The organism is Prevotella sp. OH937_COT-195, assembly GCF_003932845.1.
In the GTDB taxonomy this organism is placed as follows: domain Bacteria; phylum Bacteroidota; class Bacteroidia; order Bacteroidales; family Bacteroidaceae; genus Prevotella.
This window is the reverse complement of sequence record NZ_RQZH01000010.1, coordinates 1-57,671: the sequence shown is the minus strand read 5'-3', so window position 1 is coordinate 57,671 and position 57,671 is coordinate 1. Positions and strand designations below refer to the sequence as shown.

The window sequence follows — 57,671 nt, the reverse complement described above, 5'->3', positions numbered from 1 at the left end:
ATGTGCTATGTATTTCCTGCCCGAAATTGGGAGCGAAACGAAATTATTGAACGTCATCATCTGATTTAATGCGGGTTTCCATGCCTTACGACTCTGCTTGACTGCGGAGACGATTATTTTCTCAAGTCTTGCCGTCTTAATCATTCTGCGTTCGGAAAAGCGGCAATTCAAGAAACTGAAATCATCTATACCTATCTCTGTCGCCTTCTCAACAAACCACTCCATTCTGTCCATCATCTTGGTAGGAGCTGTGGCAATACATATTCTCCCTTTCCATACCGGAACTTGTGGAATTATTTCCGAAACCTTGTAAAGACATCGCTTTGTGGCGGCAAGAGTGACAACGGTACGATAGAAACACCCTTCGCCATCCATCAAGAACATCTCGTCGCCACTTTTCAATCGAAGAACTCTGAGGGCGTGCATTGCCTCATCGTCAGGAAGTTCGTTGGTGTTACCCGCATCGGGCACGAAGAAATACCTTGCCTCTTTCATAATGGTTCAGAATTATTTGCCCAAACCCGAAGTGCGTCTGTTACGTTCTTCCGTAAGCAAAGATGCCTGCTCGTAATTCTCCTCGTTTATGGCACGTTCTATTGCCTTGTCAAGCATCTCTATACTCATGGCGTTCATGGGCAGGGGAATTTTCATTTCCACCGAAGGATTGCGATACATTACAGACTGTTGACGCATTAAACGTTCGTCTATATATAGCGGAATATCGCTTGCCACGGACAACAGTACTGCATCCGAGACCCGAATTGGTATCACGTCATTGGTGTCATCATTCACTATCACAGAATCGTATTGACCATCGGAAATACCATTTATAAGCATATAAAAGCATAGATGCATCCGGTCTGAAATAATGGAGGAAAGTACTTCGGGAAGCATACGCTGTGTGACAGGTATTTTCCTGACACGCATATCCAACTGTACAGCCATGTCGCGACCACACACTATGGAAATTTGACGTTCACGCTGCTCGTCTGCAAGTATTATAAGAGCAAGATCGTCAGAACCTACTATCTCCGACACACTTACAAACCGAAGTCTTATTCCTTTATACATTTCTCTTTTTTTTCTTCTTGTCAGGATGGAATATCAGTGCAAACGATATGGCAACTACAAACGCGTATGCCGAGAAGATGAACCAACAAGACTGCCAATCGCCAACAAGGAAACCGTTTTCCCATTTACAGAAATGATTTACTATTTCCCCGGCTGCCAGCGTACCGACAGTTGCACCAAGACCATTTGTCATCAACATGAACAACCCTTGAGCAGATGCCTTTATCGATGTATCGCACTCTTGATCAACAAACATTGCTCCGGAAACATTGAAGAAATCGAAAGCCACACCATACACAACACAGGACAAAATAAACAATATTACTCCCGGCATTGCAGGGTTGCCCGTACCGAAGAAGCCAAAACGTAACACCCATGCAAACATTGCAATAAGCATGACAATCTTTATACCGTAACGACGAAGGAAGAACGGTATCATGAGGATACATATAGCCTCGCTTACTTGGGATATTGAAGTGAGAAGCGTTGCATTATTTGCAGCGAACGACGAAGAGATAAGTACATCGGCACTCCCCTTGAAACTGGTAATGAAAGGACCGGCATAACCGTTCGTAACCTGCAATGACATACCGAGGAGAGTTGAGAATATAAAGAACAACGCCATCTTTTTGGTCTTGAACAACTTGAAGGCATTAAGCCCGATTGATTCTGCAAACGACTGTGCCTCTTTTTTCTCTATCTTGCACTGAGGGAGTGTAAAGCAATATAGGAAGAGTATTAAACTAAGAATTCCGGAGACAAAGAATTGCATGTAGGTATATTGAAATTTGTGTGCATTATCGGACAACGTGAAAAAGAAAGCACCGTCTTCCCATACAGCACAGTTTACGAACCACATTGTTATGATAAAACCTATTGTTCCAAGAACTCTTATTGGTGGAAATGCCTTTATGGTATCAAGTCCGTTGTTCTTCAATATAGTAAATGCCGCGGTATTAGTCAAAGCCAAAGTGGGCATATAGAAAGCAACGCTCAATGTGTACATTGCCACAAACAAGCCTTTGTTGGACAATTCGTTACCGAAACCGGCAGAGAAGCCCATGTACCAACAGAAAAGCATTGCCCCACCTGCGACCAAATGACACAGACCCAACAATCGTTGCGGTTGTATATATTTATCGGCAACTATCCCCATTATTGTCGGCATAAATATGGATACGATACCTTGCAAGGCATAAAACCAAGATATTTGCGTACCCAGTCCTGCAATTCCCAAATAATTTCCCATGCATGTGAGATAGGCTCCCCACACAGCAAATTCGAGAAAATTCATCAATGACAAACGAAATTTCAAATTCATACGTTTTAAGAATCTATTTTTTTATTTTGCGCACAAAGGTACACAAAAAAAAGATACCTTCAAAATAAAATTTATCAAAACTTAAAAGAGCATTTTAACACGCATAACATACCCTTGTAAATGAATTTGACGAACTTAAAAACAAAGATTGATTGCCTGACGGTAACCAATCTTTTTAACATCTTAACAATTTAAATTATACTCTTAACATTCCATAAAAGCATGCCCGTTCCATTTAAATTTCCTTTGTTTGATTATCGGTATAATATTCTTTTTATCTTCATCATTAAGCAAAGGGAGAGAGAGTGTAAAAGAAATAACCGGTTCTGAAGCGGACAAGTCTGCACTAAGCATTACGAAATCAAATAAGGAGAGGAGTTCATCGTATTTCGTTGCAGGCATGCTGTCGGGACGATTTGTAAAGTCTGTCTTTATCTTTTCTATGTCATTCGATGTCGGCAAACCAAAATTATCTTTAACCGGCTGCCATTCTTGGGTAAAGAAACTGACCTCGCTTTCAATTTCAGGTGCCTTGAATTTCTTAACTACACAAATAACAAAAGAGTTGTCCGTTGATAATTTTTTCAACTGCAATGTTGCACTGACATTCAGTGTTACACAGGCATAATCATCTGTCAACGTGTCCAATACAGTTGTTCCGTCAAGTTTGTTCTTTAATTCTGATTTCATTTTTGTCCGATACAATTCGGCAATCTCCGTACGTTTCTCTTTATCAAGATATGCAACAATGCTGTCAGGCATTTGAATCCATAAATCGCGCATAGATGTCTGCGCATAGGAAATGAAAGGAAATATTATAGTGAATAACGAAATCTGGAATAACGATTTATTCATATTTTACATGTTAATTATTCTATATACAACATTACAAGTATGTTTGCAAATTTATAAAAAATATCGTTACCAACCAAAACATTTATCGTATTGTTGTGCAATTCCGCCGTAATTGCACAACAATTTCGGCGAAATTGTTCGCCAAAACAGCCGTATTTGCTTATCAAAACCGACTGTTTTGATTACATGTAAATCGTAAAATGATTATTATAAAACAAACTTGCGGGAAATATTTATTGCCAATTTCGGTCTGAGTACGACATTTGCATATAAATTCGATGTCTGCCGCACCATGCCGTCCTACCATTACAACAAGTGTTTTCAATGATAAACGGAGAAAATATTCGTATCTCTTTCTCCGGAAATCTCAATACGAAAAACGAGCGGAGTATCTCATTTTGAAAATACTCCGCCCGTTTTATGAAGATAATTTTTTTATCAAGCCTCTGCAGGTGTTTCTTCCGTAGAAGTCTCTTCCGCATTTTCGGCAACTGCAGCCTCTGCCTTGGCTGCAGCCTCTGCGGCTTTCTTGTCAGCCACTTTCTTTGCTATAGCCTCATTGATTTTCTTCTCGGCATCAAGTTCTTTTGCCTCAGCCTCTTTCTTGGCCTTGGCATCCGACTCGCGTACCGCCTCAAATCCTTTCTCTTTAGCAATCTTCCATTCTTCGAACTTACTCTGTGCAGCCGCCTCATCGAAAGCCCCTTTCTTGATACCGCCGCGCAGGTGCTTCATAAGATACACACCTTTATCTTTAAGGATATTGCGAACTGTGTCTGTGGGCTGTGCTCCGGTTTCTACCCAATAGAGAGCACGTTCGAAATTCAAATCTACTGTGGCCGGATTGGTATTAGGGTTGTAAGTACCAATCTTCTCAGTAAATCTACCATCACGTGGTGCTCTTGAGTCAGCGATAACAATGCGATAGAAAGCGTATCCCTTGCGACCGCCGCGCTGCAATCTGATTTTTGTTGCCATTTTGTTGTTTGTTTATTTGTTAAATAGGTTTGAATTTTATGCCACCATCACGTAGTAGCGGCTGCAAAGTTAATACATTATTCTGAAATACCGGCATTTATACACCGGCAGATTGCCTTTATTAACTTTTTTTCATTATGCGTAATCATAAAAAGTTGTATTTAAGATACAAACAAGCCTGCACCATATACAAGCAATACATAACGTATCACCTTGCCCGTAGTAATGCTTGAAATGGTAAACAACAAGTTGGAACGCATAAGTCCCAACAGAACGACTATTGCGCTTCCAAGTATTGGCAGGAATGCGAAGAAGCCCATCAGTGCTCCACGGGCTCCCATAAACTTTCTTGCTCGATTCATGTTTTTCTTGCTGATACGCAGATAACGTTCAATCCACTCTGTTTTTCCCATCCTGCCAACACCGTAATTTAACATGCTACCCGCAACATTTCCTATGCTGCCATAGGCAATAAGCGGTAAAGGGTCGAGTCCTGCTGCAAGCAAAGCAAGCATGACCGCTTCGCTGCTGAACGGGAAAATGCTGCCTGCAAAGAATGCAGATATGAGCATTCCCCAATATCCGTATCCTATCAAAATGTCAGTAATGGAGTCCACAGGCTAAAGAAAAAAGTTATTAAAGGTATTGAAACGGCAACTATCAAAAGAAGAATCGTAAGTATATTGGTAAGTCTTGTGTGTGTAAGCGACACGAAATGTGCTATCAACGGACTTGTATTTATTATGGCTATACGTATGAGTATGTCGAAATGTATTGGCTGTAATATTATGAACAATATCGTTGCAATATTCATTGTTATGAACATCTCGAAAATCATACGGGTGCGTATCTTGTCCATATTGCTGTTTCTCAAGAAATGTACTATTCCGATTATAGAACATGTAACGACAAAAGCAAAAGTGGCAAACTGATAAGCATTGATGCCGGATAAATCTGCAACAGACCCGAACTCGGCTATTGACAAGAAATGTTCAGTAAAAATCGTAAAATCACCAACCAAAGCATAGTAGCCCGCAACGAACCAATAAGGAAGGAGGAGCCCTAAAAACGAAGCAGATAATGTACGCCAACCCATTGCTGTCATGTTTGTTGAAAGCATGACCAACAATAAAGGCACATAGAATAACATTTGCACAAACAAAACACTGGCCAACCCCACAAAGAAAAAAGCATAAAATACCCGTCCTGACGCATCGTTATTCTGAAATGAATGCAGGAATAATATATAGAACGACACTGCACACACATCTATAACTCCGCCTTTTAACGAAGGAAGCAGATATACCGAACTGCACATCATTACCATGAATGCACTCGAAACAGTACGGCTGTATATACGTATCAAAGAATTGGCATTGTTCAACTCTACCAACAAAAAGGCCGTAATGGCAAAACATGCGGCTGGAAGCCACAACTGCCTTTGTACGAGTCCCGACACCAACCATATTGCCGCGGCAATGACACTCATCACCGGCAGTGTCATTCTTCCTTCTGCAATTCTGTTTTGAAATCGCTTAACCATGTATTATATTGTTCGCATTTCTTCACTCTATGTTCCGCCCGACTTCGCAAAATAAAGTTTTCGATTTGGGGCGTAGAGAGAACGTTAAAGATCTTTTCCGATGTCCGAACGGAGATACTTGTCTGTAAATCTTATCTTGTCTGCCTCCGCAAAAGACCTGGCAAGAGCCTCTTCCTTGTCTTTTCCGTATGACGACACCGCTATTACGCGTCCTCCGTTTGTAACAATTTTGCCATCTTTTACCATTGTACCGGAATGGAACACGACACTTTCTTTGACATCTTCCAGTCCTTCTATTACATATCCTTTTTTGTATTCCTGCGGATAACCTCCACTAACAAGCATTACGCAAACTACGGCACGCTCGTCAAATTCCACTTTCCGCTTGTCAAGGTCGCCGAGAATAACTCCTTGGAAAAGGTCAACGATGTCACTCTTCAGTCTCAGCATCACGCTCTCCGTCTCCGGATCACCCATACGGCAGTTGTATTCTATCACCATTGGCTCGCCTCCAACGTTTATAAGTCCGAAGAATATAAACCCTTTGTAATCGATACCTTCTTCTGCCAAACCTTCAACAGTAGGTTGTATAATACGTTTTTCTACCTTATCCATCCACTCTTTCGTGGCAAAAGGAACAGGAGTGACACTGCCCATGCCACCGGTGTTTAGTCCCGTGTCATGCTCTCCGATGCGTTTGTAATCCTTTGCCTCTGGCAATATTTTATAATGTTTTCCATCGGTGAGAACAAACACTGAACATTCCATGCCGTCAAGATATTCCTCTATTACAACCTTTGATGATGCGTTTCCGAACATTCCACCGAGCATCTCCCGCAGTTCCTTCTTCGCCTCGTCGAGTGTCGGCAATATGAGTACACCCTTTCCGGCGCACAAACCGTCGGCTTTCAGCACATACGGTGCATTAAGCGTCTCAAGATATTCCAATCCTTCTTCGAGCATAGTACCGTCGAACGTTCTGTATTTTGCCGTGGGAATGTTGTGACGTTGCATGAAATCTTTTGCGAAATCCTTAGAACCTTCGAGTACGGCACCTTGTTTTGACGGTCCGATAACCGGTATATGTTTGGTACGTTCATCATTTACGAACTCGTCGTATATGCCATTAACGAGCGGATCTTCGGGTCCTACAACAACCATGTTTATCCCGTTGATTACTGCAAATTCCTTAATTTTATCAAACTCATTTACACCAATCGGCACGTTCTCGCCGACATTAGCGGTACCTGCATTTCCCGGTGCGATATATAGTTTCTCGCACTTTTCGCTCTGTGCCATCTTCCATGCAAGGGCATGTTCACGCCCTCCGGAGCCAAGAAGCAAAATCCTCATTGATTTCACCATATCTATTTCCGGAAAATAAACAGTCTTTTCCTTTACAGGAACTCGTTGCACTATAAAATTAATACTCATATTGTTTCTTATTTACGACTGCAAAGTTACAACAAATCACCGTAATATTAGCAGTTATTTGAAAGTTTAAAAGAAAAAAGACTTTAAAACAAAACAATCTGACAACAAGTGTTTTTATTGTAAGATTGTTTTAAACATGCTCAATATTGTAAATTAACTTATTCGATTAACGGTAATATTGGTATTGTTTTTTATTATTTGCATACAAAGTATTTAAGTCAAGTACATGAATAATTTAAAAGCCATGTAATCATATTATTAACATGATGCAAAGATAAACAAAAAATGGTAACAAGAAAGAAAAATATGTATTTTTATATTATAGGTTGATAAGTTCTTGTCACAAAGACATCATGGAATGGTTACTTCGAGGCATTCTCTCCCGCAACATATCCCATCGTCCATGCCGCCTGCAGATTGAAACCACCCGTTACGGCATCAACGTCGGTTACTTCACCGGCAAAAAAAAGTCCGGGGACATGCTTGCTTTCGAGCGTATTGGAGTCTATTGATGATAGCGACACGCCGCCGCATGTAACAAATTCGTCACGCCAACGACTCTTTCCTTCAACATGATATATATCATTTGTAAGCATTTCTACAATCTTGTTGTGCAATTTCTTTCCTGTCTCTCCCCATCTCTTATCCGCAGGAATACCAATTTTCACAATCATATAATCCCACAGTCTTGCAGGAATATCGTATGGTCGTGCGTTAGTGATTATCTTTGCGGCATTCTCATGTGCCGTTCTCTCAATGTTTTCCAAAATTAAAGATCTGTCTGTAAGACCTATCCAGTTTACCGATATATCAAAACTATATTGCCGTTCACTCACAATACGTGCTGCGAATGACGACAGACGCAGCACCGCAGGACCGCTCATTCCCCAATGGGTGATGAGCAGCGAACCGTCGCCGCGCATTTTCTCTCCTACAATTCCCACCGAAACATTCTCAACAACCGTACCCATAAGATTGCGCAAATGTTTATCTGCGATGTTGAATGTGAATAGAGATGGAACAGGTTCTGAAATATCGTGACCGACATTTGCAATGTAATCAAACGAGGAAATACGATGATGTCCTCCGGTAGTTACCACAACTTTGTCTGTTTCAACACGTTTTTTGTTTTTATTAAAGAATAAAAGAAAATGCTTTTCTTCTTTTTCCATGCGCAACAATACATGCTCCGTCTTTATGTTTACACCCAACCTGCGTCCCTCGTTGAGGAGACACCTCACAATAGATTGTGCATCTTGCGAGCGTGGGAACACACATTCGTCTTCTTGTTCCACCAAAGGTACTCCACGTTTTTCAAACCAACGTAATGTATCTTTATGGTCAAATGTTTTGAAAAGACGTTTCATCAACTTATCCCCACGCGGATAAACTTTTTTCAGGTCGGTAACATTTGCAAATGTATTTGTGAGATTGCACCGCCCACCTCCGGTTATCCCAACCTTTGCCAATGGCACACTACCCTTTTCAAAGATTGTAACAACAGCATTCGGATCTATCTCCTTTGCTCTTATTGCTGCAAAGAAGCCGGCTGCTCCGCCACCGATGATTGCTATTCTTTTTGACATTTCCATTTGGAGATTGAGAGAGAATGGTTCGAAAAAATGGGATTTTAAGAGTTAAAAAATAAGGAGTTAAGACAACATATTCCATAAAAATACTTTTTATTTATCCGTCGGAAGATGTGTTGTCTTAACTCCTTAATTTAATAATATCCTCAACGTTACTTCAGGTAATCCTCGAAATACTGCGTTATTCGTTCATGTAGATGCACACTCTGATGTCCTCTCATGTTGTGCGGTTCGCCCGGATATACGAAGAAATCCGGCTGCGTGCCCACCTCTATACACTTCTTTATGAACGAAAGGCAATGCTGCGGCACAACTGTAGGATCGTTATATCCTGTTATTATCTGCAGTTTTCCTTTCAAATCTTTTGCTCTCGGCAGCAGTGATGTCTTGGCATATCCTTCCGGATTGGTCTGCGGTGTGTCCATATAACGCTCGCCATACATCACCTCGTACCATTTCCAATCGATTACAGGTCCCCCGGCAACTCCCACTTTAAATACATCGGGATGGTTTACCATAAGTGATATTGTCATAAAGCCACCGAAACTCCATCCGTGAACGCCTATCTTTTCTTGGTCAACGTATGGCAGCGACTTGAGATATTCCACACCTTTCATTTGGTCTGCCATCTCTACCTGTCCCAGTTGACGGAATGTTGCTTGTTCGAAGTCGCGCCCTCTGTTCTCGCTGCCGCGATTGTCCATAATGAAAAGAACATACCCTTTTTGTGCCATGTAAGTTTCCCACGAACGGCTGCTCCAGTGCCACCGTGCGTCAACATTATGTGCATGAGGGCCTCCATACACATATACCACAGTGGGATATTTCTTCGATGCGTCAAAATCTGCCGGTCTAACCATTCGGTAATACAAATCTGTCGTACCGTCGGCCGCTTTTATCTTACCCGACAAGAACTCCGGTATTCGGTAGCCTTTCCACGGGTCTGCCGCCTTCATGTAAGGCTTTGCGTCTGCCGCAGTTCCGCTCTTGGCATTAGTCTGTGCTATATTGATGACGCGTGGAACGTCCGGCTCGGAATAGTTGTCATAGAACCAAGTCCCCGACTCCGATATGTTTGCGTTGTGCCATCCGCGACCATTGTCGAGTCGAGACATTTTCCCGTCGGTCACATTCACCATGTAAATATTTCTCTGAATGGCATTGTCCTTGTTTGCCGCTATGATTACAGATTTGTTTTTCTCATTGAATCCGCACACTTCCATCACAACCCATTCTCCTTTTGTCAACTGTTTCAATTCTTTTCCAGACTTGTCGAAAAGGTAAAGGTGGTTATATCCATCTTTCTGACTTTGCATGACGAACTTGGTTTTGTCCCATGGCAAGAACATTACGGGATGCAACGGCTCTACATATTTTTCCGATGTCTCTCGATAAAGTTCAACAACGCGCTCGCCGGTTGTGGCATCGTAACTCACAAGTCGGCAGTCGTTTTGGTCACGATTAAGTTCGAACATGTATATCGTTTTGCTGTCCAGTGACCATGATATATTTGTGAAATACCTGTCTGTGGGGTCGCCTGCTTTCAGATAGACAATGTTTTTCGTTTTTATGTCATAAACCCCCACTGTAACTTTGTGTGACATTTCGCCAGCCATTGGGTATTTGTCCGGCTCGCATGCTGCAATGCTCGGGTCTATGTTTACCTGCGGATAATCTGCCACCATAGACTGATCCATGCGATAAAAAGCCAGTTTCATTCCGTCGTTGCTCCAAAAAGTGCCTTTCGATATTCCGAACTCATCACGGTGTACGGCAGTTCCATAAACAATATCCCTGCTGCCATCGGTTGTCAGTTGTCGTTCTTCGTTGTCTGCATCTCTCACAAACAATTGATGTTCCCTGACATAAGCCACGGCTCGGCTTTCTTTGTTCCATTCCCCGTTGCTCTCGTCCGTGCACGACTGTCTCCATACCACAGTGTGTTTTTTGAAATCGATGAGCATGCGCTCGCTGCCGTTCTGTATCATGACGTACGGTTTGTCGGCATACGGGAACGAGACATTGTAGAAATGTCGGAATGTCTGCGAATCTTTCGTTCCTGCCCATTTGTTTATTTCCTCTGTGCTTGCAAGCACTTTCTCGGTGTGTTTTTTCTTGTCAACAAGATAACAAGCATCTATGTCGAGACGCACCAACTCGTCTCCCCACCATGCAAACCACTTATTCTCCGGCACCATCTTCCGATAGTTAGTGCCACCATAGTTGATGTCTTCAAGAGTAAAAAGTTTGTCTTGAGCCATTCCGCCCATCGGTATCATTACCAGTGACATAAACAATAAAACATTTTTAATCTTCATATCTACGCCTTTCTTTGCTTTTAAATTCACGCTTATAACCTCCTTTTGATTGTCTACCGCCATTGCGGAAGTCTCGTCCACGGTCATTATTGTCTCGTCCACGACGGAAATCTCCGCCCCGTCTGCCATCGCGTCTATATCCTTCATGCCGTTTATCGCCTCTTTCGGTTCTGCGTTCACGTCCCTCACGATAATCATTTTGGCCAGCATTCTTGCGATCCCTCTTTATTCTTTCTATGCGCTGTTTGGATATTTCGTATGCCGGATGGTGTTTGAATGTGAACGAACGAATGTCGCCGGCTTCCATCTCCGCGTCTTCGTCGAGTCTCTTTTTAAACTCGCGATGTTCCTTGAAACGGCGTTTCTCTGCCATGGCCGCCTTTTCTTCCTCTGTCTTTATTTCGTTTCCATCGCTGCGGAAATCGCGGAACTTTCCTTCGAACATCTGGTATTTGCGGAACTCGCATTCCAACGAACCATTGAATACGGGAATTTTTATCGACGGTTTCAGTCCTATCTGGTCGAAACATTCTTCACGGTAAGAGAGCACCCATGCCGTGTTCCCTGTGAAAGCATTCTTCAACTTCTCGCCAATCATTTTGTAAGTGGCAAGCAGGTTAGGTGTGCTTATGCGTTCTCCGTACGGCGGATTGGTGACAAGTATCGCTTTCTCCTCCGGCTGTGAGAAATCTTTAAAATCTTGTTGCTCTATCGTCACACACTGCGTAAGTCCCGCAGCCTTGACGTTCATGCGTGCCTTACCCACAGCTTTCGGGTCTATGTCGTAGCCGTAGATGTGATGATGAAACTCACGCTCGCCCGAATCGTCATTATAAATCTCATCGAACAGTTCTTTGTCAAAATCTGCCCATTTCTCGAAAGCATACTCCTTGCGGAACACCCCCGGCGATATGTTGCGTGCTATTAGTGCCGCCTCTATCAGCAATGTACCGGAACCGCACATGGGATCTATGAAATCCGTCTCTCCTTTCCAGCCCGTCATTAGTATCATTCCGGCGGCAAGCACTTCGTTGAGCGGTGCTTCCACCGAGTCCTGACGATACCCGCGGCGATGCAGACTCTCGCCCGACGAGTCGAGACATAGTGTTGCATCCTCGTCTGCTATGTGTATATGCAGACGCAGGTCGGGATTTGCCACCGACACGTTAGGGCGTTCGCCGCTTTTCTCGCGGAACTGGTCGGCAATGGCGTCCTTAACCTTATATGCCACAAACTTGGAGTGTCTGAATTCTTCGGAGAACACCACAGAATCCACGGCAAACGTTGTCTTGTTGTCCATGTATTCACTCCAGTCGATGTTTTTCACATTCTCGTAAACGTCCTCTGCACAGCGTGCCTTGAACCTGCTGATGGGTTTTAGTATCCGTATTGCCGTATGCAACTGGAAATTTGCACGATACATCAATTCCTTTCCACCGGTGAATGAAACCATCCGGCGACCAATTTCCACGTTGTTTGCTCCAAGGTTTGAGAGTTCTTCTGCCAATACCGGCTCTAATCCCATGAAGGTTTTGGCTATGAGTTCAAATTCTTCGTTCATCAAATTTTATGTATGTTGTTATTTTTGTTTTTCCTTTTTGACGCTAAATTTATATAACGGTACAAGCAACCTGCCTGCCGACAATTCTCCCACAGCCTGCATTATAGTCTGATTAATATTGCCTGTACTCATCTCGGTGGTGTGTCAATAAAAATAAGAAAATCGCTGCAAAGTTACTTTTTTTATTCGATACGGCAAAGAAAAACGACGAAAATACACCTTGTTTGTTTTTTCTTAAATGGTAAAATCGCCGAATTTGAAAATCAAATCAGGCGGTTTTGGTGAGCAATTTCGGCGAATTTGTAATGCAAAACGGGCGATTTTGGTTTACGCCACACGGCATTCGACAGCAGACGAGACGGCACTTAGTGCAAAAAACATGCCTGACAGTGCATTTTAAACGGTTTTCAGTCCATTTTCATCATAACTTAAAAAAATAAAAAAGAAGACACACTAACACCATATTTACATTATTTATTGTACCTTTGCAAGTCAGTTAAGAGAAATATCACAAATAACAATCACGAGTCAATGAAAAAATTTAGATTGGTCGATAACGTGCTTGGGTGGTTGGTTTTTGCCATCGCCGCAATCACATATTGCCTGACCATTGAGCCGACAGCCAGTTTTTGGGATTGTCCCGAGTTTATTACGACCGGATATAAACTTGAAGTAGGACACCCCCCCGGAGCACCGTTCTTCATGCTTACGGCAAATATTTTCTCGCAGTTTACAAGCGACGTGACGCAGATTGCACGCATGGTAAACACCATGAGCGCGTTGCTCTCGGCAACGTGTATCCTTTTCTTGTTTTGGAGCATTACCCATTTGGTGAGAAAACTTCTCGTGGATAACATAAGCGAGATGACACTTACACAGATGATAAGCATCGAGGCAAGTGGTATTGTGGGTGCATTGATTTATACTTTCAGCGATACTTTCTGGTTCTCTGCCGTAGAAGCAGAGGTATATGCCTACTCTTCTGCCTTCACGGCAATAGTGTTTTGGCTTATTCTGAAATGGGAAGACCATGCCGACGAACCGCATTCGGATCGCTGGCTCGTGCTGATTACCTATATGACGGGACTATCGGTAGGTGTCCACCTGTTAAATCTTCTATGCGTGCCTGCAATCGTATTGGTATATTATTACCGCAGATTCCCCAACGCGAACCTGAAAGGCTCGCTTGCGGCATTGGGCGTATCATTTGTCATAGTGGCAGCAATCCTGTATGGCGTGGTTCCGGGAATTATCACCGTTGGCGGTTGGTTCGAACTGTTCTTCGTTAACACCTTGAACATGCCGTTCAACTCAGGCACAATAGTATATCTCTTATTGCTTGTAACCGTAGTGATATGGGCAATATGGGAGACTTTCTCCGACAACAGCCAAAAACGCCAGAACATTGCCTACCTTGCATCGGTCGGCATGCTCGGCGTTCCTTTCTACGGATATGGCTGGGGAGCATTTTTTATCGGCATAATAGTACTTGCAGGCCTTGCTTTTGTGCAGTTTTACAAACTTAACGGAAAAAATCTTGTCACGACACGCTTCAAGAACACCACTCTGCTGTGCATGCTCATGCTGATGATAGGATATAGTTCTTACACGTTAATAGTAATCCGCTCGGCTGCCAATCCACCGATGGATCAGAACTCGCCGGAAGACATTTTCACGCTGGGTTCGTATCTCAGTCGCGACCAATATGGTTACCGACCTCTGTTATACGGACAGGCTTACACGTCTGAAGTAAAGCGCGACGCGAAAGGATATGCCGTGGAAAGCGGCGGAGCACCGATATACCAGAGAAAAGAGAAGGCTTCGGCAGACGAGAAAGACTCTTATTTCATCGTTGACCATAAGAAGAACTATGTTTTCGAACAGAACATGCTGTTCCCGCGAATGTATGATCCTGGTCATGCCGAGTCGTACGAAAGTTGGATGGGCGGTGTTGACGGAAGAATGGTTACCGGACAATTCGGCGACAATATAAAGATTCCGACACAGTTAGAGAACATAAAATTCTTCATTTCGTACCAATGCAATTTCATGTATTGGCGATATTTCATGTGGAACTTCGTGGGAAGGCAGAACGACATGCAGGGAAACGGCGAGGCGGAATACGGCAACTGGATTACCGGTATAGGGTTTATAGATAACCTAAGGCTCGGCGACCAAAACATGCTGCCGGACGATTTGAAGGCGAACAAAGGGCATAACGTTTACTATTGTCTGCCACTGTTGCTCGGACTGATTGGTCTGTTTTGGCAGGCATTCTACCAACGCAAGCGCAAGGTGGTGGTTGACGGAGTTACCCATAAGGAGATTGACCCGGTGGGCATACGTCAGTTCTGGGTGGTATTCTTCCTTTTCTTCATGACAGGACTTGCCATCGTGATATATCTTAACCAGACACCCGTACAGCCACGCGAACGAGATTACGCATACGCCGGTTCGTTCTATGCTTTCGCAATATGGTGCGGAATGGGAGTGGCAGCCATAATCGACCTGCTCGGCAAGATAAAGGTAAAAGGCATCGTGCCTGCTGTCGTAGTGGCACTGGCGTCACTCGGAGTTCCGGTTCTCATGGCATGCCAGAATTGGGACGACCACGACCGCTCCGGACGATATGTTTGTCGGGACTTCGGACAAAACTACCTTATGTCCATGCAAGACAACAATTTCCCGATAATATTCACAAACGGCGACAATGATACATTCCCATTGTGGTATGATCAGGAAACCGAAGGCATCAGGACAGATGCACGCGTGTGCAACCTCAGTTACCTGCAAACCGATTGGTATATCGACCAGATGAAACGTCCGGCATACGATTCGCCGGCAGTTCCCATAACATGGTCGAGAATAAACTATGAGAGTGGCACAAACGATTGGGTTTTAATAGACCCGAGCGGAAAAGAACAGATAAGGGAGTTTTACCGACAGAACCCGGAAGCTGCACGCAAACAATTCGGCGACGACCCCTTCGAGGTGTCGAACATCTTCAAGAACTGGCTGCAAAATGAAGACCCGGAAATGCGCATAATACCGACAGACACACTGCACCTGAAAGTGGATAAGGAAGCGGTAAAACGCAGCGGAATGTTTATGCCGGGCGATACAATACCGGACATTATGGAAATATCGCTTGCAGGACGGCGGGGACTTTCGAAAGCAGACATCATGTTGCTCGAGATGCTGATGCAGTGCAATTGGAAACGACCGCTATATGTAGCAACCACGGTAGGCTCGGAAAACTACATGAACTTAGGCGAATACTTCGTATGCGAGGGAATTGCAAACCGCATCACACCATTCAAGACAAATCAAGAAGGAGTGAAGAGTTTCGACACCAAACGGGTGTATGACAACTTGATGAACAGATTTAAATTCGGAGGAGTTGACAAAAAAGGAATTTATCTCGATTGGACGATAATACGTATGTGTTACACTCACCGCAGACTGTTCGGCGAACTTGCACTCAACCTAATCGCTGAAGGAAAGAATGCCAAGGCATTGGAGGTTCTCGACCGCGGAGCAAAAGCAATACCTTCGTACAATGTTCCGATTAACTACAGCAGCGGAGGATTCGAATTTGCAAAAGCATATATCATCGCCGGCAATAAAGCGAAAGCCAAACCGTGGCTCGATGAGACGTTCAAGAACGCAGAGCAGTATGTGAAATGGTATCTGTCGCTAAATGATAACCGTTTCTCACAATCGTACAACGAGTGCATGAACAATCTGTTTATAATGAATAAGTGTATTGAAATTGCAGACGCGTTCGGAGACAACTACAAGATGGATCTTCAGAAACGTACTATCATACTCGGAGATATATTCCGAAAGAGAGCCGGAATATAATAAACAAAATGAAAGTATCGAAAGTTAAAAGTTTTATGGGGAACATATCCTCGTTGACTTTTAACTTTCGAAAATTAACGTTTAACATACACACGTGTTTATAGAACAACCTGCCAAATGGTTGCGATGGCTGTACCCGAAAGCAACTTGGAGAATGGATCCTAACGAGAAATCGGTCTATCTGACATTCGATGATGGACCAATTCCCGAAGCCACACCATTCATTCTCGACACATTGATGCAATTCGGAGCCAAGGCAACGTTTTTCATGGTGGGCGATAACGTGAAGAAATATCCGGAACTATATGACAGGATTGTAAAAGAGGGACATCAGATAGGAAACCATACGATGAACCATATCGGCGGTTTCAAGCATTGGACGGCAACATATATCATAAACACGTATCAGGCAAACGAACTTATACACGCACATCTCTTCCGCCCGCCGCATGGTTGGATGCGTCTAAGTCCTTATTATTGGCTGAGCAAATACTACAAAATAGTGATGTGGGACGTGGTAACACGAGATTACTCGAAACGAGTGACGGCAGAAGACGTATTCGAGAACGTAAAGAAATATACCCGAAACGGGTCTATAATAACATTCCACGACTCGCTGAAGAGTATTGACAAACTGCATTTCGCACTGCCCGAGGCACTGAAATGGCTGAAAGAACAAGGATATGAATTCCGAACTTTCGAATAGAATAAAAGCCGAGGCCTTGCGTCTCGGCTTTTCTGCATGTGGGATCGCACGCGCCGAAGCGGTAGGAAAAGATGCGGCAAGGCGATTTACGACATGGCTCGAAAAAGGCGGTCATGCCACAATGACATACATGGAGAATCACTTGGAGAAACGACTTGACCCACGTATTCTCGTACCGGGCACGCGCAGCATCGTATCAGTTGCATTGAACTATGCACCGGCACAACGACTTCCGGAGGGGGAATACCAGATTGCGGCGTATGCATTGGGACTGGACTACCACGACATTGTAAAGGGGAAGTTGCGGGAGTTGGCAATAAGGATATTTGGAGAATACAATAACGAGGCGGGAAAAGAGATACGAGTTTTCTCTGACAGTGCTCCTATATTAGAACGTTATTGGGCGGTAAAGGCGGGAATCGGCTGGATAGGACGCAATCACCAACTCATCGTTCCGCGTGCCGGCAGCATGTTTTTTCTTGGTGAAATGTTCGTTCCGATAGAACTGGAATACGACAAACCGATGGAAACACGATGCGGAAAATGTCACAGGTGTATTGATGCCTGCCCCACGGGGGCATTGGTAATAAACTCGGAAAACGAAAAGCAAAGCACTTTTCTATCGTACAAATGCCTCTCGTACCAGACAATAGAGAACCGAGGAGACATTCCGGATGACATGGCTGCCGCAATGGGAGAAACCATATACGGGTGTGACAGATGTCAACAGGCATGCCCGTGGAATCGATATGCAAACCCTACCGACGAACCTTTGTTGCAACCAAAGGAAGAACTACTGGAAATGACGCGCGAACAATGGCAGGCATTGAGCGAAGAAGATTACCGCCGACTATTCAAAGGGAGTGCCGTGAAAAGAGCAAAATATGAAGGATTGATGCGTAACATAAACAGTGTAAAACAGTTAAAAGAAAAAGACTGAATGTCAAGATGAACAAGGAAGAAGAAATAACAAATTTGGTAAATGGTTTCTTTCGCGAATTTACGAGGAATATAACGATGAAGGAAACCGGCAAAACACCGGATGTGATTGAACCAAAAATGCTCAAGCATGTTATGCTCGAGCATTATGAAGAGATTGCAGATGCTTTCCACCAAAGCGTATATCCGAAAATTGCGACAATGAACGGACTCAAAACATGTGACATTCCTGAAACTGTCACACCGGAGATGATGCGTTCGGCATGTGCATCGGAAGAATTGTTCAACACTATGGTGGAGACCTACCGTCGCAATTTCATCGCATTGCTACAAGGCATCGCAGTATGATTCCGCACCCAATGTGTGTCTTTTTCAGATTCAACAAATTTCTTTTCCCAACAAGAATACACGGCGTATTATCGGAGTCGTGTATGCATAAGGAATGAAAGCGATGGACGGAATGGGTTGCGTTATGAAGAAATTGGCTGCCATACCCGGAGCAATAGAGCCATAATGACTGCTAAGTCCCATTGCCGCAGCACCATTGATGGTTGCTGCATTGAGAGCCTCCTCCGGCTGCAAACGCATCTTGATACATGCAAGAGATACGGCGAATTTCATGTCTCCGGACGGTGTCGACCCGGGATTGTAGTCGCTGGCAATGGCAACGGGAAGTCCGGCACTAATCATCTTGCGCCCGGGAGCAAAAGGCATGTTAAGGAAGAAAGATGTTCCCGGCAGTGCAGTGGGCATTGTCTCCGTGTCTCGCAACATCTCTATATCCTCATCTGTCATACTTTCAAGATGGTCAACGGAAAGAGCCGAATGCTTAACGGCAACCTCCACGCCTCCGGATGGCGCAAGTTCCTCACCGTGAATCTTTCCACGCATTCCATAACGGTCGCCGGCTTCCAATATCCGTGATGTCTCCTCGAACGTGAAGAAGCCTTCGTCACAGAACACGTCAATGAAATCTGCCAGATCTTCAGCAGCAACGGCAGGTATCATTTCTTTAATGATAAGGTTTACATAATCTGCCTGCGACATGCCACGGGCAACGGCATGAGCTCCAAGGAAAGTACTCATTACCTTGAGCGGAGTGGTTTCTTTGATACGGCGTATTACACGAAGCATCTTCAGTTCGTCCTTCGTACTCAGTCCGTATCCGCTCTTTATCTCTACCGTACCTGTTCCTTTCTTTATTATTTCGCGTACACGGGGCATCGACTGCTCATACAGTTCGTTCTCCGACAATTCGTGAAGGCGGTCTGCACTGTTAAGTATTCCACCTCCGCGACGTGCTATCTCGGCATAACTTAGTCCGTTTATCTTATCCACGAACTCCTGTTCTCGACTTCCGGCAAACACCAAGTGTGTATGACTGTCGCAGAAAGAAGGAAGCACGGTGCCACCCTCCGCATCAACTATGGTATCTGCCTGCTGCTCATACAATGCCGCAGTGGCATGGTCTTCATTCTCTGAGCCGTATGCCGTAACTATACCATCAGTAGCAAACAGCCATGCATTTGAAATGGAAAGGAGTACCGACATCTCGGCTCCTTTCCTTCTCAACAGCCCGTCGGGATTAAGCCCTGCAAGCGTCCCTATGTTCTTTACAAACAGTTTCATTTACGCAAAAATTCTATTGAACGCCAGATATACGGATACATAAGTACGTCATTATCAATGAACGGTACTACCTTGCGGTACTCATTGTATATTTCCATAATCTTCGGCGATGATTTAAGCGGCTTGCGGAAATCAAGAGCCTGTGCCGCATTGAACAATTCTATTGCCAAAACTCGCTCTGTGTTGAGTACTACCTTGTATAGTTTGATTGCTGCGTTTGCACCCATGCTTACATGGTCTTCTTGATCTTGACAAGACGGAATACTATCCAACGAAGAAGGTGTTGCAAGACTCTTATTCAGGGATACGCAAGAAGCTGCCGTATATTGGGTTATCATAAAACCACTGTTCAGTCCCGGATTTGCCACGAGGAAATCGGGAAGTCCGCGTGTACCTGACACCAATCGGTAAATTCGACGTTCAGAAATGTTTGCCAACTCGCTGATTGCTATTGACAAGAAATCGATTGGCAATGCAATAGGCTCACCATGGAAGTTGCCTGCCGATATTATAAGGTCTTCGTCGGGACACACCGTGGGGTTGTCGGTTGCGGAATTTATTTCGGTATCAATCACCGAAGTGACATATTTTATTGTATCCTTAACCGCTCCGTGAACCTGCGGTGCGCAGCGGAAAGAGTACGGATCCTGCACATGTGTCTTCTTTGTGTTAATAAGTTCAGACCCTTCGAGCATTTCTTTCATACGCGCGGCGGTATCCAACTGCCCTTTGTGAGGACGCACGAGATGTACTGCCTCGGTAAAAGGCTCTATCCTGCCGTCGTAAGCATCAAGCGACATGGATGCGATACGGTCTGCCCAATCACTCAAACGGTATGCCTGAAGCAATGCCCATACGGCAAACGAACTCATATTCTGTGTACCGTTGAGCAATGCAAGCCCTTCTTTGCTCGCCAATTCAATGGGTTTCCATTCCTTGCGACACAGCATCTCTTCGCCCGAAATAACTTTCCCTTCATACTCTACTTCGCCCAAACCGACAAGTGGCAGGCAAAGATGAGCCAAAGGAACAAGGTCGCCGGAGGCTCCGAGAGAACCTTGACGATAAACAACGGGATATATGTCATTGTTGAAAAAATCGACAAGTCGTTGTACAGTGTCAAGTTTACAGCCGGAAAATCCATAACTTAACGACTGTATCTTCAGCAACATCATTATCTTAACTATATCGTTCGGTACTCGCTCGCCTGTTCCGCAGGCATGGCTCTTTATGAGGTTTATCTGCAATTGAGTGAGTTGATCCTTGCTTATCGACACCTTGCACAACGAACCGAAACCGGTGGTAACACCATATACGGGCTCGGGGTTGCTTGCTATTTTCTCGTCAAGGTAGTTGCGGCAACGCTCTATGCGCTGCTTGGCATCATCACTTAGTTCTATCTTATAGTTGTTATACACAATCTCTCCCACGCGTTCAATAGAGAGATGATCTGCACTAATCTTATGTATCATGATTGATTCGCTGTTTTTAAAACTGATTTATTATATCGTCATCCACAATGTTCGGCATCGTGACTTTCAATTCGGGAGTACGTTCCATCTCACGCTTTATGGCATCCATAGAACCTTGATTGCGTGCCCAAGAGCGACGTGCGATACCGTTATTGACATCCCAGAAAAGCATGCTACGTATCTTACGTTCTGCTTCTTCGCTTCCATCAATTACCATACCGAAGCCGCCGTTTATCACTTCGCCCCAGCCTACACCGCCACCATTGTGGATACTAACCCATGTTGCACCGCGGAAAGAGTCGCCGATGACATTATGCACTGCCATATCGGCACAGAACTGCGAACCATCGTAAATGTTAGATGTCTCACGGAACGGAGAGTCTGTTCCCGAAACATCATGATGATCTCTGCCCAATACCACCGGACGACTTATCTCGCCACGACGAATGGCATCGTTGAAAGCAAGTGCAATCTTCATTCTGCCTTCGGAGTCGGCATACAAGATACGTGCCTGCGAACCTACAACGAGATTGTTCTTACCCGCCTCGCGTATCCAATGAAGGTTATCGGCAAGTTGTCCCTTGATGTCTTCGGTGGATTTCGTTAGCATATCTTCAAGAACCTCGGCAGCCAAACGGTCGGTAACGGCAAGGTCTTCGTCATTGCATGAGGAGCAAACCCAACGGAACGGACCGAAACCATAGTCGAAGAACATCGGTCCCATGATGTCTTGAACGTATGACGGATAGCGGAATTTGGTTGTAGAACCGTCAGCAAAGATTTCTGCCCCTGCTCTTCCGGAAGTAAGAAGGAAAGCATTGCCATAATCGAAGAAATACATTCCACGCGCAGTTATCTTATTGATGGCTGCCACCTGACGGTGAAGAGAATCATATACTTTCTCTTCGAAAAGTTCCGGTTGCTCTGCCATCATTTTATTAGACTCGTCGAGTGTCATGCCGACAGGATAGTATCCGCCTGCAAAAGCATTGTGGAGCGAGGTTTGGTCGCTGCCCAAATCAACATGTATCTCATCTTTTGCAAGGCGTTCCCACAGGTCAACCACATTGCCAACGTATGCCATGGATACCACGCGATGTTCTTCGACTGCCTTAAGTATTGCCGGAATCAGTTCATCAAGATTATCGTGCAACTCGTCAACCCATCCTTGCTCATGTCTCTTCTTTGCTGCAAGGGGATTAATTTCGGCAACGACACTCACCACCCCGGCAATGTTTCCGGCCTTTGGCTGCGCTCCCGACATACCTCCGAGACCGCTACTTACGAACAACGGAATACGCTCACGTTTGTCACCCATCACCTTGCGTGCGGCATTAAGCACCGTGATGGTCGTACCATGTACAATTCCCTGCGGACCGATATACATATACGAGCCCGCGGTCATCTGTCCGTATTGGCTCACGCCGAGTGCATTGTCACGCTCCCAATCGTCCGGTTTGCTATAATTCGGTATTACCATGCCGTTAGTAACAACTACTCTCGGCGCAGTTTTGTGAGACGGGAATAGTCCGAGCGGATGTCCGCTATACATCACGAGCGTCTGCTCATCGGTCATCTCCGACAAGTATTTCATCACAAGGCGGTACTGTGCCCAGTTCTGGAATACGGCACCGTTACCTCCGTATGTTATCAACTCGTGTGGGTGTTGTGCCACAGCCTTGTCGAGGTTGTTCTGTATCATCATCATGATGGCAGCCGCCTGCTCCGAGCGATGCGGATATTCGTCTATCGGACGGGCATACATCTCGTATGTAGGACGGAAACGGTGCATATATATTCGTCCGTATTTATTCATTTCTTCAGCAAACTCGGGTGCCAATGCCGCGTGCATTTCTTTCGGGAAATAACGCAGTGCATTACGCAGTGCAAGCCTTTTTTCTTCCGCCGTAAGTATATCCTTGCGCTTCGGGGCATGGTTTATGGCTTTGTCATACGGTGGCATTTCCGGCAATGTCTGCGGGATACCGGCTCGTATCTCTTTTGCAAAATCTTCTTTAGTCATTTTATTTTATACTTTTATTATCTTTAAATTATATATTACAATTTGCCGATTACTTTCTCGACTATCGACATAATCTTCTTCTCCTCGGCATTAGCCTTGGCTACAATCTGTTCTGCCTCTGCCACGAGTGCATCCGCTTTCTCACGATCTTTCAGCGAAGCGGCGTTAATCTTCACGTTAAGTCCGGCTCCGATTACAGCGGCACGGGCAGCCAACGCGCCTACTCCGGCATCAGAGACACTGTTCGGATTACCTTCCTCTGCCATTGCCTTGCAAATCTCGAATGCGCCGAACGATGCCTTCATGGTGTGTAGCGGCACCTGTGTGGCATACAATGTGGCTTCCTGTATGGCTTCGCTGCGCGCGGCTTTGTCCTCGTCAGTCTTTTTAGGCATGCCGAATGCTGCCATGATACGATTAAATGCCTCGGTATCTTCATCAACGAGATGTATCAACTCGGCCATAAGTTCCTGCCCCTTATCTGCCCATATTGAGAATTCATGGCAACGAACATCCCAACCGGCCTTGTGCGAAGAGAGGTTTGCAACCATTGTGCCGAGCGCAGCACCCAATGCTCCCATGTATGCAGCGATGGTTCCTCCGCCCGGTGCAGGACTCTCGCGCGATGTCTCGAGTGCGAAATCCTTTACCGTAAGGTCGGCAAGCAATGGTTTCTTGTTACCGTCTTCAAGAAGATATTCTATTACCTTTTCACGTGGGTTGAACTCTTTCAAGTCTTCAAGTCCGAGCGATTTCACGGCAATCAGCATTATGTCTTCCTCGGGAATACCTGTCGAACGGTTCTGCTTTTCAAGGAAATATCTACCTGCCTCTACCAACACTCGTTTCGGGATAAGTCCGACAATTTCCGTGCCGGTAACCCTCACGCCGCGTATCGAAGCACATCGGCACACCTCGTCGAATGCCTTATGCAACGGTGTTACATTGATGTTTGTTATATTCATCGACACCTGTGCAATTTTGTATTCGTCGATGAACCAACCAATTGCCTTGGTACTCTTAAGTGTTCCGGGCTGCATTATTGTCTTTCCCGATGCATCTTTCTTTGGTTTTCCGGTAATCGGATTACCCTCGCGCACGGGGCGTCCTTTCTCGCGGACATCAAACGCTATGGCATTGGCACGTCTGGTTGAAGTGGTGTTAAGGTTGAAATTCACGGCAACGAGGAAATCACGCGCCCCAACTGCCGTACATCCGGTGCGTGCCACATGCTCGTCAATAGGCCTTGCACCGAAATCCGGTTGCTTACCGGGTGTGGATAGTTTCTCGGCGATTGCCTCATACTCACCTTCACGACAAACCGCAAGGTTGCGACGCTCTTTTGTATATGCGGCAGCCTCATAGCAATAGCATGGGATTTCGATTTCATCGGCAATGCGCTTTGCCAATTCACGTGCCATCTCGGCACACTCTTCGAGAGTCACTCCCGCAACCGGAATGAGCGGAAGCACATCGGTGGCACCCATACGCGGGTGTGCACCGTGGTGCTGACGCATGTCTATCAGTTCTCCGGCTTTCTTCACACTGCGGAACGCAGCTTCCACGACAGCCTCCGGTTCGCCAACGAACGTCACTACGGTTCGGTTTGTTGCCTCGCCCGGATCCACGTCAAGCAGACGTACGCCATCTACATTTTCAATCTCGTTTGTAATTTGTTTGATAATACTCAAGTCGCGTCCTTCACTGAAATTAGGTACGCACTCAACAATACGTTTAATGTTATTCATTATAATATAAAATATTAGATTTAATGTTATTCATTATATAAAATATCAGATAAGGATTTCTTGTGCAAATTTATATTTTTTCAATCAATCCTGCAACAACTTTTATGTTTTTTTCATCTATCGCATAATATATTACCATTCTCTTTCATTTTGTATCGTCATACGCATGCAACGGATAGTCAATGGTGTAGTGCAGACCGCGGCATTCTTTCCGTTCTATCGCCTGCCGGGTTATCAAGTATCCCACATTTATCATGTTTCGCAGTTCGCAGATGTCACGGCTTGCCTTTACTCTGCGGAACAACTCCTCCGTCTCTTCATACAGTATGTCGAGTCTGTCCCATGCTCTCTTCAAGCGCAGATTGCTTCTCACTATTCCAACATAGTTTGACATTATCTCACCAACCTCTTTGATACTCTGTGTAATAAGCACTTTTTCCTCGTTGGTCATGGTGCCTTCATCGTTCCACTCGGGTATCTGTTCGTTGAAATCATAAAGGTCAATGTGTTCCAACGAGTGCTTCGCGGCGACATCGGCATATACCACGGCTTCTATGAGAGAATTTGAAGCGAGGCGATTCCCCCCATGCAGTCCCGTGCAGGCGCATTCGCCTATTGCATACAGTCTTTGTATGCTCGAGCATCCGTTATAATCAACCTTTATACCTCCGCACATATAATGAGCCGCCGGACGCACCGGAATATAGTCTTTCGTTATGTCTATACCCATTGTCTTGCACTTCAAATATATGTTCGGGAAATGGCGTTGCGTCTCCTTCGGGTCTTTATGCGTCACGTCGAGACATACATGCGGCAATCCGTGTATTTTCATCTCGTTGTCTATGGCTCGTGCCACGATGTCGCGCGGTGCCAACGATAGTCTTTCATCATATTTCTCCATGAACGACTCTCCCGTCGGAAGGCGCAATATTCCTCCGTAACCACGCATTGCCTCTGTAATAAGGAATGCCGGATGTGTCTCTCCGGGAGAATATAATGCCGTAGGGTGGAACTGTACAAACTCCATATCCTGCACCGTTCCCTTGGCGCGATACACCATTGCTTCACCATCTCCGGTTGCTATTATGGGATTCGTGGTGGTTTGATAAACGGCTCCGCACCCACCCGTACACATTAATGTAACTTTTGAAAGAAAAACATCAACCTTCTGTGTGTCAGGGTTAAGTACGTATGCTCCATAACAGTTGATATATGGTGTACGCCGTGTCACCCTTGCTCCGATATGATGTTGTGTTATTATCTCTACCGCAAAATGGTTTTCTTTTATGTCAATATCGGGATTGTTGCGTATTGCCTCCATCAGTCCGCGCTGTATTTCGGCACCGGTATCATCGGCATGGTGCAAGATTCGGAATTCGGAATGACCTCCTTCTCTGTGCAGGTCGAACGAACCGTCTTCCTTCTTATCGAAATTAACTCCCCACTCTTGCAATTCTCTTATTTGCTCCGGTGCATTACGAACCACCAATTCCACGGCAGTACGGTCAGATATTTTGTCACCGGCAATAATAGTATCCGAAATATGTTTTTCAAAGTTGTCAAGCCCGAAATCTGTAACAGAAGCCAATCCTCCCTGTGCAAACGAGGTGTTTGCTTCATCGAGTGAGGTCTTGCATATAATGCAAATTTTGCCTTTCCTTGCACGAGCCACCTTTAAGGCATAACTCATTCCGGCAACACCGGCACCGATGATGAGGAAATCGTATTTATAAACCATTAGGTATTACGTTTATTATTTTACGAGTGCAAAAATAATAATAATAGCCGTAATGAACGAATTATTTGGTAAGATTAACGTTACATTGAAACTTCTCGAATGCCGATTGCCAAATAGGACATAAATATTCCTCGGAAAAGCAACCGCTGGGACAAAAAGAATCCCGACCATCATATTGATGATCGGGACGCTTATAAAAACTGCTTTACAGCGCGAAAATTTTCTTTCTCGTATGCTTATGCCTCTGCGGGAGTTTCCTCATCTGCAGGAGTCTCTGCCACAGTCTCTTCTGTTGCCGGAGCCTCTTCTGCCACTTTCGTATCAGGAGTTTCTTCCGCAACTTCCACCGGAGCATTCTCTGCAATCACAGATACTGGTATTTTCACCTCAACTTCTTTGTGGAAATGAACGATTGCCTCATATTCGCCTACCTGTTTCACATCACGCATTGTAATAATCTTGCGATCTATTTCAATGCCTTTTTCCGCGAGTGCTTCTGCAACCTTTGCTGCATTTACAGAGCCGTAAAGTTGACCCGTTGCTGCAACCTTTGCTGCTATCTCAAGAGCAACACCTTCCAATTTGGCTGCCTTTTCTTGTGCGGCTGCCTTTATGGCTGCAAGTTTGTGTGCTTGCTGCTTCATGTTCTCTGCAAGTATTTTCTTCGCACTCTCGCTTGCAATAACTGCCTTACCCGAAGGAATCAGGTAGTTACGACCATAGCCTTTCTTTACGGTTACGATGTCGTTCTTGTAACCCAATCCTATGATATCTTCTTTCAGTATAATTTCCATTCTTATCTTAGGTTTTTAGGTTTATTTCATCATGTCTGTTACATACGGGAGCAGAGCGATCTGACGAGCGCGTTTCACGGCTTGTGCCACTCGACGCTGGTACTTGAGAGACGTTCCTGTAATACGGCGGGGAAGAATTTTACCCTGCTCGTTAAGGAATTTTTTCAGGAATTCGGGATCCTTGTAGTCAATATACTTGATACCGCTCTTCTTGAAACGGCAATACTTCTTCTTCTTCGTGTCAATTGAAGGAGCTGTCAAATAACGTATTTCACTATCTTGTGCTGCCATGATTATGCCTCCTCTTTGTTAATGTACTTGTTTCTTCTCTTTTCAGCATACTCTATGGCGTGCTTCTCGAGTTTGACTGTCATAAAACGGATCACTTTCTCATCGCGACGCAATCCAGTCTCGAAAGTCTTGATTACTGTAGGCTCGGCCTTGAATTCGACAAGGAAATAGAATCCCGATGTCTTCTTTTCAATTTGGTAAGCCAGTTTTTTCAATCCCCATGCCTCTTCGTTCAGGATTTCAGCACCGTTGTCGGTAAGAAGATTCTTGAACTTAGCGACCGTTTCCTTTGTCTGTTCATCAGACAAAACGGGAGTCAAAATGAAAACGGTTTCGTATTGATACATACTGTTTGTTAATAAAATTGTTAATAAATTAATTATGCCGGGGCTTATGCCAAAGCGGGTGCAAAGGTACTATTTTTTTGTTACATATATACTTATACGAGCCCTCAAACCTCCCATATTTAAGCATAATTAACCCTTCGCGCATATAAATCTCGCACGAGACACAATATTTTCCCAAATCTTTTCATACATTTGCAAGCGAAATGAAGAATTTGTTGAAAAAGATAAAGCCACACATCGGCATGGGATTTGTCTATGCCGGAACGCTATTGCTTCTTTCGTCTTTCCTCCTCGGGTGGACATCGAGCAACGTTCCTTTGTTCGTATCGATATTTCTCGTCATCGTCGGGGTTGGCATACACGTTGCCTTAATAAAGTCATCTGACATTAACGATTAGTTACGGACTGTATTTGCTTGTCATTATTAAACGAACACAAATCCGCAACTACCCGTCAATGTCAAACCCTTTAACCCAAATCGGTCATTAGAACCCTCAACCGATTTTGTTCGATTGTTGAGCGGATGTACAGCCGTTTCATCGAAGGCGTAGCGGGCTGCGTCGGGATGTAATGGCTGCACAGATGTCAGCAAGCGGGCTAAAGCAGTTGGTAAGCGTAACGGCAACAGCAAATCTGAGCAAATGCGGTATAATGACCGATTTGGGTTTAAAGATTTAAACACCCCGATTATTCTTCTTCCGGAGTGATGAGTTTATATCCTTTTCCGTGAATATTGATTATTTCAATCTGATCGTCGTCCTTCAAATGTTTGCGCAGTTTCGTTATATACACGTCCATTGAGCGTGCATTGAAATAATTATCATCAATCCAGATGGTCTTCAAAGCAAAATCGCGCTGCAGAATCTCGTTGGCATGACTGCACAACAGTGCCAGCAGTTCGTTCTCCTTTGTAGTAAGTTTGGTCTGTTTGTCGCCGATTGTAAGCAGTTGTTTCTGCGTGTCGAACAAGAACCTTCCTATCTGATACTGTGTGCTTTCCTTGGTTTTCTTCCCACGCACGCGGCGCAGTATGGCCTCTATGCGCAACACGAGTTCTTCCATCGAGAACGGTTTTGTGATATAGTCGTCCGCACCGATTTTGAACCCTTCAAGTATATCCTCCTTAAGCGTTTTGGCAGTAAGGAAGATTATCGGCATCTCGGCGTTGGCCTGACGAATGTCTTTTGCCAGCGAGAAACCGTCTTTCTTGGGCATCATCACGTCGAGCACCGCAATATCGAACTTACTTTTCAGGAAAGCCTTGTATCCGGCTTCTCCGTCCGTACACAATTCTGCATAGAAGCCTTTGGCTTGCAGATATTCACGAAGTAACATTCCGAGGTTCTCATCGTCCTCGCAAAGCAAGATTTTCAATTGTTCTTCCATAATTCTCTATATTAAAAGTTTAATGTTAAAATTATATCTGTCACACCTGTCGGTCGTTTATTTCTAAACAATTTCAGGCAGCGAGATGGTAAACTTAGTACCTTTTCCGTAATTACTCTCCACTTTTATCTCTCCTTTATGCAGATCAACAATCTTTTTGACGTATGCCAGTCCGAGTCCGAATCCTTTCACGTTATGAACGTTTCCGGTATGCACGCGGTAGAATTTGTCGAACACTTTCTTCAAATTTTCCTTCTTTAATCCAATGCCGTTGTCCTTTACAGACAGCATGAGTCTTCCGTTTGCATTCCATGTGTGTACATCTAACACAAGCGGTCCTTCGTCTTTCTTGTATTTCACGGCATTGTCCATGAGATTGTGTATCACGTTGGAGAAATGTATTTCGTCAACATATATTTTGGAGTTTTCTGCCTCCATGAGTGTGTTTATCTTGCCGCCGGTGTGTTCCACGCGCAATGTAAACGACTTTGCGATATTCTCAACCGTCTCGTTAAGGTCGAGTTCCTTTTTCTTAAATATGGCCGTGCGGTCGTCGAACATAGACATTTGCAACACTTTTTCCACAAGGAAGCGTAAGCGTTTAGACTCAACGTCAACCACTCCTCCGAGATGTTTCATCATTGTAGGACTTTTCGCCACCGTCTCGTCGTTCATCATCTGTGCAGCAAGAGAGATGCTCGAAATGGGAGTCTTTAGTTCGTGCGTCATGTTGTTGATAAAGTCGTTCTTTATCTCCGTGAGTTTCTTCTGGCGGAAAATGACTGCTATCGTAAAGATGAACGTAAAGAGCAACACGAATGCAAACACTATTGACGGTATCATAAAGCGCACCGATGAGAAGATATAGTTGTTCATCGTAGGGAAATGAATCCTTACCACACCCGATTTCTGTTGTGGGTCGTTGCGATATAACAGTTGACTGTAACTATATTCTTCGCCGTCTTCCGTATAGTCCGGACAACGGTACACCTCTTGCCCGTCCTGAGTCATCACCGTGAAATGGTACGGAATGTTTATTCCGTTATTCATAAGTTCCGCCTTAATGTCTTGGTCGAGCATTCTAAAGTTAACTCTCTCTTTGAGAGGTTTTTCCGAAGCCATATACAGTATGCTGTATACCACCTCGTCGAGCAATGCTTTCTGATAGACATATCGGTTCTTTACCATCTCCTTCATTGATTTCGACGCTTCGGAAACGGCATTCTTGTCATTACGCAGAATAATGCCTTTGGGCATCTCGGAAGGTTTCATTGCAATGGTTTTCAATTGGAACGATGAATATACCGTGCCGTTGCCATTTGTTGATGAGGATTCATGCGACTGCGGTCTTGCATTGTCGGTCTCGTTTGAAACGCGTTCTTTGCCGTTCTTGCCATGTCTCGTCCGATTCATGTCCATCTCAAGATAACGCAGTGTCTCATTCAGCTCAAGGTTGCGCGAAGCCTGATATAACGAACGGTTTACCGACTCGTCAAACTGCTCTTTCTTCATCTTTACCATCTCTTCGATGTAACTTAGTTGCAGAAAGAGCAAACCAAGGAAACTAAGTCCCATTACGGTTGCTATCGTCCAAATCGTTCTTTTCTTCATATTCTTTTTAATCCTTGATATAAGATGCCGAACTTTCGTTTCATATTTGCAAAAATAACATTTTTTCTCATCAAACAATTCTTTTAAGTTAAATAATTTGGTTAACTTTAATTTAATTAACTCTATACGGTTGTTATAATTGATATTTATAAAATATAATCACGAAACGTTTCCCTCTTCAAAGACAAACGGACTTGTATTTACCATCATTGCAAAAATCATTTACATACAATTTTCCGGCAACCGATAAAGACATGCAACATTTAGAGAACCACACCATTATACAAAATCGGCGAAATCACATCGCAAATTAGGCGAAATTGGTCGGCAAAACCGCCGAATTTGGATAGCATTACGGCATATACGAATATCTGTTTACACTGAATACGACGTGTTTTATTACAACAATTCGCTTATGGTGTTTGCCATTTAACCCAAATCTGTCATTAGAACCCTCAACCGATTTTGTTCGATTGTTGAGCAGATGTGCAGCCGTTTCATCGAAGGCGTAGCGGGCTGCATCGGGATGAAACGGCTGCGCAGATGTCAGCAAGCGGGCTAAAAGCAGTTGGGAAGCGTAACGGCAATGGCAAATCTAAGCAAATGCGGTCTAATGACAGATTTGGGTTTAACAACAATATAATTTTTATGCGTGGAAAAACAATATGACAAACCCTGAAAACCGTCAACTGGTTTTCAGAGTTTTTAATGTGTAAATGCCATTTATCCAAAAGGTCATGGCATGTTATAGATTTATTCTTCTTCGGCAGCCTCAGCCTCATGCTGCTTGATGAGTTCTGTTTGAAGGTCGGTGGGAACGAGTTCGTAACTTGCAAACTTCGTGGAGAACGAAGCGCGTCCGCCTGTCAGAGAACTGAGTGCAATGGAGTAACTGGACAATTCCTTCAGAGGAATCTTTGCCGATAGTTTCTGATAACCGGCTTCGCTGTCCATGCCCATGATTAAGGCGCGACGACCTTGCAGGTCGCTCATAACATCGCCCATATAATCTGAAGGAACAAATACCTCAAGGTCATATATTGGCTCGAGTATTTTGGGACCGGCATTCTTGAATGCTTCTGCAAATGCCTGACGGGCTGCAAGCATGAAAGAAAGTTCGTTGGAATCTACCGGGTGCATCTTGCCGTCATAGACAACAACGCGTACATCGCGTGCATACGAGCCGGTCAGCGGTCCCTGCTCCATGCGGGCCATGATGCCTTTTAGGATTGCAGGCATGAAGCGCGCATCTATCGCACCACCTACCACGGAGTTAAGGAATACAAGTTTCCCGCCCCACTCGAGGTCGACTTCTTCCTTGTTCTTTATGTTCATGCGATACTCCTGACCACCGAACTTATACGTTGTGGGATCCGGCATGCCTTCGGCATAAGGTTCTACGATGAGATGAACTTCGCCGAATTGACCGGCTCCACCCGATTGTTTTTTATGACGGTATTCGGCACGCGAAGCCTTGGTAATTGTCTCACGGTAAGGAATCTTCGGCTCTTCGTACTTTATCTGTATTTTCTCATTGTTTTCCATGCGCCATTTCAGTGTGCGCAAGTGGAACTCACCTTGTCCGTGAACTATTATTTGTTTAAGTTCTTTCGACTGCTCTACCACCCATGTAGGATCTTCCTGACGCATCTTTGTCAACGCAGCCATCATCTTCTCCGTCTCGCTCTCGTTCACTGCAATTACCGCACGCGAGTACTTCGAATTTGGATATTTTATAAAGTCGAAACGGTTCTCCACTTCTTTTTCATTCAGCGTGTTGCCCGTCTTTACGTCTTTCAGTTTAACCGTACAGCCAATGTCGCCGGCACATAGTTCGTCAACGGGCTGCCGATTTGCTCCGGCACATACGTTAAGCACTGCGACACGCTCCTTCGACCCACGGTCGGCATTTGTAAGATCCACGCCGGCCTTTATCGTTCCGCTCATTACTTTGAAATAAGAAACCTCACCAATGTGCGGTTCCATTCCGGTTTTGAAGAAATATATCGATGTCGGTGCCTCGCTGTCGGCGGGCACTTCCTCACCGCGTGTGTTGTGAATTTTCGGCATGTCGCTAACGAAAGGCACCACGTTTCCGAGGAACTCCATGAGTCGGCGCACTCCCATCGACTTGCCTCCGCACACACAGAATACCGGGAAAATGCTGCGTGTAACCAATCCTTTGCGGATGCCTTCACGCATCTCGTCCTCCGATAAAGTTTCCTCCATGAAGAATTTCTCCATCAGAGCCTCGTCGTTCTCGGCAGCAGTCTCTACAAGTGCCGCATGCAACTCTTTTGCCTTGTCTATCTCTTCGGCAGGAATTTCTTCTATTATCGGTGCTCCGCCCTCCGGCTTCCATGAATATTTTTTCATGAGAAGCACGTCTATAATCGAATTGAAACCGGCTCCTGTTGAAACGGGATATTGTATCTGAACACATTTCGAGCCGTAAATTTCTTTCATCTGAGACATTACAGAATCGAAATCGCAGTTCTCACGGTCAAGTTGGTTTACAAGGAATATTACCGGTTTTTTAAGTTTCTCCGTATATCGGAATATGTTTTGCGTTCCCACCTCGGGACCATATTGCCCGTTGATGAGTATCAATGCCTGATCGGTAACGTTGAGAGCCGTGATTGCTCCGCCCACAAAGTCGTCGCTGCCCGGGCAATCTATTATATTAAGTTTTTTATTGTTCCACTCCACATTGAACACCGTAGAGAATACGGAGTATCCATATTCCTGCTCCACGGGGAAGTAATCGCTCACGGTATTTTTTGCCTCTATCGTGCCGCGACGCTTTATTACTCCGCTTTCGAATAACATACTCTCGGCAAGTGTGGTCTTGCCGCTACCCGCGCTGCCAAGCAATGCGATGTTTTTAATTTCGTTAGTTTGATATACTCTCATATCATTAGGATTTAGGTTTATATTGAACTCAATTCTTTTGTGGGGGTTAAAGTTAGTGAATTAAATCAATAATTGAGAAATAAGAATTGAGAATTACATGCCGTTTAACGTTATTTTACATTGCAAACATAATTCTTTGTTAAGGTTTAACGTTTTTAGAATGGTTTGAAATCATTATATATACATATCCCTTTCTGTGAGAGCCGCTGCATATATTGCGGTTTCTACAGCACCACCCGTCTTACACTGCGCGACGAATACATTTCGGCACTCGTCCGAGAGATGTCATTGCGCGATGTCGGCAGCACAATCAACACCATATATCTCGGGGGAGGCACTCCTTCGCAACTGTCTCCAAAGCAACTCCGCACTCTGTTATATAATATAAATAAGGTGTATTGTGTAGATCGTAATGCGGAGATTACGATAGAATGCAATCCCGACGACATTGACAAAGAATATGCCGTGGAATTGGCAGATATGGGGTTCAACCGCGTAAGTCTCGGCGCACAGACGTTTTCCGACGAACGATTGCAATTTATCAAGAGGCGACACAATGCGAGACAGATTGCTGTTGCGGTAACGGCATTGCGCGAGGCAGAAATTAAGAACATCAGCATCGACCTAATGTTCGGATTCCCGGGGCAAACACTTTCCGACTGGGAGAACGACATAAAACATGCTTTGGCATTGCAGCCGCGACACATATCGGCATATAGTCTTATGTATGAAGAAGGTACTCCGCTGCATGCCATGTTTGAGAGGGGTAAAACAGACCAATGCAACGATGAGCAGAGCCTTGCCATGTTCGAACTATTGGTTGACATGATGAAAGCCGACGGATACGAACACTACGAAATATCGAACTTCGCGAAACTATCAGAGGACGGTGGGAAAAGTTCTCCTTTCCGCTCGGTTCATAACAGCAATTACTGGAAAAATGTACCATACACAGGCATTGGGGCTGCAGCACATTCCTACGATTTGCACGAACGTTCGTGGAACATAGCCGACATAACGGAATACATAAAGATTGCCAACATCGGAAAAAGACCCATCGAGGGCAGCGAATTGATTGATAAAGACACGCATTACAATGACATTGTGACCACCGCACTACGCACACGCGAGGGTATTTGCCTGAACGACCTTACCATGGAACAACGAGAATATCTGCTGAAAACGGCACAACCCATGTATGAAAGAGGACTGCTTGCCATTACCGACACCAACATACATCTTACACGCAAAGGAATATTCGTCAGCGATTCCATAATGACAGAACTCATAAAGATTTGACAGGAAACATGACATGACAGTCAAAATCCGTTTTTATGGAAAGCAAAAGGGCGAGGCCTCACGGTCTCACCCATTCTTTCTTTTAAAAAAACTTATATAATAATACACGTAGGTTCATATTTACGTAATACCACAACACAACAATGCACTATGTGCAAAAATTGTAATTTCATTCCCGAATTGTTTGCCTGAGTCCCTTACATCGAGAGAAACAAACCTTCACGGCTTAAGGCAGGTCTTCTGACTACGTCCCATACTGATGCTCCTTCCCGCCCAAGATCAAAACAAGGGGCAGTGGATTTCTTGCTTCAGTACTTATAAAGGGACTCACAGCTGCGAGACAGTCGGGGATTTTCGCCCCGTTCCCTATTAATTACCGCATGGTAAACCTTAGCGGGTGCAAATATACGACTTTTTTAATTACCCGCAAACTTTTTATCACAAAATTATTAAAATATTTGTTTGATAAAACATTTCTATTTATCTTTGCATGCGTTAAAAGCAATGATTATGCCGAATCATGGCAAGTCTTGAATAAAAAATATTATTAACTTTTAAAACACGGTTGCCTATAAGGACATCTTTACTTCGATAAAACAACAAATATAGAAGATGAAAGATTTGCATGATATGACCGACGAGGAGTTGGCACTATCTTATGTAGATGGTAACAACCGTGCATTCGACTTGCTTTTGGAACGCACAAAAGACAGATTGTTCCAATATATACAATTCGTTGTGCGGAACAAAGACATTGCGGAAGACATTTTCCAAGAGACATTCTTGAAAGCCATAGCAAAACTCAACCACGGGTTGTACCGCCCATGCGGTAAATTCTCTGGGTGGATGATGCGCATTGCACATAATGCCGTGATGGATTGGTTCAGGGAACAAAAATCACAAAACATAATTGAACCCACGAAAGGCAATGACCTAAGCAACCTAAATCCGAAAGATATTCTTTACGGATTTGCCGAGGCCGAATATGTCAACGAGCAGGTATTGCGCGATGTAAGGCGCATAATGGATAAATTGCCGCCATCGCAGCGAGAGGTGGTGTTTATGCGCTACTACCAAGAGTTGTCATTCAAAGAGATTGCGGAAACAACCGGCGTAAGCATAAACACTGCCCTCGGACGAATGCGCTACGCAATAATAAACATGCGGCGCATAGCAAAAGAGAATAATGTCGTACTTAACATGATGTGACATTGTTTGTCTATCTGTGCGATGGAATTATATATTGTTTTCCTAAAGTTCTTTCAGTTGCCTTATAACCTCACATGGATTTGAGGCACTAAAAACATAACTTCCGCTAACAAGCACATCGCAACCGGCATCAACAAGGCGCGGAGCCGTGTCTCCTTGAACTCCTCCGTCAACCTCTATCAGGGCATGCGAACCGGATTCCGCTATGAGTTTGCGAAGTCGTTTCGTCTTGTTTATCGAACTCTCGATAAACTTCTGTCCTCCGAAACCGGGATTGACACTCATAAGTAATACCATATCTAAATCGCATATAATATCTTCAAGACAAGATACGGGGGTGGCAGGATTAAGCGTTACGCCGGCTTTCATGCCTGCCTCGTGTATTTCCTGTATGGTACGGTTAAGATGCGTGCAAGCCTCATAATGCACATTCATCATCATTGCTCCGGCCTTGGCTGTCCGTGCAATGTAACGCTCGGGATTGACAATCATAAAATGAACATCGAGCGGTTTTGTACATGCCTTGGCCACGGCCTCGAGTACGGGGAAGCCGAAAGAGATATTCGGAACGAAAACCCCGTCCATTATGTCCATGTGCAACCAGTCGGCAGCACTTTTGTTTATCATGTCAATGTCTGACTGCAAGTCAATAAAATTGGCAGAGAGCAAAGAGGGAGAAACAATTGCCATATCCTTAATTCAGACAATAGAACTGAGATTTACCGTTGTTGTTGAACACACGATAGGCATATGCTATCTGACGAATAAGATTGAGCGTTTGTTCTGACGGCTTCATCTCTTCAGTAGTAAAAAACTTCATAGGCACTAAATCTGTTTAATTAAATTGATTGTTTTTTTGATTTACTTTTTATCGTTTATTTTTAATAACGAAACGATATTGGGTTTTATTACACAAGAGCATGAAAATATTTCACACATAGTGTAAAAAGCAAAGAAAAAGTTTTTTTGCCAAGTGTGACGTAAACAAAAAACAAAAAAATATCTGCATAAAAAGTTTGAAGTGTTGATAAGTATATGTAACTTTGCATACAAGCAAATGTATATGAATAATATGTTGGTTAAAGTTTGTGGTATGTGCGAGAAAGAAAACATTCGCGCAGTTACCGATTTAGACGTGGACATGATTGGTTTTGCATTCTACCCCACAAGTTCAAGATATGTAAAGATGATTTCCGCCGGTGCGGGCATCATTCCCGACTATAGCGAAGAACGCCTAAAAGAATTAAAGACGAAGGGGGAAATGAAATTGGTTCATAACAAGATTGTAAAAAGAGCAGGAGTATTTATCGATGAAATGCCGCAGACCATTGTTTCCCGGATATACAACCATTATCTCGACTATGTTCAACTTAACGGTAACGAGAGCAGTATAATGATTGACAACCTCAAGAGGAGTGTGGATCCTGACATTCACAAAGGATTGAAAGTAATAAAAAGGATTGAGGTGCGGGAGAAAAAGGATTTGGAAAAATGTCGGGAATATGAAGGTTATGCAGACTTGTTGCTGTTCGACATGAAATACGAAAACAAGGAGACCGACCGTTTAATTCATTATCTCGACATCTTGAAAGAATACGAAGGCAATATACCATTCTTACTTAGTTGTGAATTCAACATTGAAGATGCCGAAATCATAAAGAATTTCAATAATAACATGTTCGCGGGGATAGATGTGAACGAATGTTTTGAAAAGGAAACCGGTATAAAAGATGTGGAAAAACTTGGAAACTTTATCGGGAAAATAAAGAATTAAATGAGAATTGTTATAATAGATAATTACGATAGTTTCACATATAATCTATCCCATATCATAAAAGAACTTGACGCTCATGTAACCGTATTGCATAACGACAATTTCAACATCGGAGACTTAGAACATTTTGACAAGATAATGATTTCGCCCGGACCGGGTGTGCCATCAGATACGAGAATGCTTAATGATATTATCACGACATACACCGATAGGAAATCTATTTTCGGTATATGTCTCGGGCATCAGGCCATTGGTGAGGCTTTCGGAGCAAGACTTGAGAATCTGCCAAATGTTTTCCACGGTATTGCAACCATTGGTACACAATTCGGAAACGACCCGATATTCAACGGTTGCGACAGGCATATCGCAATGGGACGTTATCACTCATGGGTCGTCTCAAAGGAAAATTTCCCACAATGCCTTGAAATAACCGCGGAAAGCGACGAAGGTCATATTATGGCATTACGACATCGCAAGTATGATGTAAGGGGAATACAATTTCACCCCGAAAGTGTACTGACACCTGATGGAAGAAAAATAATTTCCAACTGGATTACAGAATAGTTTCCTGCAATATTTCAATAGTATTCGTATAAAGCACAGACAGTTTTGGCAAGTCAAACCGGTATAATTTTTCAGGAATTGAAAAACTATCTCATATAACTTTCACAAAAGGATTCTCAAGCGGGGAGATGCGCAGACGGTAATTTACTTCATGGTCTATGTGCATCAGACTGTGTGCGACAGATAAAGCGGGGGTAAGTGACAATGCCACATGCCCCATTGTACACCTAAGATTTATCTCAACGCACGGATGAAGCAGAAAACCATCGCCCACTCCACCGGCAGCAACCACCATCATGTCAACGCCAAATGGTCCACGATAGTTACCATTCAACAAACCGGAAAAATACATACATATTCTCGACCTTACTTCATTAAGTATTTCGAACGGAATGTAACGTGTCAACATCTCCATCTTTTCGTCCTCGCTTGCCAAAAGGTTGCCTGCATAGGCTCCGTTACGCGTTCTGAAAAGTGACAGTCCTCTATATACCACACTTCCGTCATCAAGAGACTCGAACTCCATTCCGAAATCTTTCACCTTATTATAATAAGGTTCAACCATAACACTGCCCTGCTCATATATAACGTTTTTTATGAACCCGGAAACAGAACGTGTAAACCTTCCATCAATATAACGGATTCCTCTGCCGCTACTGCTCCATGGTGCTTTCACTACAATTTTACCTCTGTCTGACAAGATTTTATCCAACTTCGAAATGTTGTCAACTTGGAATGCTTCGCCACAAGTAACTTTTTCAAGACCTTCACGCAACACTGAAAGTACAGGTCGTGTCTGAATACGACAAGAGAGTAACCGTATTTGCTCCATTATATTGTCAGAAGGCATTATATCCGATGGCACACCGGCATCTATCAAACGTGTCTTTACCGCACTGTCCCATCCCCATGGGCTTACCGCATCTATCATCATGCCACCAATGTCGGCACAACAAACGAAATGCACTTTCGACTTTTTCCCCTTGAAACCGGATGCTGCCTTAAATGCGAAATCAACGTCATCGACAAGAACTGCGTCACCATCTGCTGCCCACAACGACGGTATCCATCCCAGATTCATACGGAGTTCCTGCGCGACATGCGGAGGCGTGAAACGTTTCCTATTGCATGCAAGTGCCATGTCGTGTTCAGGATTAAATATGTGTAAATCCATCCTTTATGTTTCTTTTTACTAATTTGAGTGCAAAATTAATAAAAAAACATCACATTTTGCCAACTACACTTTGCAATTTAATATTTTATTATTAATTTTGCAGGTCAAAACAAACTATTGAGAATTAATAATTAAGATGGAAGCATTCTTTCGCACACACAGTTATTTAGTGGAACATGTGAATGCCCCGGTTCGCCGTAGATTAATGGACGAAATAAACTGGGACGACAGAATGATTGGCATCAAAGGGACGCGCGGTGTCGGGAAAACAACTTTCCTTCTGCAATATGCAAAAGAATACTTCGGAACTTACGACCGCAAGTGTTTGTATGTAAACATGAACAACTTCTTTTTCCAAGGTCACGGCATCGCAGATTTCGCACACGAGTTCTACGAGAACGGCGGAAAAGTATTGCTAATCGACCAAGTATTCAAGGAAACTGACTGGAGCAAACAATTGCGGAGATGTCACGATGAAAACCCCGGACTGAAAATAGTGTTTACCGGTTCGAGCGTTATGCGGTTAAAAGAAGAAAACCCCGAACTAAACGGTATCGTAAAAAGTTATGACCTGCGCGGCTTCTCGTTCAGAGAGTTCATAAACTTACAAACGGGCAACAATATTCAGCCATATACCCTCGATGAAATACTGCAAGACCATGAGCGGATAGTAAGGCAGATTTTGCCGAAAGTTTCTCCGGTAAAGTATTTTCAAGACTACATACATCATGGATATTACCCATTCTTCCTTGAGCACAGAAACTATTCGGAGAACCTGCTCAAGACGATGAACATGATGACTGAGGTGGACATACTACTGATAAAGCAAATCGATTTAAAGTATCTTACAAAAATCAAGAAATTGTTCTATCAACTTGCAGTGGCAGGTTCGAAAGCTCCAAACATCAGTTTACTCGCCGATGAAATAAGGACAAGTCGGGCAACGGTAATGAATTATATCAAGTATCTTGCCGACGCACGTTTGTTAGACATGATTTATCCCGTCGGGCAAGCATTCCCCAAGAAACCATCAAAGGTTATGGTAAACAACTCTAACTTGATGTATGCCATATTCCCTATCAAGGTACAGAAACAAGATGTTATGGAAACTTTCTTCGTAAACTCGCTCCGTAAAGACCATATAGTGAACGATGGAAAGAAAAATGGTCATTACATAATAGACGAGAAACAGCGTTTCCGTATATGCGATGCCACGAAAAGCAGCAATATGCGTTTTAGTCAAGATACGATATATGCAAGATATAACACAGAAATAGGATTCGACAACCAGATTCCATTGTGGTTGTTGGGATTCCTATATTAAAAATATACAAATACATTAATATATTATTTATTTTATTTTTTTATGGTAAAAGAAAAAAAGTTTATCACTTGTGATGGCAATGAGGCTGCAGCCCATGTTAGTTACATGTTCTCAGAGGTTGCCGCCATCTATCCTATCACACCTTCATCTCCAATGGCAGAACATGTTGACGAATGGTCGGCAAAAGGCAGAAAAAACCTTTTCGGACAAAACGTCAGCATACAAGAAATGCAATCAGAGGCAGGAGCGGCAGGTGCAGTACACGGTTCATTGCAGGCCGGTGCTTTAACCACTACGTTTACCGCGTCGCAAGGCTTGCTCCTCATGATTCCAAATATGTACAAAATTGCCGGCGAGTTGCTGCCATGCGTATTCGACGTTTCAGCACGTACACTCGCTTCTCACTCACTATGTATATTCGGAGACCATCAAGACGTAATGGCTTGCCGACAAACAGGATTTGCCATGTTGTGCGAAGGGTCGGTACAGGAAGTTATGGACATGACAGCCGTTGCACACCTTGCGACATTGAAAACGAAAGTGCCATTCATCAATTTCTTTGATGGATTCCGCACTTCTCACGAGTATCAAAAGGTGGAACTGCTCGACATGGAAGACATAAGACCGCTTGTTGACCTTGAAGACATAGAAGATTTCCGCAAACGCGCACTCACACCGGAACGACCCGTGACACGCGGTATGGCAGAAAATCCGGAAACGTTCTTCGCACACCGAGAGGCTTCGAACCCATATTACAACAACGTTCCCGAAGTGGTAGAAGATTACCTCGGCAAGATTTCGAAGATAACGGGACGAGAATATCATCTATTCTCATATTACGGAGCAGAAGATGCCGACCGCATGATTATACTAATGGGATCGGCAACAGAGGCAGCACGCGAGGCAATAGACCACCTAAACGAGAACGGAGAAAAAGTCGGAATGATAAGTGTACACCTCTATCGTCCGTTCTCCGTAAAGCACCTGCTTGCCGCTGTTCCTAACACAGTGAAACGCATTGCCGTACTCGACCGTACCAAAGAACCCGGAGCAAACGGCGAACCTCTTTACCTCGATGTCAAAGATGCGTTCTACGATGTTGATAACCGTCCGTTAATCGTAGGGGGAAGATACGGTCTCGGCTCTTACGATACCACTCCTGCACAGATAATATCCGTATTCAACAACTTGGCATTGCCCGAGCCGAAGAACCATTTCACGCTCGGTATAGTGGATGACATTACGTTCACTTCACTGCCAAAATTGGAAGAAATAGCACTCGGAGGCACGGGAATGTATCAGGCAAAGTTCTACGGACTCGGAGCCGATGGAACGGTCGGAGCCAACAAAAACTCGGTAAAGATTATCGGAAACAACACTGACAAGTATTGTCAGGCGTATTTCTCATACGACTCGAAGAAATCCGGAGGTTTCACCTGCTCACACCTTCGTTTCGGCGACAATCCCATACGTTCCACATATCTTGTTACAACACCTAATTTCGTGGCATGCCATGTACAGGCATATCTGCACATGTACGATGTTACGCGCGGACTACAGAAAAACGGCACGTTCCTGCTGAACACGATATTTGACGGCGAAGAACTCGTTCATTTCATGCCGAACAAGATTAAGCGTTACTTTGCACAGAACAACATAACCGTATATACAATAAACGCAACCAAGATTGCACAAGAGATAGGACTCGGCAAGCGTACAAACACCATTCTGCAAAGTGCATTCTTCAGAATAACGAACATAATCCCCGTTGAACTTGCCGTGGAAAAGATGAAAGTGGCAATCGTCAAATCATACGGAAATAAAGGACAGGATGTCATAGAAAAGAACTATGCTGCCGTTGACAGAGGCGAAGAATACAAGAAACTCCATATTGATCCGGCATGGGCAGACCTACCCGATGATGAAGTAAAAGACGACGATGCACCGGATTTCGTAAAGGAACTCGTTCGCCCAATCAACGCACAGGCAGGAGATTTGCTGAAAGTGTCCGACTTTGTAAAGCACGACACTGTTGACGGTACTTGGAAAGTGGGGACAACCGCTTACGAAAAGCGTGGTGTTGAATTATTTGTGCCTGAATGGAACAAAGATAACTGTATTCAGTGCAACCAGTGTGCATACGTTTGTCCACACGCATCGATACGTCCAATCGTACTCGACGACGAAGAGAATGCAAAATTTGACGCTGCCGACGATACAATAACTATGAAAGTGCCGAAGCCAATGGCGGGAATGCACTTCCGCATACAGGTATCGGTACTCGACTGCATGGGATGCGGAAACTGCGCCGATGTATGCCCGGGAAATCCGAAACTTGGCAAGGCACTTACCATGGTACCATTCAATCCCGATTCTGATAAAATAAAACAAGAGACAAAGAATTGGAATTATGTAGCAAACGATGTAAAGAGCAAACAGCATCTCGTTGATATACGCACGAATGTCAAGAACTCACAGTTTGCCAAACCGCTGTTCGAGTTCTCGGGTGCCTGTGCCGGTTGTGGCGAAACTCCGTATGTAAAACTGATAAGCCAGTTGTTCGGTGACCGCCAGATGATTGCAAATGCAACAGGCTGTTCTTCCATATACTCGGCATCCATACCTTCAACTCCTTACACAACCAACGAAAACGGTCAGGGACCGGCTTTCAACAACTCTTTGTTCGAAGATTTCTGCGAGTTCGGAATGGGAATGGTTCTCGGAAACAAAAAAATGAAAGAGCGTGTGGCAAAATTGCTGACAGACGCCACATCACACGAAAACTGTCCGGCGGAGTTCAAGACATTGGCAGAGGAATGGATTGAAAAAACAGAGGATGCCGATGAGACAAAGCGTATTACACCACTGCTCAAGTCATACATAAACGGTGGCGCAGAAGCAGGTTGCGAATACTGCAAAGAACTGAAAGCATTGGATCATTATCTCATAAAACGAAGCCAGTGGATTATCGGTGGTGACGGTGCATCTTACGACATAGGTTACGGTGGTCTTGATCATGTTATCGCTTCCGGCGAAGATGTGAATATCCTTGTACTCGACACCGAGGTGTATTCCAACACCGGCGGTCAGGCTTCCAAGGCAACCCCGCTCGGTGCAATAGCACAGTTCGCAGCACAAGGAAAGCGCATACGCAAGAAAGACCTCGGACTTATTGCTACGACATACGGCTACGTTTATGTCGCACAAATAGCAATGGGAGCAGATCAGGCACAATGCCTAAAAGCAATACGCGAGGCAGAGGCTTGGCACGGTCCGTCGTTAATTATAGCCTATGCACCATGTATCAACCACGGACTGAAAGTTAAGGGCGGCATGGGTAAGAGTCAGGCAGAGGAAGCCAAGGCCGTTGAATGCGGATACTGGCATCTGTGGCGTTACAACCCGGCACTTGCAGAAGAAGGCAAGAATCCATTCTCGCTCGACTCGAAAGCTCCGAAATGGGAATTGTTCAATGATTTCCTCATGGGCGAGGTACGCTATTTGTCTGTAAAGAAAGCATTCCCCGATGAAGCGGAAGAACTCTTCGCGGAAGCACAGCACATGGCGAAACTGCGCTATCAGAGTTATGTCAGACAGACACAGATGAACTGGGCAGCCGAGGAAGAAGAATAAATCTCGACAGCATAGAAAATGGATTCTATAAATAACATTGTCCACAAAACAAAAAATTGATGTTTACGGTGGCAATTTATAGAACCGACCCAAAGAAAAAGAGGTTAGTTTCCTTTTATGGGAATTAACCTCTTTCCTTTTATTTGTCACGTTTTTTTTGTCAAAAAACAGCATTATACTAAGATGCAAAATATATGCCGCCGATGCGTATGTCATCATCTTTCAATGACAGTTTTACCATTACTTTTTCACAACTCCCCGTTTTCTTTTTCTTGTTTTGTTGCATAATGGCAAACAATTTCGGCGGTTTTGTAGAGCAAATTAGGCGAAATTGCATGCCAATACCGCCGAAATTGCGACTGCATTGATATTTGCCGCGATACGTTAATGTAAATTATGAGTAACGGACATTTAACAGGCATAAACCTCTCAAATGTCTATTGCGCCTAAAAAGTTATATTTTCAATTTCAATGTAAACTTGATGATAACTCTTTCATTAATATTGATATTCTTTTGGAAGTAGAATCTTGCACGGGAATCAACGGTAAACGAAGTACATTTTCAATCATACCCATTTCCGACAGCATTGCTTTTATACCGGCAGGATTACCATCAACAAAAAGAAGATTGTAAAGTTCAATCAAACGATTATGTATCTCGAATGCGGCTTTAAAATTGCCTTCCATCTCAAGATGCAGCATTTTTGAGAATTCTTTTGTCATCGAATTGCCAATCACACTTATTACTCCGGCGGCACCACATTCAACCATTGAATATGTTAAGGCATCGTCACCACTTAATACATCAAAACCGCATGGTTTGTTCTTTATTATTTCTTTTACCTGCTCCAAATTTCCACAGGCCTCTTTTATTGCCACCACATTCCGGCAGTCGCTTGCAATTCTAATTGTTGTTTCCGGATTAAGATTTACCCCCGTACGCCCCGGAACATTGTAAAGAATTATAGGCAAATCTGTTGCTTCGCTTATCATACTGAAATGCCGGCACAATCCTTCTTGTGTTGGTTTGTTGTAATAAGGACAAACACTTAGTATCCCGTCAATCCCTTTGAAATTTCCATGCTCCAACTGTTCTACTACATTTTTTGTGTTGTTTCCTCCACAACCAATAATTATTGGTAAACGTCCTTGTACCGTGTCAACAACAAATTCTTTTATTCTCATTTTTTCTTCGGATGTCAAAGTAGGCATTTCTCCGGTAGTTGCCATGATACAAAAGAAATCCGCACCATTGGCAATTTGGAATTCAACCAATCTCTCCAATGCCTTGTAATCCACTTGCCCGTCTTTTGTAAAAGGAGTTACAAGTGCAATTCCAAGACCTTTAAATATATTGTCTGACATAAGGTTATCATATATTGTTTCGATTGCAAAATTAACATTTTATATTCATTACACAAAAATATTCAACTATAATTATTATCTTTGCAATCATTTAAGTAAGTTTCACGTCATGCAACAAATATGGAATTAATGGAAAAATTGGCCCGCAGATACGAGACCGCAGATTTTCTCGATGGCGATCCGTCTTGGTTCATGCATCAAGTTGACGGAGATAATAACAAAGAGACATTGGCATTCATTGCATCATGCCTGAGTTATGGTTCGCGTAAACAGTTTTTTCCGAAAATACAATACATTCTCGACCGTTCTAAGGGGAATGTTTATGATTGGGTTTTAAGAGGTTATTTCGAGCATGATATTCCCGATACAAAAGAATGTTATTATCGTTTATATACTTTTTCTTTGATGAACCGTTTTCTTAAAGCTTATCAAAAATTAATGATAAAGTATGGTTCTTTGGGAAACTATTTGCAAATTAATAACATAACCGATGCACTGTCGGCCGTAAGATTTATCACATCGTATTTTGCAAGTAACAATATAGAGGTTATTGTTCCAAAAGATACGAAATCTTCATGTAAGCGTGTGTGTATGTTTCTAAGATGGATGGTGCGTGACGGTTCGCCTGTAGATCTTGGTCTTTGGACATTCATAGATAAACGAACGCTGATAATACCCATGGACACTCATGTGGTACAGGAAGCGTTTGCCATGGGGCTCTTGACATCAAAATCAACATCAATGACTTCTGCAAGAAAATTAACTGCAAAGTTGACCGAAATATTTCCGGAAGATCCTCTTAAAGGCGACTTCGCCCTATTCGGATATGGTATAAACAAATAGTGCGCCTCGTATCACTCATCTGTATTAACAACTTGTCCGGCAACAACTCTTTATTACCATAAAAAGTGTGCCGGACAAGCAAATAATCAAAAATACATTTAATATTCAAGCCATCTTACGTAAGCGAAATCTTGACGATGCGGCAGTTTCTCATTTTTCGGGAACATGCGTATCGCGGTTTTGTAACTTCCTGCATTGTCAGACTCGAAAGTTGCCTCGAAAGTGTAAAGATTACCTTCTTTTTTAACCACACTAAACGGATGTATCACATTGATATGGTCTTCACCACTTGAATCCGTCTTTACAGAAACGTATTCAAGACCTATGGCATCATCAAGTCCTTGTTCGTCGATTACAATTCTGAACGTATATTCCATTCCGCTTAAAGGTCCTTCTTCCGGTATGTTGTTTTCCGAAGAAACCACACGAATTGCATCCCAACGTTCCGCCACAGTTTCTTTCCACTGCGATATTTCTTTCGCCATATAATTATTATTGGCACTCAGTTCTTTGAAACGAGCGGCTTCCTTTGTATAGAATTTGTCATAATAGTCGTCAAGTTGACGCTTCATTGTGTAATGCGGGGCAATTGTAGCAATAGAGTTCTTTATTACCTTTATCCAGCCTTCACTGTATCCTTTGTCATTCTTATTGTAATATAGCGGCACGATTTCATTTTCAAGCAATCCATAGATGGTTGCCGCATCAAGTTGATCTTGGTAAGTCTGATTTTGATAAGTACGTTTCTCTGTAAGTGCCCAACCTGCACCTTCACGATAACCTTCAAGCCACCAACCGTCAAGAACAGAGAGGTTTACCACACCGTTCATTTCTGCTTTCTCACCGGATGTGCCTGAAGCCTCAAGCGGACGTGTTGGCGTATTCATCCAAATGTCAACACCCGACACAAGACGACGAGCAAGGCGGAAATCATAATCTTCGAGAAAAATAATCTTTCCAAGGAATTCCGGACGCTGACTTATTTCGTAGATTTTCTTTATCAGCCCCTGTCCCGCGCCATCCGCAGGATGAGCCTTTCCCGAGAAAAGGAACTGCACCGGACGTTCCGGATTATTAACTATCGCAGACAAGCGATCAAGGTCGGTAAAGAGCAGGTGTGCCCTCTTGTATGTTGCAAAACGACGGCAAAAACCTATCATCAATGCATTGGGAGTAATTTTGTCAAGCAAAGAAAGTACACGAGACGGGTCTCCTTGATTCTTAAGCCAATTCTCACGGAATTTTGTCCTTATATAGTCTGTGAGTTTTTTCTTAAGTGCCATGCGTGTTTCCCATATTTCATTATCGGGAACATTGTATATTGCATGCCATATCTCTTCGTTACTTTGGTCGCTAATATGCTTTTTATCAAAATATTTCGAATACAATTGCCGCCATTCTGTCGCACACCATGATGGGAAATGAACACCATTTGTAACATATCCCACATGGTTCTCTTCCGGGAAATATCCTCTCCATATTGGAGCAAACATTTTCCGACTGACCCAACCGTGTAGTTTACTTACGCCATTAACTTCCTGACATGTATTTATGGCAAATGTACTCATGGAGAATTTCTCGTTCTTGTCATCCGGATTGGTACGTCCCATACCGATAAACTCGTCCCACGAAATTCCAAGCAGATCAGGATAGCCGCCCATGTATTTTCCGAACAGACTCTCGTCAAAGTAGTCGTGACCTGCGGGTACCGGCGTATGACATGTATAAAGACCGCTCGCACGCACAAGTTCCAACGCCTGATTGAAAGTAAGGTTGTCATTTTGGATATAATCTACAAGACGCTGTAAGTTGCAAAGTGCGGCATGTCCTTCGTTACAATGATAAATGTCTTTCTTAATTCCAAGTTTTCTCAATACCAACATACCTCCGATACCAAGCAGAATTTCTTGTTTAAGTCGGTTTTCCCAATCACCTCCATAAAGGGCATGAGTAATTGGTTTGTCGAATTCCGAGTTCATTTCATTATCCGTATCAAGAAGATAAAGGGAAACCCTGCCCACATTTACACGCCATACGTATGCGTACACATGGTAGTTCATGTAAGGTACGTCAACGACCATCGGAGTTCCGTCCGGATTAAGTTGACGTTCTATCGGCAAAGAATTGAAATTCTGTGCTTCGTAATTAGCAATTTGCTGACCATCAAAACTTAAACTTTGTGTAAAATATCCGAAACGATAAAGGAATCCTATGGCACACATATCCACATTAGAGTCTGATGCCTCTTTGAGGTAATCTCCGGCAAGCATTCCAAGACCTCCGGAATAAATCTTCAAGACTTGGCTCAAACCAAATTCCATGCAGAAATATGCCACCGATGCACGATTGGTATCCGGCTTGACATCCATATATTTACGGAAGAGTTTGTAAACATTGTCTACACTCTTCATTATCTTTTTGTCTTTTACAATCTCCTCTTTTCTGTCATAACTCAAACGTTCCAACAAGAGTACGGGATTGTGGTTTACCTCTTCATATAATTCTTCATCAAAACTTCTCCACATTTCGCGTGCCTCATAATTCCATGCCCACCATAAATTATGAGCCATTTCATCAAGGCATTTCAATTCTTCGGGAAGTCTCGATTTTACTGAAATTTCCTTCCAGCGTGGAGTATTGGAATAATCTGCTTTAATCTTCATAATCTGTTGTTTTTAATTCTGTTTTTTATTTTTACTTATTACTTTATTTCCTACATTCTGCTTTTCGAAGTGCAATATCATACGCTTTCTCATAATATTTTATGAAATTAGTCCATAGTGCCTTTTGGGATAATTTTTCGGCATTGGAACGACATTTTTCTATAGCAGAATCTTTCATGTTTGAGAATTTGACAATGGTATTTTTAATTTCATCTGCAACTTCAAAATAGTTATAGTCGGTACGATGTATAACTTTCACTCCATCCTCAATTTCACAATATGCTCCTTTCTCGGAATTTACCCACATACCAAACCCGGCCAAATCTGTAGTTATACACGGAACCTTAAATGCAATAGACTCCATTGGAGTATATCCCCATGGTTCATAATAAGATGGATAGATACATAAATCATTACCAAGAACAAGGTCATAATAGTTTATATCCAATATACCGTCATTACCTGTAAGATAACAAGGGATAAACATCAGTCTAACCTTATCGTTAAACCTATTTTGGATATTAAGAGATTTCAACATCCTCATAACGCGATCATTGTTCATGTCATAAAGCCAATGGGTTATCTCCGGTATTTCAAGAGGTGTATCGTATTTTATGCCGGAACTCAATCTGTCTGCCAAATCCTTACGAGGTTCGCCTACCCATCCGGGAACTTCTATCAACGCAAGTACATTTTTTCCAAGATTGTTATCATCAAGCAATCTGTTCACGGCTTCTATATATACATCTATTCCCTTGTTTCTGAATTCATACCTGCCACTCGTTGACACAATCATTGTATCATCACCAAGTTCTGTTCCGAACAAAGCATTTGCAATCTCAAGCAAACGTTTACGTGCAGCCTTTCTTTTTGTTTCAAAAACATTATCTTCGGGAACAAAACTATTATCAAATCCATTAGGAAGAACGACATCGGTAGATTTGTCAAGCAGTTCACGACATTCGTTTGCAGTAATTTCACTCACAGTAGTAAAACAATCCACAAACTTTGAAGTTTGCTTTTCTATAGAATGTTTGCTCTGCATATTTAATTCTAAAGCCATCTGATCACCATTGTATGCAAAAAGATAATCATACAGAGGTTTGTCATTGCCTGCAATGCTCCTGCCTATACTCGTAGCATGGGTAGTAAATACAGTTCCTATTTCCGGCAATACTTTATTTATATACAGCACACCTAAACCTGTCATCCATTCATTTCCATGGTAAATTACTTTATAAGACTTGTTTAAATACCAATTATAAAAACTTTCAACGACCAAACCTGCAGCATAAGAAAACATTGATGCTTCATCATAATCGCCATAAGCATGAAGAGAATCCACATTGAATTTCTCCCAAAAATAGGTATATAACTCATTCTTTTTATCATAGAAACATGAAAAATCAACAAGTATTGCTATGGGATTTCCCGGAATATTCCAACGACCTATCTTTATATTAAGTCCTTCTTTGACAGCATGCTCATTCCAATCACAAAACAAATCTTTTTCTTCCAAGAAAAAAGGGCAGGACTCATTCTTCCAGCAATCAGGACCAATAAATATTATCTTATCCTTAATCTTGTCCTGCATAGTCTTTGCACGTGTCGAAAGTACAGTATAAATTCCTCCTACCTTATTACAAACCTCCCAACTCGATTCAAAAACATAGTCGGGAAAAACTAACCTATTATTCATCATTCATCAAATATAACGTAGTGCAAAGATAACATAAAAAAAAAAAAATCCAAATTTCGATATATACAAAATACGAAAAATACTTGATTTCTTGACCAAAGTTATTTAACTTTGCAAAAACAAACAGCCAAATTTATGAAGACAACCTTTTTAATAATATTTTTCAGTATTCTGTCATTTTCAATAAATGCACAAGAAATTAAAAACGACAACACAACAACAACCGATTTTACAGGTCGTTTCTTTAACGAAGAACATAAAATATACCTTGTAATTAATTTAAAAGAAAAAAACGTTTTAATTCCCAATCAAGAGATACTCGGAGAACTTGACGGATATTTTGGTTCTAATCAAACAAGCCATATTTGGGCAATAACATCATCACAAATAAAAAAAGGAAATACAGCAACAATAGAGGTAATTAACAATTATGGAAGTGAAGATTTCAAAGCAACATTGTCAATAAAAGAAAATGGAACACTGGAGTTTCAACACATAAACGGAAGTGTCTTTAAATTTCCCGTAAAGAACAAATGGCAAAAACTACCTAACAAGATAGTTTTTGTACAGAAATCTATCATTTAGGTTCAAATGATTGGCACTCAATAGACTCATGAGTTATGAAATACAGTACGTAATGACTTAGCATCCTATCTTCCACAATGATATACAACGCTTTGCATAACTCGAATAACCTATTGCAAAGATAAGTGTATATTGTGAGAAAAAGAATTTTCTCAAAAAAATTTTCGTAGAGCCGTCCGTTGTGGCGGCTTTTTGTTTTCCGTGTATTCTTATGGTAAAATGCAACCTCCGAAGACTACATTTTTTCGCCCTGCTTCTCTCCACGCATATCCTCCACTTATACCCATGTATCATGTCGGAATCAATTATTCGTTGTCAGGGCGAATCGTGAGAGGCACGATAGATTCACGTTTCCCTCAATCATCTTCTAGTCGAAGCCCTGTGCCAGTCGCCTGTCCGCGGGGAGTTCCTTCTCAATCTCCGGCAACAGCCTCCGTATCGTCTCCACTCCCAACCGATACAACTCCTTATCCACAAAACAGTCATAGATCGTTGCCCAGAAGCACATCGTCCCTATAATCGCCTCTTCCTTCAGGATACTCGTCATTGCTAGGATGGAAGTGTAGTGGTAGAGCATAGGTGGTGAAAGATTAAGAAAGACTGTTCATATCAACCTCATAACCGGCCTCTTTCAGTTCTTTCGCTAATGCAAATTTCCAGAAACATTGTGGATCAAGAGCCGTATAAACTACCCCACTTATATCTGTAGGAATCTCTATATCCCCATCCCCCAAAGCCATTACGCGATTACGGCCAAACTTTCCGATGAAATAGCCTAACTCGAAAACCACATTTTGACGTGCCCTGTCTTTCTGCTCTTGACCTTTGAGACCACCCACATCATCGGGTGTCATTAGAATTACAGCAAAGCCAACGTCTGAATAATCTTCAAACTTTTCTATAATTGTCTTACCTCTATTTGCTTGTTCATGAAGAATGATTGCCTCGAAGCCCAAGTGTTCAAGTACACGAGCACAGGCTTCTTTCTTCTCATTGTCTCTGCCATGAACTACAAATACCCGATTGCTGTATGAAGATTTCACTTTTGACCGACTCTTTTTGTGTTCATTTATAGCCTTCTCAAACTTCTCAATGAATTTGTCATCGGACTTTAATACACCTATAGTGGAGTCAATGATATCAATACAATATGACAAAATATCGTTGAACATTCCGTATGGAGGGGTGAAGAGAATATCAAAAGGATTGATATTCTTCATTACCAGACCACCAATCATAGGCGGTGGTCCAATCGTGACAGTCTTACCCTGTCCCGTCATTCCGATGATACGACGGACAAGCGGCATAAGTTGGTTTATCTCACTTCTTATTCCAGGTCGCTCTTCTTCTTTGTCAAGCAAATCAAGGAGTTGTCGGAATTCTTGTACCTTGTCTAATGCTTCTGCTGTTGTCATTTTACTCTTCTATATTAAGCATTCTGCACATTGAGTGTATGTCCTCATTAACAATCAAGATATTGTTGTTTGTGTAGTAAGGGTACGAAAGGTGCAAGATGGTCTCACAGTCCTTGTATGGTTCCAATCCAACAATAAACTCGGGGTTCAGATAGATAACCTCGTTATTGATATGCACTTTAATGTATTTGGACATAATGTTAAATGTCTTTTCGTTATTCGTTGTTATTCATTATCAACATATAGTTTTTCGCGTACACGCAAGTCGTTATGTACATAACCTCGTTCCTGAAGTTGTTGTATACATTCGCCATATGCCACACCTCGCCGGCCAGAATCTTTTATAGTTACTATCACGACAACATCCTGCGATAAAACTACACCATCTCTGAACATAGATTGTTCTGCGGCTTCTCTGTATAAGCCTCTCAGTTTTAGAGCCCACTTCTTGCCAGTAGTCAGTATCTTTTTTTTCTGAGCAGGTTTCATTTTGGAAAGATCTACATGATACTTTTTGATCGGCTGATACTTGAACCCTTGTTCAATGAGAACGCGTTCTTTTGCGTACTCTGTTTTGAACGACTTTGCTGCATAATGTCCTTGATTAAGAACGTTTGCAGCATCATTACTCATTCTATCAGGATTACGAACTACTCCACGAGGTTGAAGTGGTACATGAACCACATGGTCGTATGTTTCCAAAAGTACATCTATCTGACTCTGACAGTATTCATTACCTTGGCTGGCATCAAGGATTGGATTTACAGCGAGTGTCACTGTTATCTCTCCATCATAAAAACCGTCCGTCACCATACTTTGAGGATATGAGAAATCCAATGAGACAATATCGTGTCCTTTCTCCAATGTATGACGGAATACCATGGTACACTCATCGCGGTCATTGTTCAACATATTATCAATAACCTCCGGCAAACCAAATCCCATTTCCTTGCGCAGATCACCAGAGGTTTTCTTAATATTTGCAGGATAATTGGCATGATGTACCATTATGGCTTTAACAAGCAACGGAGTTACGTCTTCACCCAACAGGGAATAGAGGTTAGCAGCAAGAGCAGCCACACGAGGTGTGGAAAAACTCGTCCCGCTGTCCAGACAATACTGTCGTCCCCACTCCGAGAGGAGAGACAAATGAGTATCCTGATTACCGCCATAGTGTACGAGATCTGGTTTCACAGCATTCTCTACACCTGGACCAATTCTTGAAAACGGGCTCCGGTCATTGACCTCAGCCTCTCTCTCGGTGATTTTCTTATGCGCTATAGAACCTACCACAAGGCTCAATAGCGAGTCTGCACCGTGTGTTATACGGTATGAATCACCAATTACGTTCCCTGCCGACTTACAGATAAGAATCCTGTTCGTTGACTGTAAACTGTCAAGCGCCACCTCAAAGTCAGAATAAACTTCATCATCGATTTCAAGTCTTGTCCCCTGAGAAAGATTCCAAATCTTGACCTCTGGGTGCAAGGCTATGGCTTGTTGAATATTCATTAGCAACTCGTGCTCCATTATCTCTGCTCTGTCTGGTGATGTATTCACCACGCAGCTGAGTATTTTGCATGGACCACATTGGGTCATATCCTGACTCTCCAGAAAGTCACCATAATTCAATACACTGGCAACGGCCGTTCCATGACGTCGGTCAATTTCTTCATCCATTAGCTCAGCTGCATTAACTTCTGTTTCTATCATCCAGGGAGTCAGATGCTCACAAAACTCCGAAACTCCAGTGTCTAACAATCCAACCAGAGGGTAGTTTACACCCTCCATTGGATTCATTATTTCAATCTCTGTATTGTCGGGTTCTGGTGATGCTTCAAATACGATTGTAGGCATTTTCCTAACTGCAAGCACTGAATCCATAGTCACAATTGCAGATAGAGCTTGTTCCGAAACATTCGTTAATGCGAAGAGTCTAAGATTGCTGGAATAATTCAAGACAGATAGAGCCACATCATACTAACCGCATACTGCCTCTAGCAGCATTTGCGACCGATGATTAAACTCGTTATTTTGATAATCCACAAGTTGAAGTTTCAAAACCTTTGCATCTCGTATATCAGTATCAACAATAGGCTCATACTTCTTCAGATTCTCTACGGCTGCCAATCCAATCTTTCTTTTGTCCGTAAGATTTTGTCTATTGGTAGTAAAGCGTCTTTGTATTATATCCAGATCTTCTTTGGAATCAATCTTCACAAGAAGTTTACCTACAGAAGAAATGCCCAACACATTGTGCCGATTGCCATCATCAAACAGACTCCTAACAGCAGGCCTATGAGATTTTGCTGTTGCTTTGCTGTGCATGGATACCTCAGTCAACAATGGCAAAGTCCTTTCATCCTCAAAGAAGGATGACATGTCATCCAACTGTGATGATACGCGACGTGCATTTTCAGACACCACATCGTCTGTAACCCACTTAGGCAACACTTTTCTACCACCGCCTTCTGTAAGGAATTGATCTCTTTTCCCACGAAAAGAAACGCTCTGTATAGGAAATTCTTTAGGCATAGTCTGTTATTTTTCTGATAAAATATTTCTTATTTGTCTGAGACTTATCTCCAACATCTTGGAAATTGTTACCTGTGTCACACCATATTTATTTAAGAAGCGTACATAATCATCAAAAGATGCATCAGAACCGCCATTCTCATATATTGATGCTAATACTGATTCAAATTCTATGCTACGCGTACCATGTATAATACTATTTACTTTCAATTTTGTGAATAGAGTAGCAATATCTGAAGGAGACATATTCGACATCAAATCCGACAGTACCTTCATTTTAGAAGAATCTCTGGCAAAACTGCTTTCAAAACCTTTCAACTGAGATTCTATAATCTTTAGTCTATTGCTCTCTGAAGGCATGCCCACTTCAACCTTTGTCAAGAACCTGCGCCATACAGCTTTGTCAAGGAGTTCAGGGTGATTTGTTGCTGCAATTAGTACACTTGACGATGACAACTCATCAATGTTCTGGAGCAAGCTATTGATCACTCTTTTCAACTCTCCAAGTTCATGGTTATCATCACGAGCCTTGGCTATTGCATCAAACTCATCAAGGAACAGGATGCATGGCATACTGCTGGTATAGTTAAAGATACGTCTTATGTTCTTGGCTGTACTACCCAACAACGATGACACGAGGCCATCAAGTCTTGCCACAACGAGAGGTAACTTGGTCTTTTCACTAATGTAATGCGCGATGGAAGTTTTGCCACATCCAGGGGCACCATACAGAAGCAATGTTTTGATAACATTGATACCAGACAACTCTAACTCTTCGGAATGACAAATGATATTAATAAAATCATTCACTTGTTTCTCCACCATATCCGACAGTATAATCTCAGTACGAGTTGAGTCTTCTGGCACAACCTGCACCATCTGCATCTTACTATCAATGTCAAACGGAATCATACGTATAGCGTCAGCCGTGGCAGCACTCTGAGAATTGGTACTCTCAATGCGCTCCATAATACACTTTGCAAACTCCTCATCGCCGTCTGTTCTTGCTTGTTTGGCAAGTCTGGTTGCATAATTTATAATCTTACGCTTGTCATTATTCAGACCACCTTCTATTATTCGTAATATATCGTTTGACATACTTCTATAGTTTTGTGGTTGCACAAGATACGAAAATAATTCGATTTACGTTTTATTTACATCAGAAATTGGTACATTATTAATTATAAACGTGCATATATATATCGCCTTCGTTATTATTTAAGACATAAGCGTTATTTTCGATTGGTTTACAATATAACTTCATCAGAAGGTATCATTACCAATTACTATATACACTTATGACGCCAGTTCGGGATAAGAAATTCATCTAAAAAGTTGGTAATCTGGGATATTCTTTGTGCCTTTATAGGTGACTTTCAATTACTTATAAGGTTAAATAAAAGAATATACTCATGATTACCGACTACAAAATTACGGAAATTTTCTGTGCCGTGGATG

48 protein-coding genes and 1 riboswitch (1 of these 49 running past the window's edge) are annotated in these 57,671 nt (G+C 43.0%); of the genes, 13 read left to right on the top strand and 35 right to left on the bottom strand.

The genetic code is table 11. The features are described 5' to 3' along the window. The 11 genes from EII32_RS05630 to EII32_RS05580 form a co-directional block, all read right to left on the bottom strand. Positions 1-495 carry the 5' portion of a 16S rRNA (uracil(1498)-N(3))-methyltransferase gene (locus EII32_RS05630; protein ID WP_125234466.1) on the bottom strand. 243 nt of this gene lie to the left of the window's left edge, so only the first 495 of its 738 coding nucleotides appear in the window; it begins with the start codon at positions 493-495; its stop codon lies off the left edge, out of view. A gap of 12 nt (positions 496-507) precedes the next feature. Then, on the bottom strand, positions 508-1,071 hold the full coding sequence (locus tag EII32_RS05625) for a bifunctional nuclease domain-containing protein (RefSeq protein WP_125234465.1): 564 nt from the start codon (positions 1,069-1,071) through the stop codon (positions 508-510). Further along, positions 1,064-2,392: an MFS transporter gene (locus tag EII32_RS05620; protein WP_125234464.1), complete on the bottom strand. Its 1,329-nt coding sequence runs from the start codon at positions 2,390-2,392 to the stop codon at positions 1,064-1,066. Before EII32_RS05620 ends, EII32_RS05625 begins: the two co-directional genes overlap by 8 nt. Positions 2,393-2,596: 204 nt before the next feature. After that, the gene (locus EII32_RS05615) at positions 2,597-3,247 is read right to left on the bottom strand and encodes a DUF3256 family protein (protein ID WP_125234463.1); all 651 of its coding nucleotides are present in this window, start codon (positions 3,245-3,247) and stop codon (positions 2,597-2,599) included. A gap of 438 nt (positions 3,248-3,685) precedes the next feature. Beyond that, positions 3,686-4,225, bottom strand: coding sequence for a 30S ribosomal protein S16 (locus EII32_RS05610; RefSeq protein WP_125234462.1), 540 nt, complete (start codon positions 4,223-4,225; stop codon positions 3,686-3,688). A gap of 161 nt (positions 4,226-4,386) precedes the next feature. After that, positions 4,387-4,842 carry a YqaA family protein gene (locus EII32_RS05605; protein ID WP_125234461.1) on the bottom strand — a complete coding sequence of 152 codons (456 nt, stop codon included), beginning with the start codon at positions 4,840-4,842 and terminating at the stop codon, positions 4,387-4,389. Beyond that, a complete protein-coding gene (locus EII32_RS05600) occupies positions 4,818-5,768 on the bottom strand; it encodes a hypothetical protein (RefSeq protein ID WP_125234460.1) in 951 nt (316 codons plus the stop codon). The genes EII32_RS05605 and EII32_RS05600 overlap by 25 nt, the downstream gene beginning before the upstream one ends. Positions 5,769-5,852: 84 nt before the next feature. Continuing rightward, entirely contained in the window at positions 5,853-7,121 is a 1,269-nt protein-coding gene (purD, locus tag EII32_RS05595; protein ID WP_125234475.1) for a phosphoribosylamine--glycine ligase, read from the bottom strand. 443 nt (positions 7,122-7,564) lie between these two features. Continuing rightward, positions 7,565-8,788 carry an NAD(P)/FAD-dependent oxidoreductase gene (locus EII32_RS05590; protein WP_125234459.1) on the bottom strand — a complete coding sequence of 408 codons (1,224 nt, stop codon included), beginning with the start codon at positions 8,786-8,788 and terminating at the stop codon, positions 7,565-7,567. A gap of 155 nt (positions 8,789-8,943) precedes the next feature. Then, positions 8,944-11,109 carry a S9 family peptidase gene (locus EII32_RS05585; protein ID WP_125234474.1) on the bottom strand — a complete coding sequence of 722 codons (2,166 nt, stop codon included), beginning with the start codon at positions 11,107-11,109 and terminating at the stop codon, positions 8,944-8,946. Further along, the gene (locus EII32_RS05580; RefSeq protein ID WP_125234458.1) at positions 11,099-12,670 is read right to left on the bottom strand and encodes a class I SAM-dependent RNA methyltransferase; all 1,572 of its coding nucleotides are present in this window, start codon (positions 12,668-12,670) and stop codon (positions 11,099-11,101) included. The genes EII32_RS05585 and EII32_RS05580 overlap by 11 nt, the downstream gene beginning before the upstream one ends. A gap of 531 nt (positions 12,671-13,201) precedes the next feature. On the opposite strand from EII32_RS05580, the gene EII32_RS05575 reads away from it, so the two are divergent. The 4 genes from EII32_RS05575 to EII32_RS05560 all read left to right on the top strand — a co-directional run bounded on the left by EII32_RS05575 (position 13,202) and on the right by EII32_RS05560 (position 18,527). After that, positions 13,202-16,534, top strand: coding sequence for a DUF2723 domain-containing protein (locus EII32_RS05575; protein ID WP_125234457.1), 3,333 nt, complete (start codon positions 13,202-13,204; stop codon positions 16,532-16,534). A gap of 94 nt (positions 16,535-16,628) precedes the next feature. Continuing rightward, positions 16,629-17,240, top strand: a complete 612-nt coding sequence (locus EII32_RS05570; protein ID WP_125234456.1) for a polysaccharide deacetylase family protein — start codon at positions 16,629-16,631, stop codon at positions 17,238-17,240. Beyond that, the gene (gene queG, locus EII32_RS05565; RefSeq protein WP_125234455.1) at positions 17,218-18,180 is read left to right on the top strand and encodes a tRNA epoxyqueuosine(34) reductase QueG; all 963 of its coding nucleotides are present in this window, start codon (positions 17,218-17,220) and stop codon (positions 18,178-18,180) included. Before EII32_RS05570 ends, queG begins: the two co-directional genes overlap by 23 nt. An 8-nt stretch (positions 18,181-18,188) precedes the next feature. Continuing rightward, positions 18,189-18,527, top strand: coding sequence for a hypothetical protein (locus EII32_RS05560; RefSeq protein ID WP_125234454.1), 339 nt, complete (start codon positions 18,189-18,191; stop codon positions 18,525-18,527). A gap of 30 nt (positions 18,528-18,557) precedes the next feature. On the opposite strand, the gene hutI is transcribed toward EII32_RS05560, so the two are convergent. From hutI to rpsF, 8 genes are all read right to left on the bottom strand, one after another. Further along, on the bottom strand, positions 18,558-19,808 hold the full coding sequence (gene hutI, locus EII32_RS05555; protein ID WP_125234453.1) for an imidazolonepropionase: 1,251 nt from the start codon (positions 19,806-19,808) through the stop codon (positions 18,558-18,560). Next, a complete protein-coding gene (gene hutH / locus EII32_RS05550; RefSeq protein WP_125234452.1) occupies positions 19,805-21,280 on the bottom strand; it encodes a histidine ammonia-lyase in 1,476 nt (491 codons plus the stop codon). The genes hutI and hutH overlap by 4 nt, the downstream gene beginning before the upstream one ends. 16 nt (positions 21,281-21,296) lie before the next feature. After that, positions 21,297-23,303 (bottom strand): urocanate hydratase, encoded by a 2,007-nt coding sequence (locus EII32_RS05545; protein WP_125234451.1) that lies wholly within the window; start codon positions 23,301-23,303, stop codon positions 21,297-21,299. A gap of 35 nt (positions 23,304-23,338) precedes the next feature. Continuing rightward, the gene (gene ftcD / locus EII32_RS05540) at positions 23,339-25,051 is read right to left on the bottom strand and encodes a glutamate formimidoyltransferase (protein WP_125234450.1); all 1,713 of its coding nucleotides are present in this window, start codon (positions 25,049-25,051) and stop codon (positions 23,339-23,341) included. A 145-nt stretch (positions 25,052-25,196) separates the two neighbouring features. Further along, positions 25,197-26,789 (bottom strand): L-aspartate oxidase, encoded by a 1,593-nt coding sequence (gene nadB, locus EII32_RS05535; protein ID WP_125234449.1) that lies wholly within the window; start codon positions 26,787-26,789, stop codon positions 25,197-25,199. A gap of 236 nt (positions 26,790-27,025) precedes the next feature. Continuing rightward, positions 27,026-27,583, bottom strand: a complete 558-nt coding sequence (rplI, locus tag EII32_RS05530) for a 50S ribosomal protein L9 (protein WP_125234448.1) — start codon at positions 27,581-27,583, stop codon at positions 27,026-27,028. 21 nt (positions 27,584-27,604) lie between these two features. After that, entirely contained in the window at positions 27,605-27,874 is a 270-nt protein-coding gene (rpsR, locus tag EII32_RS05525; protein WP_125234447.1) for a 30S ribosomal protein S18, read from the bottom strand. A 2-nt stretch (positions 27,875-27,876) separates the two neighbouring features. Then, a complete protein-coding gene (rpsF, locus tag EII32_RS05520) occupies positions 27,877-28,221 on the bottom strand; it encodes a 30S ribosomal protein S6 (protein WP_125234446.1) in 345 nt (114 codons plus the stop codon). 203 nt (positions 28,222-28,424) lie between these two features. On the opposite strand from rpsF, the gene EII32_RS05515 reads away from it, so the two are divergent. Next, positions 28,425-28,619 (top strand): hypothetical protein, encoded by a 195-nt coding sequence (locus EII32_RS05515; protein WP_125234445.1) that lies wholly within the window; start codon positions 28,425-28,427, stop codon positions 28,617-28,619. 26 nt (positions 28,620-28,645) lie between these two features. On the opposite strand, the gene EII32_RS05510 is transcribed toward EII32_RS05515, so the two are convergent. From EII32_RS05510 to EII32_RS05490, 5 genes are all read right to left on the bottom strand, one after another. After that, a complete protein-coding gene (locus tag EII32_RS05510) occupies positions 28,646-28,852 on the bottom strand; it encodes a hypothetical protein (protein WP_125234444.1) in 207 nt (68 codons plus the stop codon). Positions 28,853-28,908: 56 nt separating this feature from the next. Beyond that, positions 28,909-29,607 carry a response regulator transcription factor gene (locus tag EII32_RS05505; protein WP_125234443.1) on the bottom strand — a complete coding sequence of 233 codons (699 nt, stop codon included), beginning with the start codon at positions 29,605-29,607 and terminating at the stop codon, positions 28,909-28,911. A gap of 63 nt (positions 29,608-29,670) precedes the next feature. Next, a complete protein-coding gene (locus EII32_RS05500; protein ID WP_125234442.1) occupies positions 29,671-31,218 on the bottom strand; it encodes a sensor histidine kinase in 1,548 nt (515 codons plus the stop codon). 352 nt (positions 31,219-31,570) lie between these two features. Continuing rightward, on the bottom strand, positions 31,571-31,771 hold the full coding sequence (locus tag EII32_RS05495; RefSeq protein WP_125234441.1) for a hypothetical protein: 201 nt from the start codon (positions 31,769-31,771) through the stop codon (positions 31,571-31,573). Between the two features lie 200 nt (positions 31,772-31,971). Then, on the bottom strand, positions 31,972-34,131 hold the full coding sequence (locus EII32_RS05490; RefSeq protein ID WP_125234440.1) for an elongation factor G: 2,160 nt from the start codon (positions 34,129-34,131) through the stop codon (positions 31,972-31,974). 165 nt (positions 34,132-34,296) lie between these two features. Here EII32_RS05490 and hemW point away from each other — a divergent pair, with 165 nt between their 5' ends. Both hemW and EII32_RS05480 read left to right on the top strand, forming a co-directional pair. Further along, complete coding sequence (gene hemW / locus EII32_RS05485) at positions 34,297-35,430, top strand: radical SAM family heme chaperone HemW (protein WP_125234439.1); 1,134 nt, start codon at positions 34,297-34,299, stop codon at positions 35,428-35,430. Positions 35,431-35,642: 212 nt separating this feature from the next. Next, a riboswitch (cobalamin riboswitch) is annotated at positions 35,643-35,838 on the bottom strand. 204 nt (positions 35,839-36,042) lie between these two features. Next, positions 36,043-36,639 carry an RNA polymerase sigma factor gene (locus EII32_RS05480; RefSeq protein ID WP_125234438.1) on the top strand — a complete coding sequence of 199 codons (597 nt, stop codon included), beginning with the start codon at positions 36,043-36,045 and terminating at the stop codon, positions 36,637-36,639. Between the two features lie 42 nt (positions 36,640-36,681). Here the strand turns inward: EII32_RS05480 and rpe are convergent, their stop codons facing one another. Continuing rightward, a complete protein-coding gene (rpe, locus tag EII32_RS05475; RefSeq protein WP_199741400.1) occupies positions 36,682-37,329 on the bottom strand; it encodes a ribulose-phosphate 3-epimerase in 648 nt (215 codons plus the stop codon). 4 nt (positions 37,330-37,333) lie between these two features. After that, positions 37,334-37,459 carry a hypothetical protein gene (locus EII32_RS12700; RefSeq protein WP_255416448.1) on the bottom strand — a complete coding sequence of 42 codons (126 nt, stop codon included), beginning with the start codon at positions 37,457-37,459 and terminating at the stop codon, positions 37,334-37,336. A 243-nt stretch (positions 37,460-37,702) separates the two neighbouring features. Here EII32_RS12700 and EII32_RS12375 point away from each other — a divergent pair, with 243 nt between their 5' ends. Beyond that, a complete protein-coding gene (locus EII32_RS12375) occupies positions 37,703-38,413 on the top strand; it encodes a phosphoribosylanthranilate isomerase (protein WP_199741399.1) in 711 nt (236 codons plus the stop codon). Next, on the top strand, positions 38,414-38,977 hold the full coding sequence (locus EII32_RS12370) for an anthranilate synthase component II (protein ID WP_199741398.1): 564 nt from the start codon (positions 38,414-38,416) through the stop codon (positions 38,975-38,977). It begins immediately after the preceding gene. 91 nt (positions 38,978-39,068) lie between these two features. Here EII32_RS12370 and EII32_RS05465 read toward each other — a convergent pair whose 3' ends face one another. Next, positions 39,069-40,151 carry a hypothetical protein gene (locus EII32_RS05465; RefSeq protein ID WP_125234436.1) on the bottom strand — a complete coding sequence of 361 codons (1,083 nt, stop codon included), beginning with the start codon at positions 40,149-40,151 and terminating at the stop codon, positions 39,069-39,071. Between the two features lie 136 nt (positions 40,152-40,287). Here EII32_RS05465 and EII32_RS05460 point away from each other — a divergent pair, with 136 nt between their 5' ends. Both EII32_RS05460 and nifJ read left to right on the top strand, forming a co-directional pair. After that, entirely contained in the window at positions 40,288-41,475 is a 1,188-nt protein-coding gene (locus EII32_RS05460; protein ID WP_125234435.1) for an ATP-binding protein, read from the top strand. Between the two features lie 42 nt (positions 41,476-41,517). Further along, the gene (gene nifJ, locus EII32_RS05455; RefSeq protein WP_125234434.1) at positions 41,518-45,108 is read left to right on the top strand and encodes a pyruvate:ferredoxin (flavodoxin) oxidoreductase; all 3,591 of its coding nucleotides are present in this window, start codon (positions 41,518-41,520) and stop codon (positions 45,106-45,108) included. A gap of 468 nt (positions 45,109-45,576) precedes the next feature. On the opposite strand, the gene dapA is transcribed toward nifJ, so the two are convergent. Beyond that, positions 45,577-46,473 (bottom strand): 4-hydroxy-tetrahydrodipicolinate synthase, encoded by an 897-nt coding sequence (gene dapA / locus EII32_RS05450; RefSeq protein WP_125234433.1) that lies wholly within the window; start codon positions 46,471-46,473, stop codon positions 45,577-45,579. A 129-nt stretch (positions 46,474-46,602) separates the two neighbouring features. On the opposite strand from dapA, the gene EII32_RS05445 reads away from it, so the two are divergent. Then, positions 46,603-47,316 (top strand): TIGR02757 family protein, encoded by a 714-nt coding sequence (locus EII32_RS05445; protein ID WP_233582312.1) that lies wholly within the window; start codon positions 46,603-46,605, stop codon positions 47,314-47,316. A gap of 98 nt (positions 47,317-47,414) precedes the next feature. Here the strand turns inward: EII32_RS05445 and glgP are convergent, their stop codons facing one another. Together glgP and EII32_RS05435 are read right to left on the bottom strand one after the other, a co-directional pair. Continuing rightward, on the bottom strand, positions 47,415-49,979 hold the full coding sequence (gene glgP / locus EII32_RS05440) for an alpha-glucan family phosphorylase (protein WP_125234431.1): 2,565 nt from the start codon (positions 49,977-49,979) through the stop codon (positions 47,415-47,417). 43 nt (positions 49,980-50,022) lie between these two features. Next, the gene (locus EII32_RS05435) at positions 50,023-51,678 is read right to left on the bottom strand and encodes a glycosyltransferase (RefSeq protein WP_410524567.1); all 1,656 of its coding nucleotides are present in this window, start codon (positions 51,676-51,678) and stop codon (positions 50,023-50,025) included. Between the two features lie 135 nt (positions 51,679-51,813). Here EII32_RS05435 and EII32_RS05430 point away from each other — a divergent pair, with 135 nt between their 5' ends. Next, positions 51,814-52,263, top strand: coding sequence for a hypothetical protein (locus EII32_RS05430; protein ID WP_125234429.1), 450 nt, complete (start codon positions 51,814-51,816; stop codon positions 52,261-52,263). A 590-nt stretch (positions 52,264-52,853) separates the two neighbouring features. Here the strand turns inward: EII32_RS05430 and EII32_RS05425 are convergent. The 5 genes from EII32_RS05425 to EII32_RS05410 all read right to left on the bottom strand — a co-directional run bounded on the left by EII32_RS05425 (position 52,854) and on the right by EII32_RS05410 (position 57,311). Continuing rightward, positions 52,854-53,678 carry a TIR domain-containing protein gene (locus tag EII32_RS05425; protein WP_125234428.1) on the bottom strand — a complete coding sequence of 275 codons (825 nt, stop codon included), beginning with the start codon at positions 53,676-53,678 and terminating at the stop codon, positions 52,854-52,856. A gap of 1 nt (position 53,679) precedes the next feature. Continuing rightward, the gene (locus EII32_RS05420) at positions 53,680-53,874 is read right to left on the bottom strand and encodes a hypothetical protein (RefSeq protein WP_021665437.1); all 195 of its coding nucleotides are present in this window, start codon (positions 53,872-53,874) and stop codon (positions 53,680-53,682) included. Between the two features lie 29 nt (positions 53,875-53,903). After that, positions 53,904-55,562: a S8 family peptidase gene (locus EII32_RS05415; RefSeq protein WP_233582311.1), complete on the bottom strand. Its 1,659-nt coding sequence runs from the start codon at positions 55,560-55,562 to the stop codon at positions 53,904-53,906. Positions 55,563-55,658: 96 nt separating this feature from the next. Further along, positions 55,659-56,213 carry a hypothetical protein gene (locus EII32_RS12485; protein ID WP_233582310.1) on the bottom strand — a complete coding sequence of 185 codons (555 nt, stop codon included), beginning with the start codon at positions 56,211-56,213 and terminating at the stop codon, positions 55,659-55,661. Positions 56,214-56,219: 6 nt separating this feature from the next. After that, complete coding sequence (locus EII32_RS05410) at positions 56,220-57,311, bottom strand: AAA family ATPase (protein WP_125234427.1); 1,092 nt, start codon at positions 57,309-57,311, stop codon at positions 56,220-56,222. Positions 57,312-57,671: the final 360 nt, after the last annotated feature.

Coding starts and splice junctions, on each gene's coding strand:
- EII32_RS05600 (WP_125234460.1), bottom strand. CDS start 5,768: ATGGTTAAGCGATTTCAAAACAGAATTGCAGAAGGAAGAATGACACTG.
- EII32_RS05620 (WP_125234464.1), bottom strand. CDS start 2,392: ATGAATTTGAAATTTCGTTTGTCATTGATGAATTTTCTCGAATTTGCT.
- EII32_RS12485 (WP_233582310.1), bottom strand. CDS start 56,213: ATGCCTAAAGAATTTCCTATACAGAGCGTTTCTTTTCGTGGGAAAAGA.
- rplI (WP_125234448.1), bottom strand. CDS start 27,583: ATGGAAATTATACTGAAAGAAGATATCATAGGATTGGGTTACAAGAAC.
- EII32_RS05490 (WP_125234440.1), bottom strand. CDS start 34,131: ATGAGAGTATATCAAACTAACGAAATTAAAAACATCGCATTGCTTGGC.
- glgP (WP_125234431.1), bottom strand. CDS start 49,979: ATGAAGATTAAAGCAGATTATTCCAATACTCCACGCTGGAAGGAAATT.
- EII32_RS05560 (WP_125234454.1), top strand. CDS start 18,189: ATGAACAAGGAAGAAGAAATAACAAATTTGGTAAATGGTTTCTTTCGC.
- EII32_RS12370 (WP_199741398.1), top strand. CDS start 38,414: ATGAGAATTGTTATAATAGATAATTACGATAGTTTCACATATAATCTA.
- EII32_RS05435 (WP_410524567.1), bottom strand. CDS start 51,678: ATGAATAATAGGTTAGTTTTTCCCGACTATGTTTTTGAATCGAGTTGG.
- EII32_RS05585 (WP_125234474.1), bottom strand. CDS start 11,109: ATGAAGATTAAAAATGTTTTATTGTTTATGTCACTGGTAATGATACCG.
- EII32_RS05445 (WP_233582312.1), top strand. CDS start 46,603: ATGGAAAAATTGGCCCGCAGATACGAGACCGCAGATTTTCTCGATGGC.
- EII32_RS12700 (WP_255416448.1), bottom strand. CDS start 37,459: ATGAAGTTTTTTACTACTGAAGAGATGAAGCCGTCAGAACAAACGCTC.
- EII32_RS05410 (WP_125234427.1), bottom strand. CDS start 57,311: ATGTCAAACGATATATTACGAATAATAGAAGGTGGTCTGAATAATGAC.
- EII32_RS05590 (WP_125234459.1), bottom strand. CDS start 8,788: ATGTCAAAAAGAATAGCAATCATCGGTGGCGGAGCAGCCGGCTTCTTT.
- EII32_RS05465 (WP_125234436.1), bottom strand. CDS start 40,151: ATGGATTTACACATATTTAATCCTGAACACGACATGGCACTTGCATGC.
- dapA (WP_125234433.1), bottom strand. CDS start 46,473: ATGTCAGACAATATATTTAAAGGTCTTGGAATTGCACTTGTAACTCCT.
- EII32_RS05420 (WP_021665437.1), bottom strand. CDS start 53,874: ATGTCCAAATACATTAAAGTGCATATCAATAACGAGGTTATCTATCTG.
- EII32_RS05480 (WP_125234438.1), top strand. CDS start 36,043: ATGAAAGATTTGCATGATATGACCGACGAGGAGTTGGCACTATCTTAT.
- EII32_RS05460 (WP_125234435.1), top strand. CDS start 40,288: ATGGAAGCATTCTTTCGCACACACAGTTATTTAGTGGAACATGTGAAT.
- EII32_RS05615 (WP_125234463.1), bottom strand. CDS start 3,247: ATGAATAAATCGTTATTCCAGATTTCGTTATTCACTATAATATTTCCT.
- rpe (WP_199741400.1), bottom strand. CDS start 37,329: ATGGCAATTGTTTCTCCCTCTTTGCTCTCTGCCAATTTTATTGACTTG.
- EII32_RS05625 (WP_125234465.1), bottom strand. CDS start 1,071: ATGTATAAAGGAATAAGACTTCGGTTTGTAAGTGTGTCGGAGATAGTA.
- purD (WP_125234475.1), bottom strand. CDS start 7,121: ATGAGGATTTTGCTTCTTGGCTCCGGAGGGCGTGAACATGCCCTTGCA.
- ftcD (WP_125234450.1), bottom strand. CDS start 25,051: ATGAATAACATTAAACGTATTGTTGAGTGCGTACCTAATTTCAGTGAA.
- EII32_RS12375 (WP_199741399.1), top strand. CDS start 37,703: ATGAATAATATGTTGGTTAAAGTTTGTGGTATGTGCGAGAAAGAAAAC.
- nadB (WP_125234449.1), bottom strand. CDS start 26,789: ATGGTTTATAAATACGATTTCCTCATCATCGGTGCCGGTGTTGCCGGA.
- hutI (WP_125234453.1), bottom strand. CDS start 19,808: ATGAAACTGTTTGTAAAGAACATAGGGACGCTTGCAGGGCTTAATCCC.
- EII32_RS05505 (WP_125234443.1), bottom strand. CDS start 29,607: ATGGAAGAACAATTGAAAATCTTGCTTTGCGAGGACGATGAGAACCTC.
- hutH (WP_125234452.1), bottom strand. CDS start 21,280: ATGATACATAAGATTAGTGCAGATCATCTCTCTATTGAACGCGTGGGA.
- EII32_RS05580 (WP_125234458.1), bottom strand. CDS start 12,670: ATGAACGAAGAATTTGAACTCATAGCCAAAACCTTCATGGGATTAGAG.
- rpsF (WP_125234446.1), bottom strand. CDS start 28,221: ATGTATCAATACGAAACCGTTTTCATTTTGACTCCCGTTTTGTCTGAT.
- EII32_RS05430 (WP_125234429.1), top strand. CDS start 51,814: ATGAAGACAACCTTTTTAATAATATTTTTCAGTATTCTGTCATTTTCA.
- EII32_RS05545 (WP_125234451.1), bottom strand. CDS start 23,303: ATGACTAAAGAAGATTTTGCAAAAGAGATACGAGCCGGTATCCCGCAG.
- EII32_RS05575 (WP_125234457.1), top strand. CDS start 13,202: ATGAAAAAATTTAGATTGGTCGATAACGTGCTTGGGTGGTTGGTTTTT.
- EII32_RS05500 (WP_125234442.1), bottom strand. CDS start 31,218: ATGAAGAAAAGAACGATTTGGACGATAGCAACCGTAATGGGACTTAGT.
- EII32_RS05425 (WP_125234428.1), bottom strand. CDS start 53,678: ATGACAACAGCAGAAGCATTAGACAAGGTACAAGAATTCCGACAACTC.
- rpsR (WP_125234447.1), bottom strand. CDS start 27,874: ATGGCAGCACAAGATAGTGAAATACGTTATTTGACAGCTCCTTCAATT.
- EII32_RS05415 (WP_233582311.1), bottom strand. CDS start 55,562: ATGGATTCAGTGCTTGCAGTTAGGAAAATGCCTACAATCGTATTTGAA.
- nifJ (WP_125234434.1), top strand. CDS start 41,518: ATGGTAAAAGAAAAAAAGTTTATCACTTGTGATGGCAATGAGGCTGCA.
- EII32_RS05610 (WP_125234462.1), bottom strand. CDS start 4,225: ATGGCAACAAAAATCAGATTGCAGCGCGGCGGTCGCAAGGGATACGCT.
- queG (WP_125234455.1), top strand. CDS start 17,218: ATGAATTCCGAACTTTCGAATAGAATAAAAGCCGAGGCCTTGCGTCTC.
- EII32_RS05515 (WP_125234445.1), top strand. CDS start 28,425: ATGAAGAATTTGTTGAAAAAGATAAAGCCACACATCGGCATGGGATTT.